57 protein-coding genes and 1 pseudogene (2 of these 58 only partly in view) are annotated in these 53,886 nt (G+C 74.2%); 29 read left to right on the forward strand and 29 right to left on the reverse strand.

What is annotated here, in order from left to right; genetic code table 11:
- Nucleotides 1-838, reverse strand: a pseudogene (locus tag ACFVSN_RS08385) (alkene reductase) (its annotated part extends 170 nt beyond the left edge of the window); the annotation flags it as partial.
- A 271-nt stretch (nucleotides 839-1,109) separates the two neighbouring features.
- Nucleotides 1,110-2,609 carry a M28 family peptidase gene (locus tag ACFVSN_RS08390; protein WP_387954214.1) on the reverse strand — a complete coding sequence of 500 codons (1,500 nt, stop codon included), beginning with the start codon at nucleotides 2,607-2,609 and terminating at the stop codon, nucleotides 1,110-1,112.
- A 256-nt stretch (nucleotides 2,610-2,865) separates the two neighbouring features.
- Between ACFVSN_RS08390 and ACFVSN_RS08395 the strand changes: the two genes are divergently transcribed.
- Complete coding sequence (locus ACFVSN_RS08395) at nucleotides 2,866-3,042, forward strand: antitoxin (RefSeq protein ID WP_380436978.1); 177 nt, start codon at nucleotides 2,866-2,868, stop codon at nucleotides 3,040-3,042.
- 58 nt (nucleotides 3,043-3,100) lie between these two features.
- On the opposite strand, the gene ACFVSN_RS08400 is transcribed toward ACFVSN_RS08395, so the two are convergent.
- The gene (locus ACFVSN_RS08400) at nucleotides 3,101-3,241 is read right to left on the reverse strand and encodes a hypothetical protein (RefSeq protein ID WP_380436980.1); all 141 of its coding nucleotides are present in this window, start codon (nucleotides 3,239-3,241) and stop codon (nucleotides 3,101-3,103) included.
- A 74-nt stretch (nucleotides 3,242-3,315) separates the two neighbouring features.
- Between ACFVSN_RS08400 and ACFVSN_RS08405 the strand changes: the two genes are divergently transcribed.
- The 4 genes from ACFVSN_RS08405 (at nucleotide 3,316) to ACFVSN_RS08420 (ending at nucleotide 7,313) form a co-directional block, all read left to right on the forward strand.
- Nucleotides 3,316-3,906 (forward strand): TetR/AcrR family transcriptional regulator, encoded by a 591-nt coding sequence (locus ACFVSN_RS08405; protein WP_387588541.1) that lies wholly within the window; start codon nucleotides 3,316-3,318, stop codon nucleotides 3,904-3,906.
- Nucleotides 3,903-5,264 (forward strand): MFS transporter, encoded by a 1,362-nt coding sequence (locus tag ACFVSN_RS08410; protein ID WP_387954122.1) that lies wholly within the window; start codon nucleotides 3,903-3,905, stop codon nucleotides 5,262-5,264. The genes ACFVSN_RS08405 and ACFVSN_RS08410 overlap by 4 nt, the downstream gene beginning before the upstream one ends.
- Nucleotides 5,265-5,412: 148 nt before the next feature.
- Nucleotides 5,413-6,228, forward strand: a complete 816-nt coding sequence (locus ACFVSN_RS08415; protein ID WP_380436986.1) for a PP2C family protein-serine/threonine phosphatase — start codon at nucleotides 5,413-5,415, stop codon at nucleotides 6,226-6,228.
- 125 nt (nucleotides 6,229-6,353) lie between these two features.
- Entirely contained in the window at nucleotides 6,354-7,313 is a 960-nt protein-coding gene (locus tag ACFVSN_RS08420; protein WP_387588537.1) for an MASE1 domain-containing protein, read from the forward strand.
- Nucleotides 7,314-7,340: 27 nt separating this feature from the next.
- Here the strand turns inward: ACFVSN_RS08420 and ACFVSN_RS08425 are convergent, their stop codons facing one another.
- On the reverse strand, nucleotides 7,341-8,342 hold the full coding sequence (locus ACFVSN_RS08425; RefSeq protein ID WP_387588535.1) for a helix-turn-helix transcriptional regulator: 1,002 nt from the start codon (nucleotides 8,340-8,342) through the stop codon (nucleotides 7,341-7,343).
- A gap of 513 nt (nucleotides 8,343-8,855) precedes the next feature.
- On the opposite strand from ACFVSN_RS08425, the gene ACFVSN_RS08430 reads away from it, so the two are divergent.
- The 4 genes from ACFVSN_RS08430 to ACFVSN_RS08445 all read left to right on the forward strand — a co-directional run bounded on the left by ACFVSN_RS08430 (nucleotide 8,856) and on the right by ACFVSN_RS08445 (nucleotide 10,622).
- Nucleotides 8,856-9,062 carry a hypothetical protein gene (locus ACFVSN_RS08430; protein WP_380436992.1) on the forward strand — a complete coding sequence of 69 codons (207 nt, stop codon included), beginning with the start codon at nucleotides 8,856-8,858 and terminating at the stop codon, nucleotides 9,060-9,062.
- Nucleotides 9,063-9,097: 35 nt separating this feature from the next.
- Nucleotides 9,098-9,352, forward strand: coding sequence for a hypothetical protein (locus tag ACFVSN_RS08435; protein ID WP_380436994.1), 255 nt, complete (start codon nucleotides 9,098-9,100; stop codon nucleotides 9,350-9,352).
- Nucleotides 9,353-9,511: 159 nt separating this feature from the next.
- A complete protein-coding gene (locus tag ACFVSN_RS08440; protein ID WP_380436996.1) occupies nucleotides 9,512-9,832 on the forward strand; it encodes a transposase in 321 nt (106 codons plus the stop codon).
- 4 nt (nucleotides 9,833-9,836) lie between these two features.
- Nucleotides 9,837-10,622 (forward strand): aminoglycoside phosphotransferase family protein, encoded by a 786-nt coding sequence (locus ACFVSN_RS08445; protein WP_380436998.1) that lies wholly within the window; start codon nucleotides 9,837-9,839, stop codon nucleotides 10,620-10,622.
- On the opposite strand, the gene ACFVSN_RS08450 is transcribed toward ACFVSN_RS08445, so the two are convergent.
- From ACFVSN_RS08450 to ACFVSN_RS08500, 11 genes are all read right to left on the reverse strand, one after another.
- Entirely contained in the window at nucleotides 10,597-11,412 is an 816-nt protein-coding gene (locus ACFVSN_RS08450; RefSeq protein WP_387954124.1) for a dihydrodipicolinate synthase family protein, read from the reverse strand. The genes ACFVSN_RS08445 and ACFVSN_RS08450 overlap by 26 nt on opposite strands.
- A complete protein-coding gene (locus ACFVSN_RS08455; protein WP_387954125.1) occupies nucleotides 11,409-12,599 on the reverse strand; it encodes an aminotransferase class I/II-fold pyridoxal phosphate-dependent enzyme in 1,191 nt (396 codons plus the stop codon). The genes ACFVSN_RS08450 and ACFVSN_RS08455 overlap by 4 nt, the downstream gene beginning before the upstream one ends.
- 88 nt (nucleotides 12,600-12,687) lie before the next feature.
- On the reverse strand, nucleotides 12,688-13,482 hold the full coding sequence (locus ACFVSN_RS08460) for a hypothetical protein (protein WP_387954126.1): 795 nt from the start codon (nucleotides 13,480-13,482) through the stop codon (nucleotides 12,688-12,690).
- Complete coding sequence (locus ACFVSN_RS08465) at nucleotides 13,479-14,693, reverse strand: MFS transporter (RefSeq protein ID WP_387954128.1); 1,215 nt, start codon at nucleotides 14,691-14,693, stop codon at nucleotides 13,479-13,481. The genes ACFVSN_RS08460 and ACFVSN_RS08465 overlap by 4 nt, the downstream gene beginning before the upstream one ends.
- Nucleotides 14,690-15,580, reverse strand: a complete 891-nt coding sequence (locus ACFVSN_RS08470) for a hypothetical protein (protein WP_380437008.1) — start codon at nucleotides 15,578-15,580, stop codon at nucleotides 14,690-14,692. Before ACFVSN_RS08470 ends, ACFVSN_RS08465 begins: the two co-directional genes overlap by 4 nt.
- Nucleotides 15,577-16,551: a hypothetical protein gene (locus tag ACFVSN_RS08475; RefSeq protein WP_387954130.1), complete on the reverse strand. Its 975-nt coding sequence runs from the start codon at nucleotides 16,549-16,551 to the stop codon at nucleotides 15,577-15,579. Before ACFVSN_RS08475 ends, ACFVSN_RS08470 begins: the two co-directional genes overlap by 4 nt.
- 5 nt (nucleotides 16,552-16,556) lie before the next feature.
- Entirely contained in the window at nucleotides 16,557-17,591 is a 1,035-nt protein-coding gene (blsE, locus tag ACFVSN_RS08480; protein ID WP_380437012.1) for a cytosylglucuronate decarboxylase, read from the reverse strand.
- Nucleotides 17,588-18,478 (reverse strand): phosphotransferase family protein, encoded by an 891-nt coding sequence (locus ACFVSN_RS08485; protein WP_380437014.1) that lies wholly within the window; start codon nucleotides 18,476-18,478, stop codon nucleotides 17,588-17,590. Before ACFVSN_RS08485 ends, blsE begins: the two co-directional genes overlap by 4 nt.
- Nucleotides 18,475-19,662, reverse strand: a complete 1,188-nt coding sequence (locus ACFVSN_RS08490) for a DegT/DnrJ/EryC1/StrS family aminotransferase (protein WP_380437016.1) — start codon at nucleotides 19,660-19,662, stop codon at nucleotides 18,475-18,477. Before ACFVSN_RS08490 ends, ACFVSN_RS08485 begins: the two co-directional genes overlap by 4 nt.
- 43 nt (nucleotides 19,663-19,705) lie before the next feature.
- On the reverse strand, nucleotides 19,706-20,884 hold the full coding sequence (locus ACFVSN_RS08495; protein WP_387954131.1) for a hydroxymethylcytosylglucuronate/cytosylglucuronate synthase: 1,179 nt from the start codon (nucleotides 20,882-20,884) through the stop codon (nucleotides 19,706-19,708).
- Nucleotides 20,871-21,428 (reverse strand): nucleoside 2-deoxyribosyltransferase, encoded by a 558-nt coding sequence (locus tag ACFVSN_RS08500; RefSeq protein ID WP_380437020.1) that lies wholly within the window; start codon nucleotides 21,426-21,428, stop codon nucleotides 20,871-20,873. Before ACFVSN_RS08500 ends, ACFVSN_RS08495 begins: the two co-directional genes overlap by 14 nt.
- 358 nt (nucleotides 21,429-21,786) lie before the next feature.
- Here ACFVSN_RS08500 and ACFVSN_RS08505 point away from each other — a divergent pair, with 358 nt between their 5' ends.
- The 6 genes from ACFVSN_RS08505 to ACFVSN_RS08530 are packed head-to-tail and all read left to right on the forward strand — an operon-like array spanning nucleotide 21,787 to nucleotide 27,723.
- A complete protein-coding gene (locus tag ACFVSN_RS08505) occupies nucleotides 21,787-22,623 on the forward strand; it encodes a thioesterase domain-containing protein (protein WP_387954133.1) in 837 nt (278 codons plus the stop codon).
- Nucleotides 22,611-24,242, forward strand: coding sequence for an ABC-F family ATP-binding cassette domain-containing protein (locus tag ACFVSN_RS08510; protein ID WP_387954135.1), 1,632 nt, complete (start codon nucleotides 22,611-22,613; stop codon nucleotides 24,240-24,242). Before ACFVSN_RS08505 ends, ACFVSN_RS08510 begins: the two co-directional genes overlap by 13 nt.
- A gap of 16 nt (nucleotides 24,243-24,258) precedes the next feature.
- The gene (locus tag ACFVSN_RS08515; protein WP_380437026.1) at nucleotides 24,259-24,801 is read left to right on the forward strand and encodes a GNAT family N-acetyltransferase; all 543 of its coding nucleotides are present in this window, start codon (nucleotides 24,259-24,261) and stop codon (nucleotides 24,799-24,801) included.
- Nucleotides 24,798-26,438: an amino acid adenylation domain-containing protein gene (locus ACFVSN_RS08520; RefSeq protein ID WP_387954137.1), complete on the forward strand. Its 1,641-nt coding sequence runs from the start codon at nucleotides 24,798-24,800 to the stop codon at nucleotides 26,436-26,438. Before ACFVSN_RS08515 ends, ACFVSN_RS08520 begins: the two co-directional genes overlap by 4 nt.
- Nucleotides 26,439-26,490: 52 nt before the next feature.
- Nucleotides 26,491-27,411 carry an NAD(P)/FAD-dependent oxidoreductase gene (locus ACFVSN_RS08525; RefSeq protein ID WP_387954139.1) on the forward strand — a complete coding sequence of 307 codons (921 nt, stop codon included), beginning with the start codon at nucleotides 26,491-26,493 and terminating at the stop codon, nucleotides 27,409-27,411.
- A gap of 3 nt (nucleotides 27,412-27,414) precedes the next feature.
- Entirely contained in the window at nucleotides 27,415-27,723 is a 309-nt protein-coding gene (locus ACFVSN_RS08530) for a phosphopantetheine-binding protein (RefSeq protein ID WP_380500646.1), read from the forward strand.
- A gap of 33 nt (nucleotides 27,724-27,756) precedes the next feature.
- Here the strand turns inward: ACFVSN_RS08530 and ACFVSN_RS08535 are convergent, their stop codons facing one another.
- On the reverse strand, nucleotides 27,757-29,112 hold the full coding sequence (locus tag ACFVSN_RS08535; protein ID WP_387954140.1) for an MATE family efflux transporter: 1,356 nt from the start codon (nucleotides 29,110-29,112) through the stop codon (nucleotides 27,757-27,759).
- A 99-nt stretch (nucleotides 29,113-29,211) separates the two neighbouring features.
- On the opposite strand from ACFVSN_RS08535, the gene ACFVSN_RS08540 reads away from it, so the two are divergent.
- The 5 genes from ACFVSN_RS08540 to ACFVSN_RS08560 all read left to right on the forward strand — a co-directional run bounded on the left by ACFVSN_RS08540 (nucleotide 29,212) and on the right by ACFVSN_RS08560 (nucleotide 33,466).
- A complete protein-coding gene (locus ACFVSN_RS08540) occupies nucleotides 29,212-29,868 on the forward strand; it encodes a PadR family transcriptional regulator (protein ID WP_387954142.1) in 657 nt (218 codons plus the stop codon).
- Between the two features lie 224 nt (nucleotides 29,869-30,092).
- Entirely contained in the window at nucleotides 30,093-30,962 is an 870-nt protein-coding gene (locus ACFVSN_RS08545; RefSeq protein ID WP_387954144.1) for a class I SAM-dependent methyltransferase, read from the forward strand.
- Between the two features lie 253 nt (nucleotides 30,963-31,215).
- Nucleotides 31,216-32,100: an oxaloacetate decarboxylase gene (locus ACFVSN_RS08550; protein ID WP_380437040.1), complete on the forward strand. Its 885-nt coding sequence runs from the start codon at nucleotides 31,216-31,218 to the stop codon at nucleotides 32,098-32,100.
- Complete coding sequence (locus ACFVSN_RS08555) at nucleotides 32,097-32,453, forward strand: hypothetical protein (protein WP_387954146.1); 357 nt, start codon at nucleotides 32,097-32,099, stop codon at nucleotides 32,451-32,453. The genes ACFVSN_RS08550 and ACFVSN_RS08555 overlap by 4 nt, the downstream gene beginning before the upstream one ends.
- Nucleotides 32,450-33,466 carry a bile acid:sodium symporter family protein gene (locus ACFVSN_RS08560; RefSeq protein WP_387954148.1) on the forward strand — a complete coding sequence of 339 codons (1,017 nt, stop codon included), beginning with the start codon at nucleotides 32,450-32,452 and terminating at the stop codon, nucleotides 33,464-33,466. Before ACFVSN_RS08555 ends, ACFVSN_RS08560 begins: the two co-directional genes overlap by 4 nt.
- Before the next feature lie 52 nt (nucleotides 33,467-33,518).
- On the opposite strand, the gene ACFVSN_RS08565 is transcribed toward ACFVSN_RS08560, so the two are convergent.
- A complete protein-coding gene (locus ACFVSN_RS08565; RefSeq protein WP_387954215.1) occupies nucleotides 33,519-34,448 on the reverse strand; it encodes a LysR family transcriptional regulator in 930 nt (309 codons plus the stop codon).
- Nucleotides 34,449-34,519: 71 nt separating this feature from the next.
- On the opposite strand from ACFVSN_RS08565, the gene ACFVSN_RS08570 reads away from it, so the two are divergent.
- Nucleotides 34,520-35,428, forward strand: a complete 909-nt coding sequence (locus ACFVSN_RS08570) for an SDR family NAD(P)-dependent oxidoreductase (RefSeq protein WP_380437048.1) — start codon at nucleotides 34,520-34,522, stop codon at nucleotides 35,426-35,428.
- Nucleotides 35,429-35,460: 32 nt separating this feature from the next.
- Complete coding sequence (locus tag ACFVSN_RS08575; RefSeq protein WP_387588505.1) at nucleotides 35,461-36,414, forward strand: SDR family NAD(P)-dependent oxidoreductase; 954 nt, start codon at nucleotides 35,461-35,463, stop codon at nucleotides 36,412-36,414.
- Here ACFVSN_RS08575 and ACFVSN_RS08580 read toward each other — a convergent pair.
- Genes ACFVSN_RS08580 through ACFVSN_RS08595 form a run of 4 tightly spaced genes read right to left on the reverse strand, consistent with a single transcriptional unit; the run spans nucleotide 36,402 to nucleotide 39,627 of the window.
- Entirely contained in the window at nucleotides 36,402-37,244 is an 843-nt protein-coding gene (locus ACFVSN_RS08580) for a hypothetical protein (RefSeq protein ID WP_380437052.1), read from the reverse strand. The genes ACFVSN_RS08575 and ACFVSN_RS08580 overlap by 13 nt on opposite strands.
- A complete protein-coding gene (locus ACFVSN_RS08585; protein ID WP_387588503.1) occupies nucleotides 37,241-39,031 on the reverse strand; it encodes a GMC family oxidoreductase in 1,791 nt (596 codons plus the stop codon). The genes ACFVSN_RS08580 and ACFVSN_RS08585 overlap by 4 nt, the downstream gene beginning before the upstream one ends.
- Nucleotides 39,028-39,414 carry a hypothetical protein gene (locus tag ACFVSN_RS08590; RefSeq protein ID WP_387954150.1) on the reverse strand — a complete coding sequence of 129 codons (387 nt, stop codon included), beginning with the start codon at nucleotides 39,412-39,414 and terminating at the stop codon, nucleotides 39,028-39,030. Before ACFVSN_RS08590 ends, ACFVSN_RS08585 begins: the two co-directional genes overlap by 4 nt.
- Before the next feature lie 18 nt (nucleotides 39,415-39,432).
- Complete coding sequence (locus tag ACFVSN_RS08595) at nucleotides 39,433-39,627, reverse strand: hypothetical protein (RefSeq protein ID WP_387954151.1); 195 nt, start codon at nucleotides 39,625-39,627, stop codon at nucleotides 39,433-39,435.
- A 109-nt stretch (nucleotides 39,628-39,736) separates the two neighbouring features.
- Between ACFVSN_RS08595 and ACFVSN_RS08600 the strand changes: the two genes are divergently transcribed.
- Entirely contained in the window at nucleotides 39,737-40,495 is a 759-nt protein-coding gene (locus tag ACFVSN_RS08600; protein WP_380492307.1) for a G1 family glutamic endopeptidase, read from the forward strand.
- A 56-nt stretch (nucleotides 40,496-40,551) separates the two neighbouring features.
- Here ACFVSN_RS08600 and ACFVSN_RS08605 read toward each other — a convergent pair whose 3' ends face one another.
- The 3 genes from ACFVSN_RS08605 to ACFVSN_RS08615 form a co-directional block, all read right to left on the reverse strand.
- Nucleotides 40,552-41,496 carry a lipase family alpha/beta hydrolase gene (locus ACFVSN_RS08605; RefSeq protein ID WP_380500659.1) on the reverse strand — a complete coding sequence of 315 codons (945 nt, stop codon included), beginning with the start codon at nucleotides 41,494-41,496 and terminating at the stop codon, nucleotides 40,552-40,554.
- 253 nt (nucleotides 41,497-41,749) lie between these two features.
- Nucleotides 41,750-41,881 (reverse strand): hypothetical protein, encoded by a 132-nt coding sequence (locus ACFVSN_RS08610; protein WP_380500660.1) that lies wholly within the window; start codon nucleotides 41,879-41,881, stop codon nucleotides 41,750-41,752.
- A gap of 86 nt (nucleotides 41,882-41,967) precedes the next feature.
- The gene (locus ACFVSN_RS08615) at nucleotides 41,968-43,326 is read right to left on the reverse strand and encodes an erythromycin esterase family protein (protein WP_387954153.1); all 1,359 of its coding nucleotides are present in this window, start codon (nucleotides 43,324-43,326) and stop codon (nucleotides 41,968-41,970) included.
- A gap of 276 nt (nucleotides 43,327-43,602) precedes the next feature.
- Between ACFVSN_RS08615 and ACFVSN_RS08620 the strand changes: the two genes are divergently transcribed.
- The gene (locus ACFVSN_RS08620; protein WP_387954154.1) at nucleotides 43,603-44,247 is read left to right on the forward strand and encodes a DJ-1/PfpI family protein; all 645 of its coding nucleotides are present in this window, start codon (nucleotides 43,603-43,605) and stop codon (nucleotides 44,245-44,247) included.
- A 12-nt stretch (nucleotides 44,248-44,259) separates the two neighbouring features.
- Here ACFVSN_RS08620 and ACFVSN_RS08625 read toward each other — a convergent pair whose 3' ends face one another.
- Complete coding sequence (locus tag ACFVSN_RS08625; RefSeq protein WP_387954217.1) at nucleotides 44,260-45,426, reverse strand: MFS transporter; 1,167 nt, start codon at nucleotides 45,424-45,426, stop codon at nucleotides 44,260-44,262.
- 172 nt (nucleotides 45,427-45,598) lie between these two features.
- Here ACFVSN_RS08625 and ACFVSN_RS08630 point away from each other — a divergent pair, with 172 nt between their 5' ends.
- Nucleotides 45,599-46,474 carry a winged helix-turn-helix transcriptional regulator gene (locus ACFVSN_RS08630; RefSeq protein ID WP_380437070.1) on the forward strand — a complete coding sequence of 292 codons (876 nt, stop codon included), beginning with the start codon at nucleotides 45,599-45,601 and terminating at the stop codon, nucleotides 46,472-46,474.
- A gap of 10 nt (nucleotides 46,475-46,484) precedes the next feature.
- Here the strand turns inward: ACFVSN_RS08630 and ACFVSN_RS08635 are convergent, their stop codons facing one another.
- A complete protein-coding gene (locus ACFVSN_RS08635; protein ID WP_380492442.1) occupies nucleotides 46,485-47,342 on the reverse strand; it encodes a serine hydrolase in 858 nt (285 codons plus the stop codon).
- Between the two features lie 101 nt (nucleotides 47,343-47,443).
- Nucleotides 47,444-48,391, reverse strand: coding sequence for a LysR family transcriptional regulator (locus ACFVSN_RS08640; protein WP_387588485.1), 948 nt, complete (start codon nucleotides 48,389-48,391; stop codon nucleotides 47,444-47,446).
- 122 nt (nucleotides 48,392-48,513) lie between these two features.
- On the opposite strand from ACFVSN_RS08640, the gene bla reads away from it, so the two are divergent.
- The gene (gene bla / locus ACFVSN_RS08645; RefSeq protein WP_387954156.1) at nucleotides 48,514-49,485 is read left to right on the forward strand and encodes a class A beta-lactamase; all 972 of its coding nucleotides are present in this window, start codon (nucleotides 48,514-48,516) and stop codon (nucleotides 49,483-49,485) included.
- A 38-nt stretch (nucleotides 49,486-49,523) separates the two neighbouring features.
- Nucleotides 49,524-50,492 carry an MBL fold metallo-hydrolase gene (locus tag ACFVSN_RS08650; RefSeq protein WP_387954158.1) on the forward strand — a complete coding sequence of 323 codons (969 nt, stop codon included), beginning with the start codon at nucleotides 49,524-49,526 and terminating at the stop codon, nucleotides 50,490-50,492.
- A gap of 216 nt (nucleotides 50,493-50,708) precedes the next feature.
- Here the strand turns inward: ACFVSN_RS08650 and ACFVSN_RS08655 are convergent, their stop codons facing one another.
- Together ACFVSN_RS08655 and ACFVSN_RS08660 are read right to left on the reverse strand one after the other, a co-directional pair.
- Nucleotides 50,709-52,409 (reverse strand): DUF885 domain-containing protein, encoded by a 1,701-nt coding sequence (locus ACFVSN_RS08655; protein WP_387954159.1) that lies wholly within the window; start codon nucleotides 52,407-52,409, stop codon nucleotides 50,709-50,711.
- A gap of 158 nt (nucleotides 52,410-52,567) precedes the next feature.
- A complete protein-coding gene (locus ACFVSN_RS08660) occupies nucleotides 52,568-53,026 on the reverse strand; it encodes a DUF5709 domain-containing protein (RefSeq protein WP_380437083.1) in 459 nt (152 codons plus the stop codon).
- 189 nt (nucleotides 53,027-53,215) lie between these two features.
- On the opposite strand from ACFVSN_RS08660, the gene ACFVSN_RS08665 reads away from it, so the two are divergent.
- Both ACFVSN_RS08665 and ACFVSN_RS08670 read left to right on the forward strand, forming a co-directional pair.
- Entirely contained in the window at nucleotides 53,216-53,512 is a 297-nt protein-coding gene (locus tag ACFVSN_RS08665; RefSeq protein ID WP_380437085.1) for a hypothetical protein, read from the forward strand.
- Nucleotides 53,513-53,591: 79 nt separating this feature from the next.
- On the forward strand, nucleotides 53,592-53,886 hold the 5' portion of the coding sequence (locus ACFVSN_RS08670; RefSeq protein WP_380437087.1) for a TetR/AcrR family transcriptional regulator. The gene runs 260 nt beyond the window's last position; the window shows 295 of its 555 coding nt (coding positions 1-295); it begins with the start codon at nucleotides 53,592-53,594; the stop codon falls past the right edge of the window.

Consider the following 53,886-nt stretch of genomic DNA (forward strand, 5'->3'; position numbering starts at 1 on the left):
CCAGGCCGCCGTCCTCGGGCAGCGGCTGCCCCCAGCCGAGCACGGGGTTGGCGATGAGGGTGCCGGACCAGGCCTTGCGGAGCTCCTGGAAGACGGCGTCCTCGGGGTCGGCGAAGACGACGTGCAGGTAGGCGAGGCCGTCACCGGCGAGTTCGCCGGTCAGGGCGCGGTAGATCGCCGCGGTGTCGCCCTCCGCCATGCCCTGGCCGGTGAAGCCGGGAGACACCCGCAGGCCGACGCGCTCCGGGCCGATCTCGGCGGCGACGGCGCGGACCACCTCGACGACGAAGCGGATCCGGTTCGCCACCGGGCCGCCGTAGCCGTCGGTGCGGCGGTTGGTGTTCCGGGCGAGGAACTGGTGCAGCAGGTAGCCGTTGGCGCCGTGCACCTCGACGCCGGCGAACCCGGCCTCGACGGCCCTGCGGGCGGCGGCGGCGAAGTCGGCGACCGTCCGGCCGATCTCGGCGGCGGTCAGCTCGCGCGGCACGACGGACTCGCGGTGGCCGCTCGGGGTGTGGATCGTCTCGGGCAGCGCGACCGGTGAGGGGGCGACGGGGTGCAGTCCGCTGTTCTCGGGGTGGCCGATCCGGCCGCCGTGCTGGAGCTGGAGGAACATCCGTCCGCCCGCCGCGGCCACGGCGTCGGTCACCGTGCGCCAGCCGGTGACGTGCTCGTCGGCGTGGATCGCCGGGATGTCGGCGTAGGTGCGGCCGACCCGGTTCGGGGTGGCGGCCTCGGCGATGATCAGCCCGGCGGTGGCGCGCTGGGCGTAGTAGGTGGCCATGATCGGCTGCGGGACGCCGCCGGCGCCGGCCCGGGTGCGGGTCATCGGGGCCATCACGAGGCGGTTGGGGAGGTGCAGCGGGCCGAGGTCGGCGGGCTGGAAGAGGCCGGGGGTGCGGGTGTTCGCCGTGTTCGCGTTCGTCGCCGTCGTGTTCGCCGTGTTCGTAGCGTTCTTGTGCGCCGTCTTCGTCGTCTTCGTCGTCTTCGTCGTCATGCCGGAACCGTAGAAGCTCACACCGGTGTCAGCTTCAAGTGCGGGGGCCGGGGGCCGGGCTGACGGCCGGGTGGGCCCGCCGCCCGAGGACGGCAGCGGGCCCACCCGGTCGTCAGGCCGCCACCTCGTGGGCGTGGTCCTCGCCGAGGCCGCCCCCGGCGCCGCCGCCGCCCGCCTGGGGCGACACGGTTGCGGGCCGGTCGAGTTCGCCGAGGTCCCACGCGAACGTGCCGACGGCGTGGGCGATCACGGCGATGTTCGCGCCGAACGCGTCCCGGTCGAGGTTGTCCAGGCCGTCGCAGGCCTTGTGGTAGCAGGGATCGAAGGCGACGCCCGCCGTACCGCCGTAACGGGCCTGCTGCGCGGCCGACTTGACGACCTCGGCGCCGGTGTCGGTGCCGCCCGCCGGGATGCCCGCGTCGATGAACGGGCCGTAGTCGGAACGCCCGTTGAAGGCCACCGGCTCGTACTGCAGGCCGCGGCGGTCGAGGAAGTCGGAGATGTGCCGCTGGATCTGCGCCGAGCCCGCGGGACCGGCGCCGCCGCCGGTGCTGCCGGAGCCGTCGTAGACGAACTGGGCGTGGTTCGGGGAGGCGATCATGTCGAAGTTGAGGTAGAGCCGGATCTTCTTCCGGTCCGCCTCCGCCAGCGACTTGACGTACGCCTCCGACCCCTTGAGCCCGAACTCCTCGGCGGACCACCAGGCGAACTTGACCTTGTTCCGCACCGGCCGGACGCCGAGGTTGCGGGCGACCTCCAGGATTCCCGCCGAGCCGGAGCCGTTGTCGTTGACACCCGGGCCGGCCGGGACGGAGTCGAGGTGGGCGCCGACGAAGACGGTGTTGTTCTCGTCGCCGCCGCGGGTCTCGGCGAGGACGTTCCACGTGGTGCGCGGCTCCGTGAACGTGCGGATGTCGAGGCTCACTTCGACCGGTCCGGCCGCCGCCTTCGCCGCCAGCGCCTCCCCCGCCGCCTTCGAGACGCCGCCGACGGGGATCCGCACCGCGTTCGGCTCGCCGAGCGTCCCGTTCAGGTCGCCGTCCGCGCTGTTGTAGACGATCGCGCCGGCCGCGCCCGCCGCTGCCGCCGCGGCCTGCTTGACGGCGAAGCCGCAGCCGCCGCGCCGGATCAGCGCGATCCGGCCGGTGAACTCCCCCTCCGGGTAGTCGGCGGCCGCGCAGCCGGTGGCCGGGCCGACCGGCACGACCGCCAACTCGCCCTTCACGCCCGCCTCCGGGCCGCTCGGCGAGTACGTCATGGCGATCACCGGCACCTGCTCGGCCTGTGGTGACACGACGTCGAGGCGCTGGGTCCGCGCCTCGAAGAACGTGTAGGAGAACTCCTGCCGCGAGACCTTGAGCCCGGCCCGGCGGGCCTGCTCGTAGACGTAGCGGGCGGACTCCTCGTGGCCCGGCGAGCCGGCCGCCCTGGTGCCGCCGTTGCGGTCGGCGATCCGCTGGAGGGCCCGGAGCGTGTCGAGGGCGTCGTCGGCGCTGCTCCGGTCGACCAGCCGGGCCGCGAGCTGCGCACCCCGGCGGGCCGGGTCCGGGTCGGCGCCCGCGGTGCCGGCCCCGGCGAGCAGCAGCGGCACGGCCAGGGCGGTCGCCGTCACCGCGGCTCCGGCGGGGTGGGCGAGCGGGGTTCTCGTACGGCGGGTTCTCGTACGGCGGGTGCGCGGGCGGCGGGTGCGCAGCGTCAAGGCGGGTCCTTCCGACGGTCCGTGGACTCCGATTTGACATGACCGTCACCAGGCCTGCCAAGACCGCCGCGTCCGTCCGGGGGGAGGGCGCCGCGGCGCGACGGGATGCGGACCGGTCACCGCTCGGTGATGCTGGAGAGGTGGGGGACTCTCTTCCAGGAGTGTGACCATGTCCATGATGGATAAGCTCAAGAGCCTGCTCAAGGGCCACGAGGACCAGGCCGAGAAGGGCGTCGACAAGGCGGGCGACGCCTTCGACGAACGCACCGAGGGCAAGTACGGCAGCCAGGTGGACACCGCCCAGGACAAGCTCAAGGAACAGTTCCGCGACCAGCCGCCGCAGTAGGCCCGCCGCTGTCCCCTGAAGCTGACGCCCCGGTCCGGCCGCCGTGCCGCGCCGGGGCTCAGTCGTGTCCGGCGACCCCCTCGGGCTCCGGCACCGCGCCGCAGTTCTCGCACGGTTCGGCCCCGGCCCGCTCGCGCAGCCGTCCGCACTCCGGGCAGACCCGGTCCAGCCAGCAGGCCGCCTCTCCGCCTTCGTCCATGCCGCCGATTGTGCCGCCCGGCGCTGCGCCACGGCGAGTAGACACTGTCTACTCGGCCCTGGTAGACAGTGTCCATGACCGAAGAGGAGAAGGACCTCCGCACCCGCCTGGTGGCCGCCGGAGTCGAACTGCTGGCCCGGGACGGCGTCCAGGCGCTCGGCCTGCGCGAGATCGCCCGCCGGGCCGGCGTCTCGCACGGCGCGCCGCGCCGCTACTTCCCCACCCACCGCGAACTGCTCGCCGCCATCGCCCGGCACGGCTTCGGCAAGCTCACCGACACCCTCGCCGCGGCCGACACCCTCGCCGCCACCGACGGCCTCCCGCCCCGCGACCGGCTCACCGGGCTCGCCCGCGCCCACCTGCGCTTCGCCGCCGCCAACCCCGGCATGTTCGAGCTGATGTTCCGCCACGACCTGCTGGAGGGCAGCGGGGCCGACCTCCGCTCGACCTCGCTGCCGCTCTTCCGCACCTTCGCCCGCCTGGTCGGCGAGGCCCGCCCCGAGCGCGACAGCGGCACCACGGCCGTCGCCCTGCTCGCGAACCTGCACGGCCTCGCCCAGCTGCGCGCCTGGGGCAGCCTGCGGCTGCTCACCGGCGACGACGACGTGGAGCCGCTCCTGACGGCGATCGTCGACGCCCACCTCGGCGCCCCGGCACAGCGGTGAGCGCCGCCCGGCGCGAGCGGCTCACGCTCGCCGCGAGCATCACCGGCGCCGTCGTCGTGGCCCTGGACGGCACCGTGCTGTCCGTCGTCCAGCCCAGCCTCCAGCGCGACCTCCACACCACCGCCGCGGCCGTCCAGTGGACCAGCACCGGCTACCTCGTCGCCGTCGCCGCCCTGCTGGTCTTCGCGGGCCGCCTGGGCGACCGGTACGGGCACCGGCGCGTGTTCGGCGCCGGAGTGGCGGGCTTCGCCGCCGCCTCGGCCGGGATCGCCCTGGCGCCGGGCATCGGCTGGGTGATCGCCCTCAGGGTCGCGCAGGGCGTCGCGGGGGCCCTGCTGCAACCCGCGACCCTCGGCATGCTGCGCGCGGTGTTCCCCGGCGAGCGGCTCGCCGGGCCGATCGCCCTGCGCACCAGCGCGATCGGGCTCGCGGCCGCCGTCGGACCGCTCCTCGGCGGCGCGCTCACCGCACACCTCGGCTGGCGGGCGGTCTTCTTCCTCACCCTCCTGCCCGCCGCTGCCGCCGGACTGCTCGCCCTCGCCGTCCCGATGCCGGGGCCCGTGCGCGGCGCGGACACCGGCGGGCTCGACCTGCCGGGCGCGGCACTGCTCGCGCTCACCCTCGGCTGCCTCGTCCAGTCCCTGGTCGGCCTGCCCTCCCGGGGCAGCACGCTCGGCCTGGCCGCCGCCACCGTCCTCGGCCTCGCGTTCGCCCGGCACGAGCGGCGCACCGCCCGTCCGCTGCTGCCCCCGGCCGTACTGCGCTCCGCCGGGGTGACGCCCGTGCTGGGCGCCCTGCTCGCGGCGTCGGCGGCGCTCTCCGGGACGCTCTTCCTCGCCACCTACTTCCTGCAGGACGTCCTCGCCCTCGACCCGTTGCAGAGTGCACTGCGGGCGCTGCCGCTCGCCGTGACGATAGTGCTCGCGGCGCCCGCCTCCACCTGGCTGGCGAACCGTCACGGTGCCAGGGAGACCGTCGTGTCGGGCATGCTGCTGGTCGCCCTGGGCGTATTGCTGATCTCCCGGCTCGACCGGTCCTCCGGGCCGGTCGGGACGGGGGCCGGCTTCCTCCTGCTCGGCGCCGGGTTCGGCGCGGTGATGGCCACCGCCACGGCCATCGTCGTGCGCGGCACGGCCGCCTCCCGGGCCGGGGTCGCGGGCGGCCTCCAGCAGACCGCCATGAACGTCGGCCCCGCCCTCGGGGTGGCGCTGGCGGCCACCGTCGCCGGACCCGCCGCCGTCGGCACGGCGCTCGGCCCCGCGGGCCTCGCCCTGGCCGCCGTCGCCACGGGCGGCGCGCTGCTGGCCACCCGCATCCCCGGCGCAGAACGGGGCGCGGTCGTGCCGGAGGGGCGCTGAGCGGCCTCGACGAGCCCCGTCGAACCGCCCGCGCGCCTGCCCGGGCCGCGCCGAGCGCTCGCCCGGGGCACCGCGCTCGACCGGCCCTCACCCGTTCGGCCGACATAGGCTGGCCCTGACCACCACCGCCCCGACGGCCGGAGGGCCGATGAGCCGACGCCGCCCCGCCAGCCATCCGAGCGCCGACGCCCTGCTGACCCAGCTCGAAGGACTCACGGCGCGCGCCCTGGCGCACGCCGAGCTCCAGCGGGCCCAGGTGGAGCTGGCCGAGGCGCTCCAGCGGGAGCTGCTGCCGGCCGCCCTGCCGCAGCGGCCGGAACTGCGGGCCGCGGCCCGGTACGCGCCGGCCCGGCACGGCCTGAGCGTCGGCGGCGACTGGTACGACGGCTTCCCCCTGCCCGACGGCTCCCTGGCCTTCTCGCTCGGCGACGTCCAGGGCCACGACGTGGAGGCGGCGGCGCTCATGGGCCAGGTCCGGGTCGGCCTGCGCGCGGTGGCGGCCACCGCCGCCGACCCCGGCGAGGTCCTCGCCCGGGCCAACGACCTGCTGATATCCCTGGACAGCCGCCGCTTCGCCACCTGCAGCTTCCTGCGCTACGACCCGGTCACCGGGGACCTGTCGCACGCCCGCGCCGGCCACGTCCCGCCCGTGTGGGCCAACCGCGACGGCCGCTGGGGCCACTGCGCCGACGAGGGCGGGCCCCCGCTGGGCGTCCTGCCCGGCGCGACGTACCCCGTGACGCACCACAGGCTCACCGGGAGCGGGGTCATGGCGCTGGTCACCGACGGCGTGGTCGAGGGCCCCGCGTTCCCCATCGAGGCCGGGCTGGACGAGGTCGCGGCCGTCCTGCGGGAGCGGGTCGGGGCCGACCCGGACGAACTGGCGGCCGCCGTGCTCCGGGTGGCTGACCTCACCGGACACGCCGACGACGCCGCCGTCCTGGTCCTGCGCCACGACCGCTAGCGGCTCCCGGCCGGGCCCCGGGGCAGGCCACGCGTGTCACACGCCGCATCGCCGACCGGGCGTAGTGAGATGCTGCCGTGCCGCTGACTACGCCGTTCCGCCCCCGTTCCCCCCGTGACCTGGCGGTGACCGCCATACGACTGCTCGCGGTCACCGCCGTCTACCTCGCCGCCGGCCGGCTCGGCCTGCTGCGCCAGGTGGTGATCGCCGGGGCCAAGGTCACCCCGCTGTGGCCGCCGACCGGGATCGCGCTCACCTGCCTGCTGCTCCTCGGGCTCGGCATCTGGCCGGCCGTCGCGCTGGGCGCCTACCTGGTGGTCGTCACCATCGGGCCGGCGCACTGGAGCTCGCTCGGCATCGTCGCCGGCAACACGCTCGCGCCGGTCGCCGCGTACCTCATGCTGCGCCGGGTCGGCTTCCGGATCGAGCTGGACCGGCTCCGCGACGGGGTGGCCCTCGTCTTCCTCGGCGCGTTCGCCGGCATGCTGGTCAGCTCCACCATCGGCACCACCGTGCTGGTCCTGAACGGCTCGCTGCCGGCGGACGGTTTCTGGTCCACCTGGTCGGCCTGGTGGACCGGCGACGCGATGGGCGTCCTGGTGGTCACCCCGCTGCTGCTGGCGCTGCGCACCGCCCGGCCGCCCGCCGATCCGGGCCCGTTCGACTGGGTGGAGCCGGTCCTGCTGCTGGCCGGAACCGCCGCCGCCACCCTGATCGCCACCTCGACCACGGTGAACCTGCTCTTCCTGGTCTTCCCCTTCCTGATCTGGGCGGCCCTGCGCTTCCGGCTGATCGGCGCGGCGCCCTGCGTGCTCCTGATCTCGGTGCTCGCGATCGTCGCGGCCACCGACCGCAGCGGACCGTTCGCCCGCCACGGACTCGTCGCCGACATGGTGGTGCTCCAGGCCCTCAACGCGTGCGCGGCGCTGACGGGCCTGCTGCTGTCCGCGATCATCGCCGAGCAGCGCAACACCTACCGCCGCATCGAGCAGGCCTGCGTCGAACTCGCCGAGGTGGTGAACCGGCTGGCCCCGGGCGAGGCGGACACCAGCCAGTGGCTGCCCCCCGACGACGGCGGCCGGTAGACACCCGTGTGGTGGGGACACCGGGGCTCATATCCAGCCGCGCTCGCGGGCGAGGAGGGCCGCCTGGAACCGGTTGGCGGCCTCCAGCCGGCGCATCAGCGAGGCCACGTACTTGCGGTAGGTCCGAACCGCGATCCCGAGGTCACGCGCCCCGCTCTCGTCCTTGTCCGCCGTGTACAGCGTCTGGAGGATCCTCCGCTCCAGCTCGCTGACGCCTTCGACGGACGGCCCGGTGCCGGGCCCCTCGGGCGGGAGTTCCTCCGCCGCGCCCCACATGCGTTCGAAGAGCGAGGCGAGCGCGGCGACGAGTCCCGTCTCACGGACGAGGATGGCGCCCTTGGCCGTGTGGGCGGGGTCGATGGGGGTGAGGGCGGCGACCCGGTCGCAGACGATGAGCCGCTCCAGCGGCTGGCGCGAGATGCGGATCTGCGCCCCCTGGGCGGTCAGCTCGCGGGCGTAGGCCATCGTGGGCCGGTCGTCCAGGGCCGCCGCGCCCAGGAGCGTTCGCATGTGGACGCCCCGGCGCAGGATCCGCTCGTCCAGCGGGCGCGCGTGCGCGATGGTGTCCGCGCTCAGCACACCGCCGGGGTGCGTCGTGAGGCTCTCCGTCCAGGTGAAGAAGGTGAGTTCGTCGATGACCTCCCGCACCTCCGCCATGCCCTCCAGACGCCGGATCGAGGCATCGGGGCCGGCCGAGCGCCGCTCCGCCGCCTGCACCCCCCGCTCGGCGATCAACACGTCGACCGTGCGGCTGGTGGTGACCTCCTCCTCCAGCCGGGACCGCAGCAGGCCCACCGCGTACTCCACCAGGTGCTCCACGGCCTTCGCCGGCGACACCGGGTGCAGCACGCCGTCCCCGGTCTCCCGGGCCAGGCCGAGGCCGGTCAGCCGCCCGCCGAGGTCCCCGTCGGCCGTGTCGAAGTGACCCGCGAGCTCCTCGTGGGTGGTCTCGCCACGGCGCAGGAGGAGCCGGTACGCCTCCTCGTCGTCCGGGGCGACCCCCAGGAACGTCAGGTGCCGCTGTCGCATGCCCACCCCCGTGTCGGTGCTTACCGCGCCACGGACCGCAAAGGTCCAGTCCAATAGTCGTCGAGATCGTTCGAACCGGAAAGCTGCCCTGTCCGGCGGCGGAACGGATGCCGGGAACGAAGGTCAGCCGAAGCGCCGACAGGACATGCTCGTGACGCGGAGCAGGTCCACGTGGCGACGCCTGACGAGAAGGAGCACCCCGACAGACTAGATGATCGATTCCAAGGAGTTAGCAGTCGTAGGCGGTCGGCGCGCATGGTCGACTGGTCGGTGTGAAGTCATTCAGAGCGGAACCGGCCCGCAGGAGTTCCGCATACCAGTCGGCGATGGTGCCCCAGGAGTCAGTCATCCAGTACGGGTGCCCGCGGCCGCCCCCTGCAGGATGCGGCACACCGGCTTGCAGTAACTTGCGCATCCCGAGGCTCGATCTGTCTCCACTCGGTCGTCAGAGTTGTTCGTGCGAGGCACCAGGAGTCCTCGCCCTTCTCAAGGGATCAAAGGGAGATGCAGTCCATGATCCGCACCGAATCCAGCCCGGCCACCTCCGTCCGGCTCCGCAAGTCCTTTCCCCTGTACGCCTGTTCGGCGCTCGGCGCGGCACTGATCGCACTCGTGGGCGTGGGCGCCGCGCAGGCCGGGCAGCAGGTGCAGCCCGCCGCTGCGGTGACCGGCGGCGCCCCGGCCGGCGCCGCCACCCCCGACGTCCACGACTGGGGCTGAGCCGGGCCGCCATCCGACTCGACCTGGAGGCCCCCGTGCCCTACGAACAGCACGTACGGATCGTGGCGACCGCCCAGGCCCTGCCGGCAGCAGCGCCGGAGACCGCTGCGGTACGCCTGATCTCCCTCCTGCCGGCCCCCTGGACCGCCACCCTGACCGGGGTGACGCCGACCGCCGCCACGCTGACGCTCTCCGCACCCGAGGCTCCGGCCGCCGGCACCGCCGAGGAGGCGGTCGACCGGGCCCTGTCCCGACCAGAGCTGTGCGGATGGATCCGCACCGAACCCTGATGGACATTCAGCAGGTCGATCCACGATGAATGCTGACGGATGGTCAGCACATCAATCCGCATCGAACCCTGACGGACATGGCGCGACAGCCCGCCCCGAAGCCCCTTCCCGGTCATGGAATTCCCCCACGAGATCCAGTCGAAGAATGGGAGCACGCCAGTGCCACGTCCACCCGCACTGCCGTCCGAGGAGAAGGCCTCGATCGTTCTGTCGATCCTCTCCGGTCAGGTCACCGCCGCCGAAGCGGCCCGGCGGGCCGGGGTCTCCGACCAGGCGATCAGCAGCTGGAAGCGCCGCTTCATCGAGGCCGGCCGCGAGGGCCTCGACGCCGGCCACGGCCAGCAGAACACCCGCGAGCTACAGCTCCTGAAGGAGATCAGCATGCTCAAGAGCGCGCTGGGCGACTCCTACCTGCAACTGCGGGAACTGACGTCGATGCGTCACCACCAGCGCCTGGCGGGCAAGTTCACCGTAGGCTGACCACATGATCGAGGACGGCGCGCAGGCCAGCGGCAGCGTTACCACCGTGCGCCGGGTGGGCGACACCATCCGGCGCCCCTGCGGCAGGTGGACGCCGCTGGTCCACGCACTGCTGGGCCACCTGCACGACGTCGGCTTCACCCGGGCCCCGCGGGTGCTGGGCATCGACGAATCCGGGTGCGAAGTGCTCTCCCTGCTCGACGGAGAGGTCGCGATGCGGCCCTGGCCCGCGGTCCTGCGCGGCGACGAGGGCGTCACGGCGCTGGCCCGGTGGCTGCGCGAATTCCACTCCGCCGTGGCCGAGTTCAGGCCGCCCCGAGACGCCGAATGGTTCGCCCCGGACGTCCGGTGGCGGCCCGGCCAGGTCGTGCGGCACGGAGACCTCGGTCCGTGGAACTCGGTCTGGCGCGGCGCGGAGCTGGTCGGGTTCATCGACTGGGACTTCGCCGAGCCGGGTTCGGCGATCGACGACCTCGCCCAACTCGCTTGGTACTCGGTGCCGTTGCGAGGTACGCAGCAGGAGCACGCGGCCGGCTTCGGCGGCGGCGCCCCGCTGCGCCGCCGGCTGGAGCTCCTGTGCGCCGGCTACGGCGCCGATCCGGCGCAGGTGCTCGCCGGGGTGGCCGCGTTGCAGGAGCGGGAGTCGGGCCGGATCGAGCACTGGGGCGGGCGCGGCGTCGAGCCCTGGCGCACCTTCCTGGACCGCGGGGACGTCGCGTCGATGGCCGCCGAACGGGCCTGGCTGCGCGAGAACCTGAGTTCCCTCACACCGGCCCCGGATGCGCGATGACCCCTCTTCGGAACAGTTCGGCCTTCACCCGGAGGACGTAGTCGTCCCCGAAGAGCCCGTAGCGGTGACAGGCCGCCGTGACCGCTGCCTGGCGGGCCGGGGAGCGGTCGCGCAGCAGTGCCCCGCACAGCCCGGCGTCCAGGTGGGCCAGCGGTGCCACCAGACCCGCGGCCCCCGGGGTGTCCAGCATGAGGTCCTCCCAGCCCTGGAACACGGGCGTGTCCGCGGCCTCCCGCACCAGTGCGAGGGTCGTCTCCGGGGAGCGACTCGACTCCTTCATCCCGACGACGCGGTCGAGCCGGAGGATCCTGATGAGAGTCTCCCGGTCGATCCGGTTGCCGGACACCGCGGACTCGTTGTAGACGAACACCGGCAGCTCGGACGCGGCGGCGACGGTCGCGAAGTGGCCGTAGACCGCCTCCGGCGAGGCGGGCCCGCCCATCGGCGGCGCGACCACCACGGCGTCCGCGCCCAAGTCCGCCGCCACCGCGGCCCGTTCGACGGCCTCGGCCGCAGTGGCGACCTGCGCTCCGACGAGGCACGGAAGTCCGTCCGCGTGGCGCACGGTGAATTCCACCATGGCGCGCCACTGCTCCGCGGACAGCCGCCAGCCCTCCCCGCAGCTGATGGCCGGCATGAGTGCTGCCACGCCGGAGCGCGCGGCGCCGATCAGGGCCCGCACGCACGGCTCGGAGACGGCGCCGTCCGGGCCCACCGGAGTGACGAGCGGCAGGACCAGCCCGCCGCCGACCACCGGTCGGGCCGGCGGGTCGGTCACGGGGCGGGTCATCGGCCGATCCTCTCCAGCGCCGTGGCCAGCCGCTTCACCGAGTCGGCGAACATGCCCGGGTCCCGGGCGAGCGCTATGCGGATGAACCCGTCGCCCGCCCCGGGCGCGTGCCAGTGGAAGTACGTGCCGGGCAGTACGTAGACGTCCTCCTCGCGCAGCAGGTGCTGCAGTTCCGTGGCGGTGAGCCGGTCGGAGGCGATCCTGAACCAGGCGACGCTCACCGGCACCACCGGTTCCTGGAGTTCCAGGACCGTTCCCGCCAGGACGTCGCGCGCCAGCCGGCGGTTGGTCTCCAAGACGGTGGCGACCGACGCGAAGCCGTCGCGGGCCGAATCCTCGGCGTAGGCGGTGAGCAGGTTGAGGATGAAGGGCGACACGTTGAGCAGCACGCTGGTGTGCAGCTTCCTGACGTCCTCGTAGACGTCGTCGCTGGTCACCAGCATGGCGCACTTGGCGTCCTGGACCGGCCAGGTCTTGCCGGTGTCCTCGATGGTGACATAGCTGACGCCGGAGTCCCGCAGGAGCTCGTAGAGGTCGAAGCGGCCGTACGGGGTGTCGCCGCAGAAGGCGAACGCGGCGAAGCACAGGTCGATGACCAGCAGCTTGCCGTGGTCCCGGCAGAACCGCGCCACCTCGGCGAACCCCGAGCGGCCGTGCTTGAGCAGGCTGAAGCCGGTCGGGTTGTTCGGGTCGACGAGGAACAGCGCGTCGCCGCGCACGGACTCCTTGAGGTTGTCGTAGATGTGCTGGACGTCGTGCAGGGTGCGCTCGGCGATCGGACGGGCCGTGACCCCCGAGTTCCTCAGCACGTCGTGGAGGTTGTCGAAGCAGGGCTCGACCAGTGTGACCGTCGCCTGCCGCTCCCGCAGGTACATCGCGACGACGAGGGTGGAGACCGAGGCGGCGTAGGAGAGCAGGGGCGGCTTGCCGTGCAGCGCGGACGCCTGCCCGTGCAGCCGGAAGAACGCCTCGGTGAACCGCCGCTCGAACTCCGCCTGCGTGCCGCGCTCGGCCTCGTACCAGAGGTCGGGCAGCCTACCGACGATCTCGCGCTGGCTCGCCGACTGGTGCTGGTGGGTGTGCGCGTCGGCCAGGTTGTGCCGGGTCGCCAGCGCTTCGATCTCGTGCTGCGTCAGGTCCGCGGGCCCGCTGGCCAGGGCGTCGAGTGGGCGGCTGTAGGTGATCACGACTCTCGTTTCTCGGGTCGGTCGGACGGACAGGCGGAAGGTGGCGGGCCTGGGCGGGCGGGCCGCACGGGCGGGGCGGGGCCGGCGGTCAGAACGGGGCCAGAAGCGCCTGGCGCAGCTGCCGGGCCACCCGGGGACCGCCACCGGGCCAGTGCCGGGCCTGCTCCCCGCCGGGGGCCGCCACCGCGACCACGGGGTCGGCCGCGAGACGGGTGAGGAACCGCCGTTCGGCGGGCGGGAGCCCCGCGGGGTCCGCGTCGGAGGGGCCGGTGCCCGGCGCCAGGACGGCGAACCGGCCCCAGAGCGAGGCCGCATCGCGCAGCTCGGTGCCGTCCGGCCCGCAGACGACCGCGGCTCCGGCGATGGCCCGCAGGACGTCGTCGCGCCAGGGGTGCACGGTCCCGACGGCGACGCCGGTCTCCTGTGCGTGTGCGAGCAGCGTCTCCTGCGCCGGGCCGAGGGCGTCGGCGATCAGGACCACGCCGCTCCCCCTGGCGGCGGTGCGCCGGTACGGCAGGAAGGGGCCGACCGTCTTGACGCCCCGGCCGGATGCGGCACTTGAGGTGATCCGGGGGGCGGCCGGCGTGCAGACCACGACGCGCCCGCCGCACTCGGCCGCGAGCGCGGCGCCCCGGTCGGGGTCGGCGAGGACCGCGACCAGCGGCAGCCCGGATGCCAGCGCGGTAGCGGCGGCGCCCGGACCGCCCACGGCGAGCGCGGCCCGGGGCCGGTCGTCCCCGGCCGGGCGCGCCGCGCCGAGCCAACCCGGCAGCGGGGCCTCGCCCGGCGGGGGCGCGACCGGGACGTCGAGGTGGGCGAGGACCGCGGCCGCGACGAGGAGGTCCCCCAGGTCGCGCGCGGGTTCCAGGAACAACGAGATCACAGCTGGTCCCCCGATGTGACGGGTGTGCGGGCCCCGACCGCGGGTCCGGCGCCGGGCCGGCTCCGCAGGAGGATCCCGAACAACGGCAGGCTGAGCACGAGGAGGCCCGCGAAGACCCAGGTGTAGCCGAAGGAGGCGACGACGCTGCCGGTGACGACGAAGGACACGGTGGTCGCGAGGCCGCCGATGAGGCCGCCGAACGAGAGCACCGTGGAGCGCACCGCGTTGTCGGTGGCGTCGTTCACTACCTGGCTCAGCAGCGGGTAGATCAGATCGATGGTGAGGAAGACGCAGTAGTAGCCGACGATCGCGAACCACGGCCGCGCGGAGTACATCCCCAGCAGCCCGGAGGCGAACAGCACCGCGGCGATGAGCATCGCCCGGGTCATGCCGAGCGCGGTCAGCCGGTGGGCGACGGCGGACACTCCGGCGGCCACCAGGGTGATGAAGCCGATGACGAGGCTCACCACGGTGGGTTTCAGCCCCAGCCCGGCGAAGAAGTCCTGGCTGAAGATGCTCACCGCCGTGACGCCCGCGTTGACGAGGGCGCCGAACAGCAGGGCGTTGAGGAGGTGGCGCCGCCGGCGCAGCACGCGCCATCCGGCGACGATGGTCCCCGCCATGGTCGCCCGCCGGTCCACGGGCTGGGGCGACTCGGGCACCCTCCACACGAACCAGCTCGCCCCGGCCACGGCGAGCGCATGCGCGACGAACGGGAGCCAGTACAGGTGTTCGTACATCGCGCCGCCGACGAAGGTGGTCAGTGCGAGGACGGCGAAGCCGAGCCCCATGGCGCGTCCGGTCTCCCGTGCGAAGAGCTCGCTGCGGCCCAGGTCGTCCAGGAGTTCGTACAGCAGCGCGCTGTCCGCACCCCGCTGGCCCGCCCAGCCGAGCCCTTGCAAGGCGAAGGAGACGACCAGCAGCCACAGCGGTGTCGCGAGCATCAGCGCGGCGCCGGCCGCGCCGGCCAGGAGCCCCGCGGTGATGACGGCGCGGCGGCCCAGCCGGTCGGCGAGGGAGCCGAGCGGCACGTCCGCGATCAGCCGGGAGGCGTGGAAGCACGCTTCCAGCAGTCCCATCTCGAACAGCGAACGGCCGTGCGCCACCAGGTAGACGATGAAGACGCCCCGGGTGAACTGCGCGTTCGAGGTGCCCATGAAGAACCGGTACGCCCAGAGGGCGCGCCGCCCGGCCGGTGAGATCGCCGTCACCGCGCACCCCGGTCGCCGAACAGCCGGCCGGCCACCGCGCCCGCCAGCTCGCGGAACCCGGTCCCCAGCGCGTCCCGGCAGGCCTGCTCCGGCCACCAGTCGACCGGTAGCCGCTCCCAGCCGCGGATCGTGATCCGCTCGTCCGCGGGAGCGTCCTGGGCCAGCCGCGGCCACCCGGAGGGATCGGGCAGCGGTGCCGCCGCTACGTAGCGCCGTGCCGCGCCCGAGCCGAGCAGGACCGAGCGGCTCAGGTGCACCCCTTCGAACACGAGCGCGCCGGGCTCCTTCCGCTGGGCATCGGCGTAGCGCGAGCAGTACATGCGGAACGCGTCCAGCACGTCGTCGGAGTTGGGGAATCCGAGCGGGTACATGCCTTCGTGGAACGGGGTGAAGAGGCCGTAGAGCTCGGAATCGGGCAATGGCAGGACCTCGTCGGGCCGTTCGTGGTGGACGGAGGTGACGCAGCGCACCCCCAGGGCCGCGGCGGTGTCGTCGAGCACGGGCGCCAGCCGGTCGCCCAGCGCGTGGAACTCCTCCGCGCGCGCCGGATGTTGCAGCGCCTCCTCGGCGACGCAGAGGCCGATGCGGGCGGGCACGCCGAACGCCTTCGCCGCGATCCAGCCGAGTGCGGCCTCCCACACGACCGAGACGGGCAGCGCCGCCGGGTCGCCCGCCGACCGGCCGAGGCACGGGTGGCAGACCACCGAACCGACGTTCTGCGGCCAGGAGTCGGCCGCGAGCGCGACCACGAGGCCGGCGACCGGTGCCGGCACCGGGCCGGCGACCGGGCGCAGTCCCGCCGACGCCCATCCGCGCGGCTCGCCCTCACCGGCCCCGGCCGCGCGCACGGCGCCCTGTCCCCAGTGCTCCGCCCCGAGCGCCGTCATCGCCACACCCCCAGGGACAACAGCCGGTCCAGCCCCACGCCCACGCAGAAGGTGGCGCGGCCGGCATCGCCCGTGAACGACGTGCCGTGGTCGTTGAACGAGGCGACGGCCACCGGCCGGTCACCCGTCATCCATTCGAGCTTGCGCCGCATACCGTCGGTGAACCCGTCGGACGCCGCGCACCACTGCCCCGGCACCGTCGCGGCGAGCAGGCCTGCGACCCGGTCGACGACGGCCCGCGCGAGCTCCTCGACGCGGTCGACCCCGGCGCAGCCGACGATCTCGAACACCCGGTACGCCTCCAGCCGGCCGGCCGGCTCCCAGCGCCGCGCCGGTTCGCGGCGGAACGCATAGCCCACACCGGCGTAGAGCCCGTCGGGCCGCTCACCGATGCCGTCGACGAACTGGAGGCACGCGGCGTGCGGGAGGCGGCCGGACGGGAACGCGCTGTCGACGTTCTGCGGGTGGTCCGCGCCGACGGCCGAGTCGGTGAGGATCGGGTACCAGACCGGTACGACGCCGAGGCCGGCCAGCGCCGCATGGAGGCCGTCGGCGAAGCGCTGCACCGCGACGGCCTCGTCGCCGACGGCGAGCGCGGAGCCCAGCGGGCCCGCGAAGTCCGTGGGGGCGACGGGCAGTCCGACGAGGTGCTCGCCGGACACCGAGGTCGTGAGCAGGCCGTCCCGCGGCAGCGCGGGGCGCTGCTCCCCCGGCGCGCCGGAGGCGAACCAGCGGCGCGGCGAGCCCGGCCGCGGGGCGCACAGGTGCGTGGCCAGCGTCGTCACGTCAGCCAGTGCCCCGGGCGCGAAACCGGCCGAGACGTCGACGTCCCACCGGGCTTCGGCGGCGGCCAGCAGGCCGGCGATGCGGAGCGAGTCGACCTCGCCCAGGATCGGGGAGTGCGGACCCGCGTCGATCTCCGCCGCCGCGAGCCATTGCGTGATCCAGCGGACCACTTCGGTCGTGTCCATCGGTCTCAGTAGCTCCAGTTCGCTGCGGTTCCGAGGCGGGCGATGTCGTCGCTGTAGCCCGCGGCCGTGGTCGAGCACCCCGTGCAGGAGAGCGGTCCCGCGGCCCGGAAGTGCGCGCGGTGGGTGCGGAAGCTCGGCTGGTCCAACCAGATCCGCCCGGACGCGTCGGTTGCACGGCCCGAGCCCCGCTCGTCGGGGTCGCGGTGCGGCAGGCAGCTGCAGGCGAACTGCCGGCCCTGCTTGGGGTCGAGGTAGACGACGTCGTCGGTGACGTGGCAGGCCGGTCCCTCGGCCCTGGGCGTGACGCCCCCGTCGAAGTACGCCGAGCGCTCGGCGTCCGTGTCGCCGTAGAAGCGCCGGCCGAGCGGGCGCAGCGCGCCCGGCCTCGACCCGTCGTACAGCGGTTCGCAGCGGGCCGTCACGTCGTCGGGGTCGGGGTAGCGAACGGTGCGGTCCAGCTTGATCGCGGACAGCTCCCACTGCTCGACCCCAATGTCTTCGAGGAGGCGTTGCAGCTGCGGCATCTGGGCGTAGTTGTGGGGGCCGACCACGGTGTTCACCCGTGGCAGGACGCCCAGTTCCCTGCACCGGCGCAGGCCCTCCACCGCGGACTCGAACAGTCCCGGTGTGCCGCGGTAGACGTCGTGCGTCCGCGGTCCCGCACCGTCCAGGCTCACGATGATCTGCGCCAGTCCCGCCTCGGCCAGCGGCCCTGCCAGGCGGGGCAGCCGGTGCCCGTTGGTAATGATCGACATCGCCATCCCGGCGTGGGCGCCGATCCGCACCAGCTCCGTGACGTCCTGGTGCAGCAGCGGCTCGCCGCCGGTGAAGCGGACGACGCGGACGCCCAACGGCCAGGCCTGTGCCACGGTGTCGCGCATGTCGGCGGCGGAGAAGCGGTAGCCGTCGCGCGAGCGCGCGAACTCGCACATGAAGCAGTCCGCGTTGCACGCCTCCAGGACCCGGATGAACAGGTATCGGGGCCGGCCGCCGGGTGCGGCCGGCGCGGCGGGAGCCGGCGTGCGGGGTGCCTCGTTCATGTCGGCGTGCCTTCCCTCGGTACGGGTGCTTGGGTGGGTGGGTGGGGAACCGTCACGGCTCCGGCCCGTGCGCAGTGGGGGCGGAGCTGCTCCCAGAGGTCGGCCGTCGCCCCGCGCCCGAGCACGCCCGCGTGCTCCAGGGCCGCGGCTCGGGCCAGCGCGTGGCCGGCGGCCAGCCGGAGGTCGGGGGCGCGGCCGCCGGCGCTGCGGTAGCCGCGGCCGAAGGCCGCCCACCGCGCCGGCGGGACGGCCGCCCACTCGGCCTCCGGTGACCCCAGGGCGGCGTCGGACCAGTCGAGCACGGCCACCAGCTCTCGGCCGGAGACGAGGAGGTTGTCCTCCCGCAGGTCGCCGTGCAGCGCCACCCGGGCGCCTTCGGAACGCCGCGCGTCCCGTTCCGCGGCCCGGACGAGCTCCGCGGCCGCAGCCGGAACCATGGCGGACCGGACGTGCTCCAGCGCGGTGCCGTAGCGGTCCCGTCTGCGCGGCAACGGGTGATCGCCGGTGTCGAACGGCCCCGGATCCGCACGTGTGTGCAGCCGGGCGGCGACCTCGCCCACTCGCGCCCACTCGGCCTCCGAGCGCGGCGCCCGCCCGTCGACGCGGCGATAGACCTGGTACGGGAGACCGCCCTCCAGCACCCCCGAGGCGCGCGCCTGCGGGGCGGGAGCCCCCACTCTGCGGGCCTCCGTCCACACGCGCTGCTCCGCGCAGATGCGCAGCGCGAAGCTGAGCCCGACCCGGACCACGTGCTCGGCGCCGAGGAGGACGAGGCAGTTGCCGCCGCCGCGGGTGTCGAACGAGCCGCCCGGTTCCAGCGCCGCGAGCACGGCGGCCGCCTGCGCGGCGGGACCGGCCGGCGGCCGGCCCGGACCGGGCGCGCTCATCGGGTGAGGAGGTCCGCCGTCGCCGAGGCGACGCGCTTGGCGTCCTCGGGCGACATCTGCGTGCCGAGGACCAGCACCCGGTTCCACAGCGCGATTTCCACCTCCGCGAGGTGCTGCTCGCGCTCGCCCCACCAACCGCGTCCGCGCATCCACGGCTCCACCCACGGCATCGCGATGAGCGCCGGGTACCCCCAGCCGGGGATGCCCTCGGCGGTGAGGGCGTCCACCAGCCAGTCGCGGTGACCGTCCCACTCCTCGTCCAGGACGACCGCGACGTCGAACCACGAGGGGGTGGCGTCGAGTCCGGCGGCGAGCCGGGCGGTCCGGATGCCGGCCTCGGCGAGGACGCCCGTGAGGACCTCGGCGGTGCGGTTGCGCGCGGCGACCCGCTCGTCCAGCTCGTGCAGCGCGGCCAGGCCGAGGGCCGCCTCGATCTCGCCGCCGCGGAAGTTGTACCCGGGGAAGACCCCCTCGAAGTTGCCGCTCTTCCCGTGGTGCGCGTAGGTGCGCATGCGCCAGTCGATCTGTTCGTCGTCGTAGACGTTCAGTCCGCCCTGCCCCGCGGTCACGAGCTTCTTGTGGCTGCCCGCGAAGGATCCGATGTCGCCGAGCGAGCCGACCGGCCGGCCGCGCAGCGTCGCGCCGTGCGCCTGTCCGCCGTCCTCCACGAGAAACCGGCTTCCCGCGGTGCGGTGGATCGCCTCCACGTCCGCGACGTTGCCGAGGAAGTGCGTGATCAGCGACGTGTGGATGTCATGCCCCTCCACCCATCGGGCGACGTCGTCCACGCACAGCAGGGTGTCCGGGTCCGTCGGCAGGAACACCGGCCTCGCCCCAAGGTGGTGGATCACGTTGAGGCTCGCCACGAAGCCCGAGTCGCTGAGCGCCACGGCGTCGCCCGGCCCCACGCCCAGCGCGAACAACGCGGTCTGCAGGGCCGCGGTGCCCGAGTTGTGGAAGAACGCCTTGCGGCGGCCGGTGTGCGCCGCGAACTCCCGCTCCAGGCGCTTGCTGTGCGGGCCGCCGCCCCAGAAGACCGTGCGCCGGCTGCGCACGATGTCGGCCACGGTTTCCGCGGCGGCCGGCGTGATCCCGGTGTCCTCGTACGGAAGCTGGTCGAAGCAGGGTGTGCCGCCGTTGACGGCGAGACGGCGATCGGCGCGGAGTTCATCGGGCGTGCGCATGGTGACGGTGTTCCTTTCGTGGTCCGGCGGTACTGGTGGGGGGTCACCTCGGCGAACGGCCGGCGATCGCCACGATCGCCTCGGCCACCTGGTCGGCCCCGTCGCGGACGGGGGTGAGCGCGGAGAAGTCCTTGTCCGGCGCGGAGTTCGCGGCGATCGCCTTGATCAACCCCTCGGTGATCTCCTCGTGCGCCCTCGCCCGCTCCGAGGGCGAGGCGGCGACCTCGGCGATGCGCGCGTGGATGCGCTCGACCGCGTGCTCCTCGCCGTGTTCGTGCCACCGGCCGACCGAGTCGCGCGCGAGCACCCACTCCGGCCAGTCGGCCACGAACGCCGGATCGCACCGGGTGGCGACCAGTTCGGAGTTCAGCACCTGGCTGAGGTTCTGCGGCGGCAGGAGCACGGCCGTCCGATCGAGCGACGCGAGCTCCAGGATCGTGGTGAGGCCCGGCGAGGTCAGGACGGTCTGCGCCGACCCGAGCAGCGCGCGGAACCCGTCGTGCGGCAGCGGCCCGACGGCCGGCCTCGGCAGTCCGTCCGGGAGCGACGCCGGCAGGGCCCGGACGTTCCCGGTGACGACGACGTCCGTCAGGCCCGCCGCATCCAGCGCCGCGAGTGCGGCCGGCAGCACGAGATCGAGGTAACTGGTGTCCCCCGGGCGGGAGAAGGGCGAGTGCAGGCCTCCGACGTTGATCACCGCGGCCCCGCGCCGGCCCTCGCCCCGGCCGTGGAGCCGCCCGTCCCGGCGGGCCGCCGAGCCGACGATGGGCTCCACCCACCGGAGGTTGGCCACCGAGGCCATCACCTCCGCGGCCGGCCCCGGCAGCGGCAGCGTCCGCTGCGCGCAGTAGAGGCTCGCCCCGACCGGGACGGCGTCGTGCGGCGTCCACAGGAAAGGGAGACTGTCCACGTAGACGACCGGGCACCCCGCCGCCTCCAGCGCGCTCGCCGCCTGCGGGTGCAGCACGACGAGCGCCGCGTCCGGAGCGACCTCGGCGACCACGCGGCGGACGTCGGCGGCGTCGTCGATGTCGCACTCCGCCCAGGACCCGATCAGGCCGTCGCCCAGCACCGGCCGGCCGAGGCGGGTCCCGATCCCGACGACATCGGCGGGCATGACGGCCGCCAGCGCTCCGAGGATGCTGGAGAGCTTCCCCGCGCTGCCCCACCCGAAGTCCACGCCGACGACGAGGAGCCGCGGCCGCCGGTCAGCGGCGGACACCGCTGCCGCTTCCCGAGGGCCGCTCGTAGCCGTACGGGCCCGACGTCTTCGGGTAGCCGCTCACCTCGCCGGTCCACGCCACGGCCGGAGCACTCGCCAGCAGCCGGTCCGACTCCTTGAGCAGGGCCCCCAGTTCATCGCCGCTCCAGCGCTCGGGCAGGGGCCGGATGCTCGTGGGCGTCACCGACCCCAGCCCGGCGATCAGGGCGGGTAGGCGCTCCTGGTTCGACAGCAGCAGGACCGGCACCCGCAGGGCCGACGCCCAGCCGAGTTCGACCAGGACCCCCGGCGACGGCGGGTCGCCGAGGATCGCGCACACCAGGTCGGCGTGCCGCATCGCGACGAGGTCGGCCGGCGTGCAGACCTCCGGAAGCAGCCAGCCCGCACCCCACGACTCGTTGTGATGGGCGTTGAAGACCGCGTGCCCGTGCTCCATGAAGTGGGTGCGCAATCGCTCCAGCAGTTCGGCCTTGTCGGGTTGGAGCCGCCCCGTGGACCAGTCCATCCACTGCGTGTAGGGGCCGGCCAGGAAGATGTTGGGCACCGAGGATCTCCGTCGTTCGGAATGGACAGCGCGGAATCGATGACGCCATCCGCGGCCGCGCCCGGACAACCGGGGACCTCCCGTTGGTGGACCCGGACCCCGCCCCACCTCGCCCCTCCGCCCTCCGACCGAACCATGGCGGATCGTTGACCCGCGCCGGCCCCGCCCCCGGGCCCGGTCGCGGCGGGTCAACGGTCGCCGATGGTTCGGCTTGCGGGGCGCGGAGCCAGGTGGGAGCGGGCCTGCGTCAACCAAGGCCGCGCCCGCGCTCGGCCCGGGGGCAACGGCCGTGCTGGAGTCTCCCGTGACGACGGGCCGGTGTCCGACGCGGCCGGTTCCAGTGGATGGGAATGAACAGATGGCGAGTCAGAATCCCGCAGCACACCCGTCCGGCGACCGGGGGGCGCCGCTCGTCCCGCTCATCGGAGAAGGCGGCCGCGAGCCGGTGTTCTGCGTGCACCCCATCAACGGCGAGGTCGGCTTCATGCTCGACCTCTTCGACATGGCCGACCTCGACCGGCCGGTGTACGGGCTGCGCGCACCCGGCATGGACGGCGAGTGCGCGCCGCTGCGCACCTTCTCCGGACTGGCCGCCCACTACCTGCGCGCGGCGCGGTCGGTGCAGCCCGAAGGGCCGTACTACCTGGCCGGGTACTGCCTCGGCGGCGACATCGCCTACGAGATGGCCGCCCAACTGCGGGCGCGGGGCGAGGACGTCGCGTTCGTGGGCATCCTCGATCCGGCCGTGCGCGACCACTCGGCGCGCGACCACGACGACGACGCGCTGCGGCGGTACCGCCTGGACGACCTGCTGGACGTCTGCCGGGAGTCCGGGCGCGACCCGGGCGGGCTCGACGTTTCCACCGACGCCGGGAAGGAGGAGCTCGTCCGCATCCTGCGCGAGCTCGGACGGATGCGCCCCGGTGACGGCGTGCCCGAGCTCGACTGGCGGGTGGAGGTCTGGGTGGCCAACATGCGCGCCATGCTCGCCTACACCAAGCCGGGGCTCGACGTCACCATCGACGTCTTCGTGAGCGACGCGGACCTGCTGCACGTGGCCCTCGAGTCCGAGGACAGGTTCGCCGCGCCGGCCCGGGTCCACAACTTCTCGGGCGACCACGACTTCCTCTTCGAGTCCCGGCACCTGGCGTCCCTGCTGCACGAGGCGATGGACGGCCGGTCATGGGCCATCTAGCCGCGCACGGGCTCTCCTACACCCTGCCGGACGGCAGGACGCTGTTCTCCGACGTGTCGTTCCGGGTCTCCGGCGGCGACGTCGTCGCGCTGATCGGTGCCAACGGAGCCGGGAAAACGACGGTGCTGCGCATCCTGGCCGGGGATCTCGCCGCCACCAAGGGCGGCATCCAGGTGCAGGGCGGACTCGGCGTGATGCCCCAGTTCATCGGGTCGGTGCGGGACGACAGCACGGTACGGGACCTCCTTCTGGCCGCCGCGCCGGCCGCGCTGCGGCGGGCCGCGGCGCGGCTGGACCGGGCCGAGCCGGCGGACAGCGGGGACGAACGGGCGCAGCTCGCCTACGCCGAGGCGCTGACGGCGTGGGGCGACGCCGGCGGCTACGACCTCGAAGTCCGGTGGGACAAGGCCACGACGACGGCGCTCGGCCTCCCCATCGACCGGGCCGCGGCCCGCGCCGTCACCACACTGTCCGGCGGCGAGCAGAAGCGGCTCGTCCTGGAGGCCCTGCTCCGGGGCCCCGAGCAGGTCCTCGTGCTGGACGAACCCGACAACTACCTCGACGTTCCGGGCAAGCTCTGGCTCGAAGAGCAGCTGGCGCAGACCGACAAGGCCGTGCTGCTGGTGAGCCACGACCGGGAACTGCTCACCGAGGCCGCCACGCACATCGTGACGATGGAGGCCGGGACGGCCTGGACGCACGGCGGCACGTTCGCCACGTGGCACACCGCGCGCGAGGCCCGGTGGGAGCGGATCGCCGAGCTGCACCGGCGGTGGGGCGAGGAGCACCAGAAGCTGAAGGACCTCGTCCGCAGGCTTCAGCAGCAGTCGGCGGTCAGCGACGCCATGACCTCGCGCTACCACGCGGCGCAGACCAGGCTGGAGAAGTTCGAGAAGGCCGGCCCGCCCGCCGAACTGCCCCGGCGGCAGAAGCTGGCGCTGCGGCTGCGGGGCGCCCGCACCGGGGTGCGGGCGATCCACTGCGAACGGCTCGAACTCACCGGCCTGATGAAGCCGTTCGACCTGGAGGTGTCCTTCGGCGAGCGGGTCTGCGTGCTCGGCTCGAACGGCTCGGGGAAGAGCCACTTCCTGCGGCTGCTCGCCGAGTCCGTCCAGGACGCGCCCACATCGGTGGAGCACTCCGGCGACTGCCGGCTCGGCGCGCGGGTGGTACCCGGGCTCTTCGCACAGACCCACCGGCACCCGGCGTGGTCCGGGCGCACCCTCGTGGACGTCCTGGCACGCGGCGAGGACGGGCGCGCCGGCGTCGATCTCCGCACGGCGATGGCGGCGCTGGGCCGCTACGGCCTCGCGGCGGCGGGCGAGCGGAGCTTCGAAACGCTGTCCGGCGGCCAGCAGGCGCGGTTCCAGGTGCTCCTGCTCGAACTCTCGGGCGCGACGCTGCTGCTGCTCGACGAGCCGACGGACAACCTCGACCTCGCGTCGGCCGAGGCGCTCCAGGAGGCGCTGGCCGGGTTCGAGGGAACGGTCGTCGCGGTCACCCACGACCGGTGGTTCGCGAAGTCCTTCGACCGGTTCCTGGTCTTCCGTGCCGACGGCCGCGTGGCCGAGACGGACACACCCGTGTGGGACGAGCGCCGCGTCGTGCGGCAGCGCTGACCTGAGGGAGTATCACATGGACCTGATCACCGTACGCCGCGTGGTGCCGGACGACTGGGAAGTCTGGCGCGCCGTGCGGACCGCCGCGCTGACCTCCGACACGGACGTCTTCGGCCCCTCCCCGGAGGGACTGCAGGAGCTGGGAGAGGAGGAGTGGCGAGACCTGCTGGACGCCGGTCTCGGCATGAAGGCCGTCGCCTTCGCCGGCTCGGAACCGGTGGGACTCGCCGGCGTCCAACTGCTCGACGGGGAACCGGCGGCCGCCGAGGGCCACAGTCTGTGGGTGCGGCCCACGGCGCGCGCACACGGTGTCGCGCGCCTGCTCATCGCGGAGACGGTGGCATGGGCTGCGGAGCAGGGGTGCGAGTCGGTCGGCGCCTGGACGGTCGCGACGAACGACCGGGCCCTGGCGGTGCTGGAGCGCTTCGGGTTCCGGGCCACCGGCCTCCAGCGCCGGCATCCCCGTGACCCGCGGGTCCGGCTCCGGGGCTCCTGCTACCTCATACCGGAGACCCGGCGCTCGCCCGCGCCCGCAGCCGGGAGGGGCGAGGCCGGATGAGCACCACGGCCCGGCCCCACCACCATCCGCTGATCCGCCGCTGGAACGCCACGGACCGGGAGTTCGCGGCCGACGCGGTCCTGCCCGACCTGCTGGACGCGGCCGCCGCCGCGCACCCCGACGCGCCCGCCGTCCGCACGACCGCCGGTGTCGCCCTCACCCACCGCCGGCTCGCGGAGGCGAGCCGGCGCATGGCCCTGGCACTCGCCGGGGCGGGCGTCCGGCCGCGGACCCCCGTCGCGCTGCTCGCCGACCACGTGCCGGAGGCCGTCGTCGCCATGCACGCGACCGTCCGGGCCGGCGCGTTCTACGTCCCGCTCGACCCCAGGTGGCCGGTGCGCCGCACGGCGGACGTCATCGAGTCGATCGGTGCGCGGCACCTCGTCGCGACCGCCGGGCACCTGGCGGACGCCGAACGGCTGCGCCGCGCCGTCGGGCGCGACCTGACGATCACCGTGACGCAGGAGCAGCCGGGACCGGTGCCGACGGACCGCCCGGCCCCGGCGGCTCCGGCCGGGGCGGAGCCCGCAGACCTCGCGTACACGATCTTCACCTCCGGGTCGACGGGGCTGCCGAAGGCGGTCGCGGTCCGCCACTCCAGCGTCGTCAACCTGATCGAGTGGTTCAACCGCCGCAATGGGGTGGGGCCCGACGACATCCTGCTCCAGGTCGCCTCGTTCGGCTTCGACCTGTCCGTCTACGACGTCTTCGGCGCACCGGCGGCCGGGGCCAGCATCCTGCTGCTGACCGCGGAGGAACTGGCCGATCCCGAGCGGATCGCCGCGGCCCTGGTGGCGCACGGCGTGACGCTGTGGAACTCGGCACCCGCACTGTTCACCACGGTGTCGTACTTCCTCGACGAGTCCTCGTACGGCCGGCGCCGGGCGCTGCGCCGCGTCTTCCTCAGCGGCGACTGGATCCCGCTCACCGCGCCCGCGGTCGTCCGGGCCGAGTTCCCGGGCGCGACCCTGGTGGCCCTCGGCGGAGCCACCGAAGCCTGTGTGTGGTCCAACGACTTCGTCGTCCACGAGGTGGATCAGAGCTGGGACAGCATCCCCTACGGCAGGCCGATGCAGAACTCCCGCTACTACGTCCTGCGTGAGGACCTGAACCCGTGCGACATCGGCGAGCCGGGCGAGTTGTTCATCTCCGGCGCCTGCGTCGCGCAGGGCTACATCAACGACCCCGAGCTCAGCGCGCGGCGGTTCCTCCCCGACCCGTGGGACGAGGACGACCGGGGGTGGCGGATGTATCGGACCGGCGACCGCGCGCGCTGGACGTCCCAGGGCTGGATCGAGTTCCTCGGTCGGCTCGATTCCCAGGTGAAGGTCCGGGGTTACCGCATCGAGCTCGGCGAGGTCGAGCAGGCGGCCCGTCACGTTCCCGGTGTCGAGGAGGCGCTGGCCGTCGCCGCGGGAGACCCGCGCGACCCGTTCATCGCGCTCGCGCTGCGGAGCGCCGAAACGCTGGACGCGGCGACCGTCCGCGCCCACCTCGCGCAGCGGCTGCCCCCGTACATGTGCCCCGCCCGGGTCCTGGTCACCGGTTCGCTGCCGCTCGGCAGCACCGGGAAGGTCGACCGTGCCGCGCTGCGGCAGGCCTTCACGGACGGTGCCGGCGCTGCTTTCGAGGGCTGAGCCACGGCCCTCCGCCCCGGAGGGCGAACGAAACGTCAAGCTTGGAGAACCGATGGACGACAGGTTGTACGACGTGGTGATCGTGGGCGCCGGCCCGGCCGGTCTCTCGGCCGCGATCATGCTGGGCCGCGCGAAGCGCAGCGTCCTGGTGCTGTCCCTGCCCGACCGGCGCAACTCCTCCGCGACGACCGTGCACAACGTGCCGTTCGCCGACGGGGCGACACCTGCCGAGGTCTACGCGCGGATGGAGGGCGACGCGCAGGAGTACGGCGTCGGGATCCGGTGGGAAGAGGTCCTCACGGCAAGCACCCGGGACGACCACGTCATCGTCGAGGGCGCCCTCAGCGGGCCGGTCAGGGGAAGGCGGCTGCTGCTGGCCACCGGCCGCGCGGACGAGTTGCCGTCCTGGCTGCCCGACGGGGTCTGGGGCCGGTCGGTCTTCGACTGCCCCTACTGCCACACCCACGAACGGGACGACGGCGCCTACGTCTGTGTGGGGCACAACGCGGAGGCACTCAAACTGGCCGCGCTCACCGTCCAGTACGCGCGCGAGCTGACCGTGGTGGTCTCGGACCCCGCCCTGGCCCGGACCGCCCTCGCCGGCCTGCTCGCCGAACGCGGCGTGACCGTCCTCGTCGACACGGTCGCCCACGCGCGGGTGCTGCCGTCCGACGCGCTCGAACTCAAGACGGCGTCCGGCACCGCGCTGACCGCCGACACGCTGCTGCTCGCCGACGTGGCGCGGGCGCGGCGCCGTCTGCCCGAGGCACTCGGGCTCGACCTGACCGACCAAGGGTTCCCCGAGACCACGCTGTACGGCCTCACCTCCGACCCACTGGTGTACAGCGCGGGCAACGTCGAGGGCTCGCCGTACTTCATGTGGACGGGTGCCGCCGGCAGCGGGATCAACGCCGCACGGATGATCTGCGAGGACCTTGCGTTCACCACCGACCTGACGAAGCGTGGAGGCTGACCGATGACCGATGTCCTGGCGGTCGAGGAGATCCTGGCCGGGCTGTGGGAGCAGGTGCTGGGGAGACGGCCGGACCCCACCAGCAACTTCTTCGACCTGGGCGGGGACTCGATGCGGGCCGCGAAGCTCACGGGCCAGGTGAAGCGCGCCCTCACCAAGAAGGTACGGATGATGCTGATCTTCGAGCAGCGGCGGCTGTCCGACTACGCGCGCGCCGTACACGGCCTCCTGGCCGAGGACGACGGCGCGGTCCGGGACGCGCTGCTCGACGAGGTGCGGGAGGCCTCGGCGCACGACATGCGGCGGAGCTGAGCCCGCGGCACGGTGGGCGCCCGGCGGGTCCGGTCAACGGCCGGTGGCGACGCGAGCATCGTCCGGCTGCTCGATGGGCGACCCGACGGGCGGCCCGGTCGGCTTGGGCCGGGTGAGCGCCACCAGGAGCGCGAGCTGCACGACCGCTCCCACCGTCAGCCCGGCCCACACGCCGTTCACGCCGAGCGGGCCCGACAGCACGGTGGCGGAACCGAGTTGGGCGCCGAGGCCGGCCGTGACGGAGACGACCAGCGCCCGCCCCGCGCCCACGGCCTGGTGCACGCCGCCGACCGCGACGACGAAGGCGTACGGCAGCAGGTAGGGCGCCGCCAGGTGCAGGAAGCCGGCGGACTGCGCGGCCACCGCCGGGTCGTCGGTGAACAGCCCGGTCACCGGTCCGCCGAGCGCCGCGCACAGCACGGCCGCGACCGTTCCCAGGAGGGCGGCGAACCAGCCGGTGGCACGGGCGAATCGACGGAGCTCGGCCTCCTCCCCGGCCCCGGCGAGACGGGCGGCCCCGATCGCGGCGGCCTGGCGCAGCGCGTAGAACGCCATGGTGACGACGAGCAGCACGCGGTAGCCGACGCCGTACCCGGCCACGGCGGCGACGCCGAAGCCCGCGACGAGCGCGAGTTGGGCCGTCCCGACGGCCATCCGGGCGGTGAAGTCGAGGCTGAACGGTGCCCCGGCGCGGACGATCCGCCGCAGCTCCGGGCCGAACTCCGGGCCGGCTCCTCCGGCGGGCCCGCCCGTCCGGCGCTTGGCCAGCAGCCGCAGCGTGAGGGAGAACGCGACCGCCCGGGAGGCGGTGAGCGCGAGCGCGGCGCCCGTCACGCCGAGGCCCGGGACGGGTCCGGCGCCGAGGACGAGCAGCGGGTCGAGCGCGAGGAGCAGCGCGTTGGAGAGCAGCGCGATCCGCATCGGGGTACGGGTGTCGCCGGCGCCCTTGAACAGTTCGTCGGCGACGCGCTGGCCGGAGAACAGCCCGAACGCCGGGAACACGACGGCGAAGTAGCCCGCGGCGAGCCCGGCCGCGGGGCCGTCGAGGAACCCTGCCGCGAGGTGCTCGCGCAGCAGGAAGCCGGGTACGGCGAGCGCGACGGTCACCAGCGCGCAGAGCCGCCACGCCGCGCGCGTGGTGCGGGCGGCCCCGGCGGCGTCCCCGGCCCCGAGGGCGCGCGAGAGCCGCAGGCTCGTACCGGAGGCGACCACGAGAACGAGACCGAGCAGCAGGTTCTCGACGGTGCCCGCGAGGGTGACGGCGGCGACGGCCGCACCGCCGAGCCCGGCCACCCAGTAGGCGCCGATGACGGAGGCCACGACGCCGGACAGGAGTTCGGCGTAGACCGGTCCGGCCAGTGCGGCCAGTCGTGCCAGGTGTGTGCGCATGTTCCCTCTCCCGGCAGCGCCACGGCCGCTCCCTTGAGCCGCCCCCCGTCTGCCTCGAATAGAGATACATCGGATCGAGGCACATCGACAAGAGGTAAAGTGGCGCGCGCACCGGGCGCACTCCGACGAAAGGGCTTCATCGTGCTGACGCTCGCGATCCTGGGGTTCCTCTACGACCAGCCACTGCACGGCTACGAGCTCAAGTCCCGGATCACCGGCCTCACCGGACACGTCCGGCCGGTCAGCGACGGCGCGCTCTACCCCGCCATCACCCGGCTGGAGAAGGCCGGCCTGCTGCACCGCAGGACCGAACCGGGCAGCGGCGCCGTCCCCCGCCAGACGCTGGAGCTGACCGCCGCCGGCCGGGCCGAACTCCGGCGCCGGCTCGGCGACCCGGAGCAGGCGGAGATCACCGACCAGATCCGTTTCTTCGCCCTGGCCGCCTTCCTCCACCACCTGGCCGACCCGGCCAGCCAGGCCGCCGTGCTGCGCCGCAGGCTCGACTTCCTGGAGGCGCCGAGCAGCTTCTTCTACGACGGGCAGGGCCGGCCGGTCACCGCCGAGCGCGAGCCGAACCCGTTCCGCCGGGGCATGCTGCTGGTCGCCCGGGCCTCCGGGGCGGCGGAGCGGGCGTGGCTCGCGGAGACGATCGCGCAGCTGACGGGGGCGGGAGCCGCCGGAGCCGGGGACGCGGGGGGCTCGGGGACTTCGGGAGGCACAGGAGCTTCGGGGGACCCCGGAGCTTCGGGGGCGTAGGCCGCGCTGTCCCGCCCCCCTGCCGAACAGCACAGAAACAGCACCGAAACCGGACCGAACGGGACCGAACGGCAGGGTGGGGAAGCGGAATTACCCCGATCGACACCTGGTCCCACCGGGCCCACCCGTCGCTATGATGATCCGCCTCACGTCCGACGGGCCCGCGGGGCACCGGTGCGGCGTGAACCCGCCACCGGGCCCCGCCCGCTCCCCTGGAGGCCGCCGTGACCACGTGCGAGACCGCTGCCGTCCAATCCGCCCCGCTGCGGCGGGACGACATCCCCGGCTGGTTCTTCAGTCTCGACCGGGCGGCCTTCGGGCACCTGCTCGCCACCCAGAGCGCGGCCGGGGTCACCGGCGACATCCTCGAACTCGGCAGCTACCTCGGCCGCAGCGCGGTCCTGCTCGGCGACCACCTCCGGCCCGGCGAACGACTCACCGTCTGCGACCTGTTCGACTCCGACGCGGGCGACGCCGACAACGCCGCCGAGATGGCGATGTCCTACCGCAGGACCCTCACCCGCAGCGCGTTCGAGGCCAACTACCTCGCCTTCCACGACGCCCTGCCGGAGATCGTCCAGGCCCCCACGTCCGCGCTGGCCGACGGCCGGATCCGGGCGGACAGCTGCCGGTTCGTCCACGTCGACGCCTCGCACCTGTACGAGCACGTCGCCGGGGACATCGCCGTCGCCCGCGCGGCGCTCGCCGCCGACGGCCTCGTCGCCCTCGACGACTACCGCTCCGAGCACACCCCCGGCGTCTCCGCGGCGGTCTGGGAGGCGGTGTTCACGGGCGGGCTCCGGCCGGTGCTGCTGACCCCGATGAAGTTCTACGGGACGTGGGGCGACGCGGCGGCCGTGCGCGAGGTCCTGCTCGGCCGCGACTGGCAGGCCGAGGGCTACACGGTGGACGAGGACACCATCGCCGGGTCGCGCGTCCTGCGGCTCAACTACCAGGTCAAGGCGCCGGTCCAGCGCTCCACGCCGCGCCGGCTCGCCCTGGACCTCCTGCCCCCGGTCGCCACCCGCGCGACCCGGCGCGTGCTCCGGACGCTGCGCGAGCGCCGCGCCGTCCAGCCGGTGCGCGCCGTCTGACGGCCGGACGGGGAAGCGCCCCCACGGGGCCGGACGCAGCGGCGTCCGGCCCCGTTCGCGTGCGCCACCTTACGTGGTCATATTTTCGTATTGGCTGATTCTGCATCACCCACACGAGTGAATCACCTTAAAAGGTTTGCCTAAGGAACGTTAAAGAACACATAGTGAGGGCGCCTCGATTTGGTCTAGGGATAGCCAAGTCCCGGCAAAGTCTCGGGTGAATCGTGAGTGAATCGTGAGTGAGGAGAAGGCCTTGTTCCACGGAATCACGGCGGCTGGATACGGTCAGCGCCTGCGCGAGGACATCGCGCGGACGGGCACCACGCCGCTCATCGGGGTGTACGACATGTACTCGGCGTCGATCGCGGCCGAACACTACGACGGAATGTTCGTCTCCGGATTCGGGTTCGCCGCCTCCTACTACGGCCTGCCCGACATCGGCTTCATCGCCTGGCCGGACATGCTCTCCTTCGTCGAACGGCTGCGCGGTGCCTTCCCGCAGCACCACCTCCTGGTCGACATCGACGACGGCTACGTCGATCCCGAGGTCGCCTGCCACGTCGTGCGCCGGCTCGAACGCACCGGCGCCTCCGGCGTGATCCTGGAGGACCAGAAGCGCCCGCGCCGCTGCGGCCACGCGGACGGCAAGCTCGTCCTGCCGCTCGACGAGTACCTGGAGAAGCTGAACCTCGTCCTGGAGAACCGCACCGACCTCGTGGTCGTCGCCCGCACCGACGCCACGGAGGAGCAGGACATCCTGCGCCGCGCCCGCGCCCTGGCCGAGACGGACGCCGACGTCGTCCTCGTCGACGGGGTGCGCAGCGAGGACTGGATCCGGCGGATCCGCCGCGTGGTCGGCGACAAGCCGCTGCTGTTCAACCAGATCGCGGGCGGCAAGTCGCCCCGGCTGTCGCTGTCGGAGCTCGGCGACCTCGGGGTGGACGTCGCGATCTACAGCACGCCGTGCCTCTTCGCCGCGCACCGGGCGATGGACGAGGCGCTCGCGGGGCTGAAGGTCAACGACGGCCGGCTCCCGGCCGCCCCGGCGAACAGCCGGCCGGTGGGCGTGCAGGAGTCCACCGAGCTGCTGGAGCGGAACATCGCCCGCGCCCGGGGGCTCGTGGAGGTCACGGCGTGACCTCGGGGTCACCCGGTCCGGTCCGCCATCGGGCATCCGCCCGGTGGCGGGCCGGCGCCGCCGGACTCGCCGGGGCGTGCGCGCTGCTCGCGGGCGGTGCGCCGCCCGCGGCGGCGGGCGGGCTGATCACGGTCATCGACAACTCGCACGCCGACTCCTGGGTGGAGGTCGACCGCACGGCCAACGTTCAGCAGGGCGGCGGCTCGGCCGGCAGCGACCACGACGGCGCCGGGGCGGTGGTCGGCGGGGCACTGAAAGGCGGGTCGGTGGTCGGCGGGGCACTGGGAGGCGGGGCGGTGGTCGATGGAGTGGGCGCGCTGGTGGGGCCCGGAACGAAGGAAGGTGATGGATGAGCCTGCAGTGGCTGCGGCGGCGCGGCGTGGATCCCTACATGGCGGCGCTGGCCGGCACCGTCGGGCTCGCCGCCCTGTTCCCGGCGACGGGCACCGCGGCCCGCTCGGCCGCGGTGGCCTGTGACGTCGCGGTGGCGCTGCTCTTCTTCCTGTACGGCGCGCGGCTGTCCACCCGCGAGACCCTGGCCGGGCTGCGCCACGTGCGGCTGCACGGGCTGGTGCTCGCCTGCACCTTCGTCCTGTTCCCGCTGCTCGGGCTGGCCACGGCCGTGCTGACGCCCGTCCCGCTCACCGACCAACTGCGCACCGGCGTGCTGTTCCTGTGCCTGGTGCCGTCGACGGTCCAGTCCTCAGTCGCGCTGACCGGCGCGGCGCGGGGCGACGTCCCGGCGGCGATCTGCGCGGGCACGTACTCCAGCCTGGCCGGGCTGGTGCTGACACCGCTGCTCGCCGCCTGGCTGCTGGGCTCGCACGCCGAGCTCTCGGCCGACGGACTGCTGCGCATCGCGGCCCAGTTGCTCGCGCCCTTCGTGCTCGGGCAGGTGCTGCGGCCGTGGATCGGCGGGTTCCTCGGGCGGCACAAACGGGTGCTGGCGCCCGTCGACCGCGGCTCGATCCTGCTCGTCGTCTACACGGCCTTCAGCGCGGCGACGGCCCAGGGCATCTGGCACCTCGCCACGCCCGGCGCCCTGCTCGGCCTGACCGCGGTGCTGCTCGCCCTGCTCGCCGCCTCGCTGGCCGCCGCCCGGCTCGGCGCCCGCGTCCTGGGGCTCGGCCGCCCGGCCGTCGTCGCGGCCGTGCTGTGCGGCTCGCAGAAGAGCCTGGCCAACGGCCTCCCGATGGCCACGGTGCTGTTCGGCTCCGAGGCCGGGCTGATGGTGCTGCCGCTGATGCTCTACCACCAGCTCCAGTTGGTGGTCGGCACGATCCTGGCGGGCCGGTGGTCCCGCGCCCCGGAGCGGGCACCGACACCCCGTGCCCCGGAGCCGACCACGTCGGCGGCGCGGGGCTGAGCGCCGGGGCGGCACCGCGTGGTACCGCTCCGGTGGCCGGGCCTGCCCGCGCTCACGGCTCCGGGACGGCGCCGGTGCCCAGTGCGGCCGACCGCAGGGCGGCGGCCAGGCGGACGAGGGGCTCGCTCGGGCAGCCGGGGAGGCGGGCCAGCAGGAGGCGCCGCAGTTCCTGCGGCCCGCCGCGAACGGGCAGGACGCGTACCCCCGGCGGCGCGGCGGCGGCCATCGCGGGGGACACGGTGGTCAGGCCGCAGCCCGCGGCCACGAGGTGCAGCTTCGCCAGCCAGTCGCGGGCGGTGTGCACGATCTCCGGTCGTTCGTCCAGGCCCGGCCGCACCCCCATGAGCCGGTCCGCACCGGAGGCCGATCCGGCGATCCACCGCTGCCCGCGCAGGTCGGCAGCGTCGACGTACGCACCGCGCGCCAGCGGGTGGTTCGCCGGCACGGCCAGGCAGAGCGGGCGTTCCGTGAGCGTCTGCACCACCAGCGCCGGCGACTCCGCGTCCGGCGCGCGGAACGGCGGCGCCGACGACAGCAGCGCGAGGTCGATGCTGCCCGCCCGCAGCGCCCGGACCAGTGCCGGGGTGCCGCCCTCACGGCTGACGACGTGCACCCCCGGGTCGCCGCGCCGCAGGGCGGCCAGCGCCTGCGGCACCAGCGTCGTCCCGGCGGTGGCGACCCACCCGAGCCGCACGGTGCCGCCCTCCTCCGGCAGGCCCGACAGCTCCCGGGCGGCCGCGTCGATCTCGTCGAGCACCACCGTCGCCCGGCGCAGGACGAGCCGCCCGGCCGCCGTCAGCCGGACGCCGTCCCGCCGCCGCTCCAGCAGTTCGGCGCCCGCCGCCCGTTCGATCGAGGCCATCTGCCGGGACACCGCCGACTGGGTGTAGCCCAGCAACGCCGCGGCCGCCGTGAAGGTGCCCTGCTCGGCCACCGTGCGGAACACCCGCAGCGCGGTCAGCGACACGTCCGTGAAGTCCATGACGTTCACGCATATCACGTGTGCGATTCTTTCGCTGGCATCATGGTCACGGCCTTCCTACCGTGGCAGGCATGACCGCCGTACGCGTGAACACCACCGCTCCCCGCGTCGCCCTCGTCACCGGCGCCAACCAGGGCCTCGGCCGCGCCCTCGTCGAGGGCCTCGCGGCCCGCCTCACCACCGACGACCTGGTGCTGCTCACCGGGCGCGACGAGGGCCGCGTCACCGAGGCCGCCCGCGAGGTGGCCCGGCGCCCGGACAGCCGCGCCCGGGTGCACGGCCGCGTCCTGGATGTGACCGACACCGAGGCGATCGGCCGGCTCGCCGACGACCTGCACGGCCGCCACGGCGGCGTCGACATCGTGATCTCCAACGCCGTCGCCCGCCTGCTGCCCGGCGAGTCCCAGGCCGAGCGCGCCGACGAGTTCATCGACGTCTCCAACTCCGCCACCCACGCCGTCCTGCGCTCCTTCGGCCCGGTCCTGCGCCCGGGCGGCCGGCTGCTCGTGGTGGCCAGCAGCCTGGGCACCCTCGGTCACCTCGACCCGCGCCTGCGGCACCTGTTCGACGGCGCGAACCTCGACCAGGTCGAGTACGCCGTCGAGTCGTGGCGCGCCGCGGTCCACCACGGCACCGCCGAGGAGAAGGGCTGGCCCCGCTGGCTGAACGTGCCGTCGAAGGTGGCCCAGGTCGCCGCGGTCCGGGCGGTCGCCGCCGAACGACGCACACACGATCTCGCCGCCGGGATCCTGATCGCGGCCGTCTGCCCCGGCATGGTCGACACCGCCACGTCCCGGCCGTGGTTCAGCGACTACGGCCAGGCGCAGTCCCCCGCCGAGGCGGCCCGGGCCGTGCTCGACCTCGTCCTCGCCGAGCCCGTCGACCCGCCCCTGTACGGCGAGCTGATCCGCTTCGGCCGGGCCCTGGACTGGCACGGCGGCACGCCGCCGACCGAGCAGGACCGCCTTCTGACCTCGTGACAATCCACCACCTCGACAGAGGAGTTCAGCGCATGAGCACCCCCATCACCACCCCGTACGGCTTCGCGAGCACCACCAGCGAGATCGCCCGGGGCGTCGACCTCACCGGCCGCCGGGCCGTCGTCACCGGCGCCTCCTCCGGCCTCGGCGCGGAGACGGCCCGCGCGCTGGCCGGGACGGGAGCCGCCGTCACCCTCGCCGTCCGCGACGTCGCGGCGGGCGAGCGCGTCGCCAAGGACATCACCGACGCGACCGGCAACCGCGAAGTGCACGCCGCCCGCCTGGACCTCGCCGACCTCGCTTCCGTCCGCGACTTCACCGCCGCCTGGCAGGGCCCGCTGCACGTCCTCGTCAACAACGCGGGCGTCATGGCCTGCCCCGAGCGGTACACCGAGCAGGGCTGGGAGTGGCAGTTCGCCACCAACCACCTCGGCCACTTCGCCCTCACCACCGGCCTGCACCGCGCACTCGCCGCCGACGGCGCCGCGCGGGTCGTCACCGTCAGCTCCAGCGGGCACCAGCTGTCCCCGGTGGTGTGGGACGACGTCCACTTCGCCTTCCGTCCGTACGATCCCTGGCTCGCCTACGGCCAGTCGAAGACCGCGAACGTCCTCTTCTCCGTGGAGGCCGACCGCCGCTGGGCAGGCGACAACATCACGGCCAACGCCGTCATGCCCGGCGCGATCTTCACCAACCTCCAGCGCCACACCGAGGGCCGCGGCAGCGGCTCCGTCCCGCCCGAGCTCGTGAAGACGGTCGAGCAGGGCGCCGCCACCTCCGTCCTGCTCGCCGTCTCACCCCTCCTGGAGGGCGTCGGCGGCCGCTACTTCGCCGACTGCAACGAGGCCGAGGTCCTGGACCGCCGCGGCGCCCCGCTGCAGGGCGTCGCCCGCTACGCCCTCGACGCGGACAACGCCCGGCGGCTGTGGGACCTTTCGGAGCAGCTGCTCGCCGACGACCTCGCAGGGGCGGGTCAGCGGATGTAGTACGGCCGGTTGTGGGCGGCGACCGGTGCGGACTGGTAGGTCCACACGCCCGCCGCCGGCGCGTCGGCGACGAGGTGGGCGAGGTCGCGGGCGGGCTCCTCGGCTGGGTTGCCGACGTCGAGGCGGACGCGGTCGGCCGAACGGTCGTCCAGGGCGAAGAAGCGGTACGGCTGGTAGACGTTGAGCGGCCCGGCGAGCAGCCGCCCCTCGTCGTCGGTGCCGTAGCCGGTGATCGGCGTGTTGTTGACCGGCTCGGACGCGAGGCCGGCCAAGTCCGCCTCCAGCGACAGCAGTTCCTCCTCGTGGCGCTGGAGCCCGCCGTCGTCGACGGTGGCCCGGCGGCAGGAGACGGACCAACGCTCGTTCACGGAGGGCGCGTTGAGGGAGGGCATCAACGTCTCGAACCAGCCCGCCCGCTTGGGCTCGGCGTAGAGGAGACGCCCGGCGTCGATGGCCAGCGGGTTGTCGCACAGCACGTGCAGCCGGGCGATGCCGAGCAGCTTGGTCTGGTCGTAACCCCGGGCGTACTGCCCGTAGTTCAGCTCGGGCAGGCGTTCCTCGGCGAACTCCGGGTGGGCGACGAGGTTGATCTCCACCTCCTGGGTGATCCCGCCGCCGCCCGGGTACTGCGCGAAGTACAGCTGGTAGTTGAGCGACACGCAGGCCCGCCCGTCGAACAGCGCGGGCACGAGCCCGGGGTGGCGCTTGCGCAGCAGCTCGCGCGCCCGCTCGGGCCCGACCAGGTAGTCGACGCCGATGTTGTGCAGGGCGCCGTAGTGGAAGGGGAGGTAGTACGGCTCCGGCACGGGCGGGAGCGGAAGGCCGGTCATGGCGTCTCCGGGTTCGATGCGGGGAGGAGGGGGGAGGACGGTCCGGTGCGTTCGGCGCCCACCGCGAGCGGGCGGCGCACGTCCAGCAGGTCGAGGTGCATCCGCTCGGCGCTGCGCAGCGCGAGCGCGGCCATGCTGAGCGTCGGGTTGGAGGTGCCGAGGGAGGGCATCGAGCCGCAGCCGACGGCGTACAGGTTGGGGTGGTCCCAGCTGCGCTGCCACTGGTCGACGACGGACGTGCCGGGTGCGTCGCCCATGACGTGGGTGCCGCCGGCGTGGCCCGCGCCCCGGTACCCGTACGCGACTCCCCCGTGCTCGACCCGGCCCGGCCAGCCCGGTCCGGCCGGGTAGGCGGTGTGGTCCTCGGCGCCGAGCAGCGCGAACAGCTGGTCGGACACGGCCCGGGCGGAGGCCATGCCGTCGCGGACGTACGCGGTGAGGTCGTAGCGGATCGCCGGGCGCGGCAGGCCGAGCGGGTCGCGCCGGTCGGGGTCGAGGGTGACGCGGTTGGCCGGGTCGGCGGGCTGCTCCAGCTCGAACTGGAGCGAGAACTGCCGGCCCAGCCGGTCGCCGAGGCGTTCGCGCAGCTCCTTGCCGCGCAGTCCCGCGGCCAGCGCGGCCCGGGCCTCGGACTGCGGGTCTCCCCCGGCCCAGGACCAGCCCCAGTTCCCGATCTCGATGCGGAACGGAGCCCGCCGCTCCCGTCCGGCGCCGAAGCGGAAGGCCTCGAACCCGCTGGTGGAGCCCGGCCCCCGGTAGGGCCCGACCGGGCCCGGCATCAGGCCCCAGGTGAGCAGGGCGGGGTGGTCCATGAGGTTGCGCCCGACCTGGTCGCTGCGGTTGGCGAGACCGGACAGGAGCAGCAGCCGGGCGTTCTCGATCGCGTGCGCGGCGAGGACGACGAGGCCGGCGTCCACGCGGTGCGCCTCGCCGCCGTGCGTCAGGTACTCCACGCCGGTGGCGCGGCCGGTCGCCGGGTCGGCGAGGACGCGGCTGACGACGGCCCCGGTGCGCAGCTCGACGCTCGCGGACCAGCGGGCCTGGGTGCGCCGCGGCGTGTACTTGGCACCGGTCGGGCAGGCCGGGACGCAACTGGCGCTGCCGGCGCAGAGCGGTCCGGTGGCGTCGCCGGGCCGGGTCGGCCGGCCGTTGCGGGCGTGCGGGGTCGCGGTGACGGCGAGGCGGGCGGGCACGGGCACGGCCGGGTCGCGGACGGTGCGACCGTCGAGGTCGCGGGCGAGCCGGCGGTCGAGGTAGGAGGGCGGGATGGCGCGCATCGGGAACTCGTAGCCGTCGGGGAGGGGCAGTCCGACGGCGGTGCGCTGGTCGTCCGCGTCGGCCGCGACGCCGAGTTCGCGTTCGGCGTCGCGGTAGTGGGGCTCCAGGTCGTCGTAGCCGATCGGCCAGTTGCGGCCGTGCCCGAGGTCGGCGGTGCGGAAGTCCTCGGGGTGCATGCGCGGGGTGAGGCCCGTCCAGAGCAGCCCGGTGCCGCCGTTGGCGCGCAGGTAGCCGCTGGCGTAGGGCAGGGGGCCGTGCTGGACGAGGTGGCCGCCGGGCCCGGCGAGGTCGCCGACGTCGGGTGAGGGCGCGTCGGGGTTGTGCGGGTACGCCGAGGTGGGCGGGCCGCCGCCGGCGGCGCGGTGGGCGGCGGCGGTCTCGGCCGCGCCGGGGACGGTGCGGCCGGCTTCGAGCACCAGCACGCGCCAGCCCTGCGCCCCCAGCCGCTGGGCGACCAGCGAGCCGGCGATGCCCGCCCCCACGACGACCGCGTCCCAGCGCGTGCTCACAGTTCCTCGCCTCCCCGGGGCGTGTCGCCCCAACTCCCGTGGCCCGGTGCGGCGGCGCCGGGCGGGTCGGCGTGGAACGTCCGCCACACCAGCGCCCCGTCGTAGGCCCGCGCGGACCCGGGCGACTCCCCCGGCCAGGCCCCGACGTACCAGAGGTGGACGAGCGCGTGCTCGTCCCGCACCCGGTGCGCCAGCACGGTCCGGTGGTGCTCGTGCGCCATCCCGGTGGCCCGCAGCTCCGGCTCGTCGAAGCCGGTCAGCCCGGCGCAGACGCGGAGGAACTCGTCGAAGTCGGCGAGCTCGTCCAGTTCCTCGAAGTCGTCGAGGTCGTCGAGGCGGCCCTCGGTCCCGTCAAGGTCGTCGAAGTCGTTGTCCACGCTCAAGCGGGCACCCCCACGCAGTCACCGGCAGGTGGCCAGGCCATGACACCCGAACCCGCCCGCGATCATCCCGCCTGCGCCCGCCACCGAATCGTCGATATCCGAAACAGTCTGAAACTGGCCGAACTTGATCGCCGGTGGCCTGATCGAGCGTGGCTCGTGGCCACGATGCGACCGGATAGGCCATGCGGCCGCCACGAGGAAGTCCAGGGACATCCAAGGAATCCCCAGGATTTCTTTACCGCCCGGTGACTCATCACCGCCAACCGCCGGCCTTACCGTTGTCGACGCTTGGTCAACTCCACCCCCTCACACAGGAGTAGCCATGTCCATAGCCCGTCGACGCACGTCTCGACGCGCCCTTGTCGCCTCCTCCGCCGCCCTGCTGACCGTCCTCGGCGGCGCGGCACCGGCCCTCGCCGCCACCGCCCCCGCCATCGTCCAGGCACCGCTCGGCCACCACGGCGGCGGCGTGCTGCGCAGCACCAGCAGCAACTGGGCCGGGTACGCCGCGACCGGCGGCAAGTTCACCAGCGTCAGCGCCAGTTGGGTGCAGCCGTCGGTGTCCTGCTCGGGCTCCGACACCTGGTCCAGCTTCTGGGTCGGGATCGACGGGGACGGCAGCAACTCGGTCGAGCAGCTCGGCACCGAGGCGGACTGCTCGGGCGGTTCGCCGGTGTACTCGTCCTGGTACGAGATGTACCCGGCGTACCCGGTGAACTTCTCCAACTCCGTGCGGCCCGGCGACCACTTCACCGCGAGCGTCACCACCAACGGCTCCGGGTCGTTCACGCTCACGCTCTCCGACACCACCCAGGGCTGGAAGCGCAGCGTCAACAAGACCCTGCGCAGCGCGGCCCTGGCCTCCGCCGAGGTCATCGCGGAGGCGCCGTCGAGCTCCACCGGCGTCCTGCCGCTCTCGAACTTCGGCACCGTCGGCTTCAGCGGGGCGACCGCCAACGGCCAGAGCCTGAGCGCCGCGGGCGCGTCGAGCATCACGATGGCCTCGGGCAGCACCACCAAGGCCACCACCTCCGGGCTCAGCGGGGGCAGTGCCTTCTCGGTGACGTGGAAGCACAGCTGACGTAGGGCGTGTCGTCCGGCGCGCCGCCGCTACGGGCGGCGTGCCGGGCGACACCGTCAGAGCAGCGGGCCGAGGACGGGCAGCACCGGCTTGCACGGCACCGGGACGGGGTGCGCCGGGTCGAGCGCGTTGCGGACGTCGGCCAGCGCGACCGGGTCGTACGGGCCCTCCAGGTGGTCGGCGGCGTCGGCCACGCACTGGTCCTGCAGGGTCAGGTTCGTGACGTGCGGCCCGGCCGGCAGGTAGGAGTTGGTGTACGGGGTGACGACCTCGTCGAACCTCGACGCGATGACGGTGTACTCGACGCCCGGGAGGGTCGCGCCGCCCGCGTCGAGCGCGGCGATGAACGGGGAGCCCGCCTCCTGCTCGACGCAGGCCGGACAGGCGGTGTCGAGCACCGCGTTCGCCGGCTCCAGGATGTGCAACTCGGTCGCGAGCACACTGAGGCCGTCCAACGTGGTGCCCTCGTTGAGGGGGGTGATGCCGACGAGCTTGGCCACCTTCGCGGCGCCGCCGTCGTTCTTCAGGTAGTAGCGCGGCAGCACGCCGCCGCCCTGGGAGTGTCCGACGAGATCGGCCTTGGCCGCCCCGGTGGCGGCGAGGACCTGGTCGACGAACGCGGACAGTTGCCGGGCGGAGTCCTCGATCGGCCCGAGGCCCTGCATCGGCGCACCGGGGGCGCCGCCGTAGTCGAACGCGTAGACGCAGTACCCGGCGTTGGCGAGCAGCGGGGCCGCGCCGCGCCAGTTGTCGTTCATGTTCTCGGCCGTGCCGTGCACGAGGACGACCGGCTCCGGGTGCGCTGCGCCGGGCCGGCAGGACCAGTCGTTCGCGCCGGGCGGGGCGGTGTCGGGGGTGAGGAAGCCCGCCGGGAAGCCGATCGCGAAGTGGTACTCGACCGGGTACACCGGGGCGGCTGCGGCCGGGTGGACGGTGGTGGCCAGCAGGCCGCCCGCAGTGACCGCCGCGACCGCGAGCGCCCGACCTCGATTCGCTCTCATGAGGTATTTCCTGCCGTCAGGAATTCTTTCTGCACTTACCGAAAACTATCACCTGCACAAGCATTACGCAGGCCAGAAGCCACCGGTAAGGCAGGCCGCACTCCCGCTGCAAGCAGAGAGTAATCAGTAGCCTCATCGGATATTCATATGGCATGACGGCATTGCGGTCCAGGAATTCCAGGATTCCATTCCGGAATTCTCGCACCCAATTCCGTGACACCCGGTACGGGAGTCCGGGCCCTGCGCCCGGACGTCACGAGACCACCCGCAGCCGCCCCGGAGTCGGCCGCGTCAGCCGGTCGACGTGCGCGGCGCTCTCCGCCTCGGCCGGGAGCAGCACGAGGAGCTGCTGTGCGTCGGCGGCGAGGTCCAGGGTCTCGCGCACGAGCGGCGCTCGGCGTGCGGCTGACGGGGGACGAGACGGCCGCCCCGGAGCGGCCGTACGCGCCCCGGCTGCCGACCGGGTTCCGATCAGCCCAGCTTGTCCGCCTCCCGGACCCGGTGGAGGTGGACGAGCACGTCGAAGGACTCGGCGATCCGCACGGTGCTGAGCGGCACGGGGTACCCGGTGCCGATGCTGCGCAGCGGTCGGGGGGTGTCCAGCCAGGCGCGGGCCGCGGGCGGGGCGCTGCGGACGTCGAGGTAGAAGTCGCCGCCGCGGACCCGGTCGAGGGTCTCCTCGGTGGTGCCGGGCGCGGGCGGGCCCACCGTGAACTTCGTCCACTCGCGGTCCGGGAGCCCGGACGACGCTTGCGAATCCTGGGAGAGGAAGGAGCCCCGGCCGAAGGTCAACCCGACCGGGAGGTACCCGCCGCCGAGCGCCTCGCGCAGGAACCCGCCCTGCGCCTTCGGGTGCTGGTCGGGGTCGTCGGGGACGTACGCGACGTGGCCGTTGTGCGCCGACACGAGCATGCGGTGGCCGGTCTGCCGGTGCCACCAGACGACGTTGTCGGCCATCACCCGGTCGCGGTGGAGCATCGCGGCGCGCAGCGCCCCTTCGTCCTGGAGGTCGACCCCGAGGAACACCGCGGTCTGCGCGATGGAGCGGGCGTGCTGCACGGCCCACGCGAACTCCGCGCCGCTCTGGCTATATTGACTCTCCATCAACTTGAAAGCCACTTCGGCGTTGCCCGCGAGGCGCTGCCGCTCGGCGAGCGGGCGGCGCAGGTAGGCGAAGCTGTCGTCGAGGGGGCGCAGGCCGGCGTACAGCTCGGTGAAGCGCGGCAGCAGCTCCGGGTGCCGGCGCCGGACGTATCCCGTCACCCGTTCGAAGAAGGCGTCCCCGACGCGCGGGGCGCCGATGTCGTCGCCCATGAAGTGGACGCGGCGGCGGGGGTTGCGCCGGTTGTGGTCCCGCATCCACTCGACGAGGTGCAGGAACTCCTCACGCTCCCACGGCGATCCGCCCAACGCGGCCCGCACGACCTGGCGCGCGTCGCCGGGTCCGCCCTGGACGAACTCGTCGACGAGCAGCCCGGCCGGCCAGCTCATCTCCAGGGCGAAGGCGCCGAAGCCCTTCTCCTCCACGAGGTACCGGAAGACGCGCTCCTTCATCGCGAAGAACTCGTGCGACCCGTGCGTCGCCTCCCCCAGGCCGACGACCCGGGCGTCCCCCACCATCGCCCCGAACGCCCGGAGGTCGGACGGGTCCGCCCCCGGCACCGTGGAGCGCAGCGGCCGGGAGGCGCGTAACAGCGCGGCCCGGACCGGCTCCTGCTCCTCCCCCGCACGCGCGGCCGTGGCCGTGGCCGGCACCGCCAGCGCCCCCGCCCCGGCCGCTGCTGCTGCCGCCGCCCGCAGCAGCGAACGCCGCCCGATCAGCCCACCCATGCGCGATCACCCATCCCCGACTCGGCTTCCTGCTCCTGCCGTTGATGATCGCCCACGATCCGTCCGCGACACCCTGGGGCTGGCCTCCGACCTCGCCTGGGGATAGCCCCCCTCCCACGCGATGACGGACCTCGTCATATCCGTGTCCTTGCCGCTGCACCCGGGCCCGGTCACGCTGGAACGGTGAGCAGTTCCCCCGAGCTCTTCCCCCGAGCGCTTCGCCCGGGGTGGGCGCCGGACCGGGGACGACACCACCCCTCCCCGGAAGGCACCCCCATGCGCATCGCCATCCCGATCTTCGACGGCTTCACCGCACTCGACGCCGTCGGCCCGTACGAGGTCCTCCGCATGCTCCCGGAAGCCGACGTCGTCTTCACCGCCGCCACCGCGGGCCCCTGCACGGACGGCGCGGGCCTGCTCCACGTCGTCGCGACGGCCCCCTTCGAGGACGTCACGGAAGCCGACGTCCTGGTGGTCCCCGGCGGCCCGGGCGCCCGCAGCCGCCTCACCGACGAGCCGCTGCTCGACTGGATCCGCCGCGTCCACACCACGACCACCTGGACGACGTCGGTCTGCACCGGCTCCCTGCTCCTCGCCGCCGCCGGCCTCCTCGACGGCCTGGAAGCGACCACCCACTGGAGCGCCGTCCACATCCTGGAGTCCTACGGCGCCACCTACACGCCCCACCGCGTCGTCGAACAACCCGGCGACATCATCACCGCCGCCGGCGTCTCGTCGGGCATCGACATGGCCCTGCGCCTCGCCGAACTGACCGCCGGCCGCACCGCCGCCGAGGCCTTCCAACTCGCCATCGAGTACGACCCCCAGCCCCCGTTCGACGCCGGCTCCTACGCCAAGGCCCCCCAGGCGGCCAGGGACTACCTGGCCGCCCGCTCGTCGTCCCCGACGAACAGGCGGTGACAGCGGGCCCCTTCAGCCCCCGACCGCCTCCGGTACGGGTGAGCCCTTCGCCGTGCGCGGGGCGGTCAGCGGGCCGGCGGCGAAGACGGCCAGGCCGGCGAGGACCGCCAGGCAGGCGCAGGCGGGCCAGAGCAGACCCGGGGTGGACTGGTAGAGGGCGCCGCCGAGCGGGGGTGCGAGGACGGTGCCGCTGGTGGAGGCCCCGGCGTAGAGGCTCTGGAAGCGGCCCTGGTACTCGGGCGGTGCGCTGTCCGCGACGAAGGCCGTCGCCGGGGTCTTGTAGAGGATCTCGCCCGCGGTGACCACGACCATCATCACCACCGTGGTGACGACCGACGCGCCCGCGACCAGCGCCGCGAAGCCCGCGCCGACCAGCAGCAGGCCGGTGCCGATGATCCGCAGCGGCGCCCGGTCGCGCAGCGCCATGGTGACGACCACCTCCAGCGCGAGGATCAGGCCGCCGTTGATCGCCAGCACCGCGCCGTACACGCCGGTGCCGATGCCGTGGTCGGCGAGGAACACCGGCAGGACCGAGTACTGCTGCCGGTAGACGGTGTCCACGACGACGATCGCGGGCAGCAGCACCAGCACCGCGGGCCGCTCCCGGAGCGTCGCCCACAGGCCGCCGCGGGTGACGGTCCGGCCGCTGCGCGGCCCGTCGGCGGTCAGCACCTTGGCGGCGTACGCGGCGAACAGCAGCGACCCGAGCCCGTCGATGCGGAACAGCCACTCGTACGACCAGTGGGTCGCGATGAGCGCGCCGAGCAACGGGCCGATGGTGAAGCCCGCGTTGCCCGCGAAGCGCATCACCGCGAAACCCTGCCGCCGGTCGCCGGGCGGCACGGCCACCGCGACGAGCGCCGAGTTGGAGGCGCGCACGGTGCCGGCGGCGTACTGGAAGACGGGCAGCACCAGGAGCAGCACGGACGTCGGCAGCACCGGCAGGGCGAGCAGTCCGGCGCCGGAGACGGCGGACCCGGTGAGCAGCGTCCGGCGGTGGCCGAAGCGGTCCCCGAACCAGCCGCCGGTGAAGTTGCCCGCCACCAGGCCGAGGCCGCCGGCGCCGGCGATGGTGCCGGCGGCGGCCGTGCTCAGCCCGCGCGGGCCGGTCAGATAGACGAAGAGGTACACGAAGGTGAAAGACACCACCATGTTGGCGAAGCCGCCGGCCGCCAGCATCCAGACGGTCCTCGGCAGCGCCCGCAGCGCGCCCCTGTTCCCCGTGCCGTCCCCGGTCCCGTTCCGCTCGGCCACCCGGCCACCCCCGTAGTCAGTTCCTTTTCGGAACGGACTATGTCAGGCTGACGGGGCTAAGGTCAACGCTGGTGATCACCCCCGGAAGGAGGCCACGATGGTCCGGCGCGGCGGCCCGGCGGACGACAACTGCGCGATCGCCCAGGCCCTCGACGTGGTCGGGGACACCTGGACCCTGCTGATCGTCCGCGACACGGCCCGCGGGCTGCACCGCTTCGAGCAGCTCCAGCAGGAGCTCGGCCTCTCCCGCAAGGTGCTCGCCGAACGCCTGCGCCTGCTCGTCGACTCCGGCGTGCTCGCCCGCGAGCAGTACCAGGACCGCCCGCCGCGCCACGAGTACCGCCTCACCCCGCGCGGGCGCGCCCTGCTGCCCGTCCTGGTCGCCCTCCAGGACTGGGGCGACAGCTGGGTGCTGGGCGACGGCACCCCCACGGCCACCGCCACCGAGCACTCCCGGGAGGCGGAACGCGTCCACGCGCTGCGCGGCACCCGGGTCCCCGACCTGCTGCTCCCGGGCGCGGACGGCCGGGAGCACGATCCCGTCGCCCCGGACGCCACCACCGTCCTGTACTGCTTCCCCGGCGCCTTCGTCCGCGCCGAGTCCTACCCGCCCGGCTGGTCGACGGTGCCCGGCGCGTCCGGCTGCACCCTGGAGTCACGCACCTACCGCGACCACCTCGCCGACTTCACCGCCGCCGGCGCGGCGGTGCGCGGCATCTCCACCCAACGCCCGGACGAGCAGCGCGCGTTCGCCGAAGCCGAGGGCCTGGCCTTCCCCCTCCTCTCCGACCTCGCCCTCGACCTCACCGGCGCCCTCCGCCTCCCCACCCTCCGCGCCGCCGGCACCACCCGCCTGAAGCGCCTCACCCTGGTCGTCGACCGGACCCGCACCGTCCGCGAGGTCCTCTACCCGGTCACCGACGTCGCGGGGAGCGTGACGGCGGCCCTGACCGCGGCCCGCGCGATCCGGTAGGCGGGCCGGGTTACTCTCCCGGGCGTGCCGTCGCCCGCAGGGCGTCGACGGCCAGGCGGGCCGTGGTGCCGATGGCGGCGTCGGCGGCGGGGAGGGTGATGGCGGTGGCGGCGGCGCGGGTGAAGACCGCGAGGGCGTAGCGGCCGCCGTCGGGGTACTCGACGACGCCGACCTCGTGGCGCAGGGTCGGGAGGGTGCCGGTCTTGCCGTGGACGCGGACGTCGTCGAAGGGGAAGCCGGCGGCGAGGCGGTGCGGCCAGACCTGGAGGCCGAGGAGGCGGCGCAGGGCGGCGCCGTGGTCGCCGGGGCAGGCGTCGCCGTGCCAGAGGGCGGCGAGGAGGGCGGTCATGTCGCGCGGGGTGCTGTGGTTGGTGAAGGCGGGGTCGAGGACCCGGAGCCGGGCGACCACCGCCGGGTCGACCGGGGAGTCGGGGCCGGTGTCCTCCACGAGGGCGGCGGTCATGCCGCCGAGCGTGTGGACGGCCACCGTCCGGGTGAGGCCCAGGTCGGCCATGGTGCGGTTGACGGTGTCCAGGCCGACCTCGGCCCACAGCACGTCGGCGGCGGCGTTGTCGCTGACGGCGGCGGTCAGGTAGGCGAGGTCGCGCAGGGAGAGGCGGGCGGCGTCGAGCATGGCCGCGAGGCCCGTCCGTCCCGGGGTGCGGCCGGCGGCGGGGACGTCCACCTGGCGGGTGAGGTCGATCCGGCCTTCCGCGGCCTCGCGGAACAGCGTGACCAGGAGGCAGAGCTTGTGGACGCTCGCGGTGCTGACCGCGGTGTCGGCGCCCACGGCGATCTCGGCGCCGGTGTCGAGGTCGCGCGCGTGCAGCAGGCCGCTGACGCCGGCGTCGGCGAAGGCGGCGGCGATGCGGGCGCGCGCGGCACGGGCGCCGGCGGGGCGGTCGCCGGCCCTGCGGTCACCGGCGGGGCGGTCGGCTCTCGTACGGTCGCTGGGTACGCGGTCGCTGGTCACAGCGGGAACTCCATTGCGGGCCGGGGGTGGAGCGGACGGTTGGGCGGCTGGGGCAGGAGGCCGCCGGGTCCGGTCAGCGCCGCGTGGGCGGCCTCGGCGAACAGCCGGACGGCGGGCCCGCCGCGCCCGGCCGGCCAGGCCGTGGAGGTGCGCCAGGCCAGTGGGGTGCCGGTCAGCGGACGCCAGACTGTACCCGCCGGCGGCGCGGTGCGCGGCGCCAGGGCGACGGCGCTGCCGGTGAGCACGAGCGCGCCGGCGACGTCCGGTCCCGGCGGGTCGACGACGGCCTCCGGGGTGCAGCCGTGCCGGGACAGGGTGGTGAGCACCTCGTCGTACAGCGCCGGGGCCGTGGCGCGGGGGAAGAGCACCAGACGCCGGCCGGTCAGTTCGGCCACCGCCAGCTCGGGGCGGTCGGCGTACGGGCTCCCGGCGGCGAGCAGGACGCCGAGCGGCTGGTGCAGGACCGGCCCGAAGGCCAGTCCGTCGGCCGGGCAGGGGTGACGGACGACGGCGACGTCCACCGTGTGCTGGGCGAGTTCGCGCACGACGGCCGCGACGGGCAGTTCCCGCAGTTCGAGCCGGGTGCCCGGGGACGCGCTCTCGAAACCGGTGAGCAGCGCGGCCAGGGCGGCCGGTCCGAGCTCGGGCGGCACGGCCGCGCGCAGGGTGCCGGCCCGGCCGCTGCGCAGGTCGGCGGCGACGGCAAGCAGACGGGCGGAGCCCTCCAGCACCTCCTCCGCCTCCGCGAGCAGCAGCCGGCCCGCCGGGGTGAGGTCGACCCCGCGCGGACCGCGGTCGAACAGGGTCACGCCGAGTTCGCGTTCGAGGCGCTGGATCCGCTGGGAGAGCGAGGGCTGGGCGATCCGCAGGAGCTCGGCGGCGCGGCCGAAGTGCCGCTCCTCGGCGACGGCGCGGAAGTGGCGGAGGTGCCCCAGCAGGTCCATGGGCAGCAATCATAGGCAATTTCGTATCGATCCCTTCACCATCATGGTCTTGGACTGGAGACCTGACGGGCTGATTGGCTGAGGGCGACGGCCCGCCACCCCACCCGCACTGGAGACCACCCATGCCACCGACGATCCGACGCCTCCCCCGCACCGCACTGCCCGCCGCGGCCCTGCTCGCGGTCACCCTGCTGAGCGGGTGCGGCCACAGCGGCACGAGCGCAGCGAGCGGCACGAGCGGCACGAGCGGCACGAGCGGCAGCACGAACGCCGCAGCCCCGACCGCCACCGCCACAGCCACCGTCGCGGCCACAACCGACGATTCCTTCAAGGGACTTGAGCAGCAGTTCGGCGCCCGCCTCGGCGTCTACGCGCTGGACACCGGCAGCGGCCGGGAGGTCTCCTACCGCGCCGACGAGCGGTTCGCGTTCGCGTCCACGATCAAGTCGCTCGCCACCGGGGCCCTGCTGCGCAAGGCCTCCGACGAGCAGTTGGACAAGGTGGTCGCGTACCGCCAGGAGGACGTGCTGGCGTGGGCGCCGATCACGTCGCAGCACGTCGCCACCGGCATGAAGGTGCGCGACCTGGCCGCCGCCGCCATCCAGTACAGCGACAACACCGCGGCGAACCTCGTCACCGCCGAACTCGGCGGCCCGGCGGCCGTCCAGCAGTCCCTGCGCGAGCTCGGCGACACGACCACCAGCGTCGACCGCACCGAGCCCACCCTCAACGAGGCCACCCCCGGCGACACCCGCGACACCAGCACGCCCCGCGCCTTCGCCGCCGACCTGCGCCGCTACGCACTCGGCGACACCCTCACCGAGGACCGGCGCCGGCTCCTGACCGACTGGCTGGCCGGCAACACGACCGGCGACCCGTACATCCGCGCGGGCGTGCCCTCCGACTGGAAGATCGGCGACAAGACCGGCAACGGTGGCTACGGCACCCGCAACGACGTCGCCCTCGCATGGCCGGCCGGCGGTCGCAGCCCGATCGTCATCGTCGTCCTCTCCGACCGCGGCAAGGCCGGCGCCACCTCCGACGACGCCCTGATCGCCCGGGCGACGAAGGCGGTCGTCGGCACGCTCGGCTGACCCGCCCCCGATTCACCGACCAGAGGAGACCGTTGACGATGCCCCTGTCCCGCCGCCGCCTGCTGGCCGCCTCGGCGACGAGCGCCGCCGTGCTCGGCACCGCCACGCCCCCCGCTGAAGCCCGGCCGTCCGACCGCCGACGCCGCCGCCCCGGACCACCCGGTTCCTCGGGGGTCACCCTGCGCTGGCTGGGCAACAACGGCTGGGAGATCACCTTCGGCGACCCGGCCACCCCCACGACGATCCTGATCGACCCGTGGATCACCCGCTTCCGCACCGGCACCTACACCCCGCAGGGCGCCGACCCCGCCACCCCGCTCAGCGTCGACACCGCCGCCATCGACCGCCTCGGACTGCGCGCCGACCAGATCCTGGTGACCCACGGCCACTACGACCACCTGCCCGACGTCCCGCACCTCGCCGCCCGCACGGGCGCCACCGTGCTCGGCACCGAGAGCCACGCCAACCTGCTGACCGCGCTCGGCGCGCCGCAGGACCAGCTGTCGGTGGTGCGCGGCGGCGAGTACCTGCAGTTCGACGGCTACACGATCCGGGTCGTCGACTCCCTGCACTCGATGACCGGCCCGCGCTCGAAGGTGCCCTTCCCCGGCACCAGGCCCGGCGCGCCGCCGCCCCGCCCGCGCGTGATCTCCGACCTGATCGAGGGCGGCACGCTGGCCTACCTGATCACCGTCGGCAACGACCGGCTGCGCATCCTCGACAGCGGCGGAGCCAACTACGACGCCCGCCACCTCACCGGCCTCGCCCCGGACGTCCTGCTGATGCAGCCCGGCGGGGGCTCCGTCCCGGACTACGTGCCGCGCCTGCTCGACGCCCTCGACCACCCGCCGTACGTCATACCGACACACTGGGACGACTTCGACCACCCCCTGACCGAACCCGCCGTGGACTGGGGCGGCCTCGACGCCCTCGAAGCCGCCGTCCACCGGGCCAGCCCGGAGGCCCGGTTCGTCCGCCTCGACCACCTGGAGTCGTTCACCCCCTGAGTGCCCGCGGTCGTCGATGAGCACTCGTCGACGACTGCGCCAACGCCATCACCGCGCCATCACCGCCGATCGACCGTCATCGAGTACACCGAGTGCTGCCTGCCGACCCGCTTCACCATCGGGTACGACTACGCGCCGTGAAGCCGTGAGGAGTGGGAAGTCGGACCGGCTGACTTCCCACTCCTCGCTCGCCTACGAGGTCGCCTGCGAAGTCGCCTACAGGGCGGCCAGGTTGGCGGTCAGGTCGTCCAGGCCCAGGGAGCCCTGGGAGAGGGCGTGCATGTGCCAGGTGCGGAGGTCGAAGGCGGGGCCCCGGCGGTGGCGGGCGGCCTCGCGGCCTTCCAGCCAGGCGCGTTCGCCGAGTTTGTAGCCGATGGCCTGGCCGGGCCAGCCGAGGTAGCGGTCGATCTCGCTGGTGCGGCGCGGGGCCTCGCTGCCGTGGTGGGCGGCCATGAACGCGTCGGCCAGCTCCGGGGTCCAGCGTTCCCCCGGGCTGAAGCCCGAGTCGGTGGGGATCGCCAGTCGGAGGTGCATGCCGATGTCGACGATCACCCGGATGATGCGGAGCATCTGCTTGTCGAGGTAGCCGAGGCGGCGCGCGGGGTCGGTGAGGAAGCCGAGTTCGTCCATCAGCCGCTCCGCGTAGAGCGCCCAGCCCTCCTTGTTGGCGCTGACGGCGCCGAGGGTGATCTGGTAGGTGCTCAGGCGGTCGGCGGAGGCGGTCCAGCGGGCCGTCTGGAGGTGGTGGCCGGGGACGCCCTCGTGGTACCAGGTGCTGACGATCTCCCAGGTGGGGAAGGTCCGTTGGCCGAGGGTGGGCAGGTAGGTGCGGCCGGGGCGGGTGAAGTCGAGGCTCGGGCCCGTGTAGTAGGGCGCGCCGGAGCTGCCCGGGGGCGCGATCCTGGCCTCGACGCGCCGCATCGGTCCCGAGATGTCGAAGTGGGTGCCGTCGAGCGCGTCGATCGCCTCGTCGATGATCTGCTGGAGCCAGGCGCGGATGTTCTCCTCGCCCTCGATCGCGTGGCCGTGTTCGTTGAGGTGGTCCATGGTGGCGCGGACGCCGGCGCCGGGGAGGACGCGCTCGGATTCGGCCCGCATCTCGGCGGCCGTCCGGTGGAACTCCTCCCACGCCCACGCGTACGCCTCGGCGGGGTCGAGGTCGGCGCCGTTGGCCCAGCGGGCGGAGCGCTGGTAGCGCTCGGGGCCGACGGCGTCCGGGGTGCCGTCGGCGGCGGGCAGGTAGGTGGTGCGGAGCCAGTCGCGGAAGACGTCGACGGCGGCGGTCGCCCGCTCGGCGGCGGTGTCGAGTTCGGCCCGCAGCCCGGCGGGGCCGTCCGCGACGAAGCCGGCGAACCAGCCCGCCCCGCCGTCGAACCGGCCGGTCCAGGCGTCGAGCTGGCCGATGACGGCGCGCGCCTGGCGGGGCGCGCACAGCAGGCCGCGGGTGATGCCCTCGGTGAGGGTGGCGCGGTAACCGTCCAGCGTGCCGGGCAGGTTGCGCAGGCGGCCGGCGACGGCGGCCCAGTGCTCGTCGGTGTCGGTGGGCATCAGGGTGAAGACGCCCCGCACGCGGTGGAGGGGGGAGTTGACGTTGCGCAGTTGGAGGAAGCCGTCGCCGGCGTCGTGCACGGCGAGTTCGGCGGTCAGGCGCTCGCGCAGGAGGCGGGCGCAGTCCCGGTCGGCGGGCTCCTGCGCGCCCGTCTCCTTCTCTGCGGCCTCCTTCTCGGCGGCGTCGAGCACGGCGAGCGTCCGCCGCGAGAGTTCGGCGAGCGCTTCGTGGCCCTCCGGGGAGAGGTCCGGCAGGCGGTCGTCCTCGGGGTGGAGGCCCAATCGGGTGGCGGTGGACGGGTCGAGGGCCGCGACCTGCGCGACGTGGTCGTCGGCGATCCGGCGAGGGGAGTGCGACGTCTCGGGCATCGCCCCATGCTCGCGCACGGGCCCCGCGCTGTCATCGGCGCACTCGGTCGAAGACGGCGGAACACGGCGGAGGACGGCGGAGGGCAGCGGAGGAGGGCGAAACGCGGCGGAAGACGGCGAAACGCGGCGGGAGACGGCGGACGCCGCCCCCGGCCGTCTCAGTCGATGAGCGCCTCGGGGTCGTCGGTGGTGTGCATGGCCGCCTCCTCGGCGCTCGCGGCGCCGCCGGAGATGCCCACGTCCTCGGCGATCATGTCGCTGCGCGAGCCGGAGGAGGCGATCAGCCGGCCGGAGCGGACCTCGCCCGCCTCGGTGTCGATCGGCTCGCCGTCCATGCCGTAGGCGTCGCCGATGCCGTCCCAGTCGGGCGCGGCGACGTCCGGCAGCTCCTCCGCCAGGCGTTGCGCCAGGCTCTCGCGGGTGTGCTGCTCCGCCGCCGTGACGCCGTGGCGTTCCACGGCGAGCGGACGCTCGGGGGGCGCGTAGCCTTCGTCGAGCGCCGATTCGAGGCCGCGGTCGATCAGGGTGTCCTCCGGCTCCAGGGGGCCGACGTCGTCCTGCACCTCCGAGCCGTCGGGCTGGTACACCTGGTCGCCCATCAACGCTTCGTCCGACATCAGGTCCTCCTTCACGGACCACCGACCACCGCGCCGAGCCGTCACCGCCCGTCCGTCGTCACTCCCCCCAGAGTCCCACGCGGCGGCCGGACCCGCAGGGAATGGCGGCCGAGGCGGTGGCAGGCTGGAACCAGGACACCCCAGGACACCCAAGGAACACGTCCCCGAGCCGCACCCGGAGCCGCCCGCATGACCGGCCGCCGCGACGACCTGCACGCCCGGCTCCTGCTCGCTTCCGCCCGTTGGGCCGACCGGGCCGAACGCTGCGCCGCCTGGACGCGCCGGGGTGTGGAGCGGTGCCGCGCGTGGGCCAGGGAGGGCGCGCAGCGGCCGGGTGAGATGGCGCCGCCGTCGTGGTTCGCCATCGCGCTCCCCTTCGGGACCGGGTGGTACCGCGTCGTCGGGGGCCTGGCCCGGACGTGGTGCCGGGTCGCACGCCGCTGCTGCTGGATCCTGGACCGGGCGCTCGGCAGGCGGTCCGACTGACGCGCTTTTCAGGGGGTGGGTCCCGAGCGGCCGCGCCCGGGTAAGGTGGTGGGTCGTGGCCAGTCGTAAAACGTCGATCATGGAAGCAGCCGCGCGGGTGATCGCGCGGCGCGGGGTGCGCGGACTGCGCGTGGAGGAGCTCGCCGCGGAGGCGGGGGTGTCCACGGCGCTGATCTACTACCACTTCAAGGACCGCACCGGGATCCTGCGCCAGACCCTGGAGTTCATCAACGACCGGGCCGAGCGCTACACGACCGAACGGGCCGCGGACGCGCCGCCGCTGACGCCGCGCGAGGAGCTGGAGCAGACGCTGCTGCTGGAGCTCCAGGACTCCGTCGAGGTGCGCGAGAACAGCACCGCGTGGGGCGAGCTGC

Source organism: Kitasatospora sp. NPDC057904, from assembly GCF_042887925.1.
Classification (GTDB): Bacteria; Actinomycetota; Actinomycetes; order Streptomycetales; family Streptomycetaceae; genus Kitasatospora.

Bases quoted from the DNA above. Each gene is read 5' to 3' on its own strand.
- blsE (WP_380437012.1), bottom strand. From the start codon at position 17,591: ATGAACGAGGCACCCCGCACGCCGGCTCCCGCCGCGCCGGCCGCACCC.
- ACFVSN_RS08400 (WP_380436980.1), bottom strand. From the start codon at position 3,241: ATGGACGAAGGCGGAGAGGCGGCCTGCTGGCTGGACCGGGTCTGCCCG.
- ACFVSN_RS08605 (WP_380500659.1), bottom strand. From the start codon at position 41,496: ATGAGAGCGAATCGAGGTCGGGCGCTCGCGGTCGCGGCGGTCACTGCG.
- ACFVSN_RS08515 (WP_380437026.1), top strand. From the start codon at position 24,259: ATGGACCTGATCACCGTACGCCGCGTGGTGCCGGACGACTGGGAAGTC.
- ACFVSN_RS08425 (WP_387588535.1), bottom strand. From the start codon at position 8,342: ATGCGACAGCGGCACCTGACGTTCCTGGGGGTCGCCCCGGACGACGAG.
- ACFVSN_RS08505 (WP_387954133.1), top strand. From the start codon at position 21,787: ATGGCGAGTCAGAATCCCGCAGCACACCCGTCCGGCGACCGGGGGGCG.
- ACFVSN_RS08445 (WP_380436998.1), top strand. From the start codon at position 9,837: ATGATCGAGGACGGCGCGCAGGCCAGCGGCAGCGTTACCACCGTGCGC.
- ACFVSN_RS08650 (WP_387954158.1), top strand. From the start codon at position 49,524: ATGCCCCTGTCCCGCCGCCGCCTGCTGGCCGCCTCGGCGACGAGCGCC.
- ACFVSN_RS08450 (WP_387954124.1), bottom strand. From the start codon at position 11,412: ATGACCCGCCCCGTGACCGACCCGCCGGCCCGACCGGTGGTCGGCGGC.
- ACFVSN_RS08640 (WP_387588485.1), bottom strand. From the start codon at position 48,391: ATGGACCTGCTGGGGCACCTCCGCCACTTCCGCGCCGTCGCCGAGGAG.
- ACFVSN_RS08655 (WP_387954159.1), bottom strand. From the start codon at position 52,409: ATGCCCGAGACGTCGCACTCCCCTCGCCGGATCGCCGACGACCACGTC.
- ACFVSN_RS08600 (WP_380492307.1), top strand. From the start codon at position 39,737: ATGTCCATAGCCCGTCGACGCACGTCTCGACGCGCCCTTGTCGCCTCC.
- ACFVSN_RS08395 (WP_380436978.1), top strand. From the start codon at position 2,866: ATGTCCATGATGGATAAGCTCAAGAGCCTGCTCAAGGGCCACGAGGAC.
- ACFVSN_RS08595 (WP_387954151.1), bottom strand. From the start codon at position 39,627: ATGTCCCTGGACTTCCTCGTGGCGGCCGCATGGCCTATCCGGTCGCAT.
- ACFVSN_RS08630 (WP_380437070.1), top strand. From the start codon at position 45,599: ATGGTCCGGCGCGGCGGCCCGGCGGACGACAACTGCGCGATCGCCCAG.
- ACFVSN_RS08620 (WP_387954154.1), top strand. From the start codon at position 43,603: ATGCGCATCGCCATCCCGATCTTCGACGGCTTCACCGCACTCGACGCC.
- ACFVSN_RS08560 (WP_387954148.1), top strand. From the start codon at position 32,450: ATGAGCCTGCAGTGGCTGCGGCGGCGCGGCGTGGATCCCTACATGGCG.
- ACFVSN_RS08525 (WP_387954139.1), top strand. From the start codon at position 26,491: ATGGACGACAGGTTGTACGACGTGGTGATCGTGGGCGCCGGCCCGGCC.
- ACFVSN_RS08520 (WP_387954137.1), top strand. From the start codon at position 24,798: ATGAGCACCACGGCCCGGCCCCACCACCATCCGCTGATCCGCCGCTGG.
- ACFVSN_RS08510 (WP_387954135.1), top strand. From the start codon at position 22,611: ATGGGCCATCTAGCCGCGCACGGGCTCTCCTACACCCTGCCGGACGGC.
- ACFVSN_RS08475 (WP_387954130.1), bottom strand. From the start codon at position 16,551: ATGGACACGACCGAAGTGGTCCGCTGGATCACGCAATGGCTCGCGGCG.
- ACFVSN_RS08665 (WP_380437085.1), top strand. From the start codon at position 53,216: ATGACCGGCCGCCGCGACGACCTGCACGCCCGGCTCCTGCTCGCTTCC.
- ACFVSN_RS08570 (WP_380437048.1), top strand. From the start codon at position 34,520: ATGACCGCCGTACGCGTGAACACCACCGCTCCCCGCGTCGCCCTCGTC.
- ACFVSN_RS08580 (WP_380437052.1), bottom strand. From the start codon at position 37,244: ATGACCGGCCTTCCGCTCCCGCCCGTGCCGGAGCCGTACTACCTCCCC.
- ACFVSN_RS08415 (WP_380436986.1), top strand. From the start codon at position 5,413: ATGAGCCGACGCCGCCCCGCCAGCCATCCGAGCGCCGACGCCCTGCTG.
- ACFVSN_RS08615 (WP_387954153.1), bottom strand. From the start codon at position 43,326: ATGGGTGGGCTGATCGGGCGGCGTTCGCTGCTGCGGGCGGCGGCAGCA.
- ACFVSN_RS08575 (WP_387588505.1), top strand. From the start codon at position 35,461: ATGAGCACCCCCATCACCACCCCGTACGGCTTCGCGAGCACCACCAGC.
- ACFVSN_RS08405 (WP_387588541.1), top strand. From the start codon at position 3,316: ATGACCGAAGAGGAGAAGGACCTCCGCACCCGCCTGGTGGCCGCCGGA.
- ACFVSN_RS08565 (WP_387954215.1), bottom strand. From the start codon at position 34,448: ATGGACTTCACGGACGTGTCGCTGACCGCGCTGCGGGTGTTCCGCACG.
- ACFVSN_RS08470 (WP_380437008.1), bottom strand. From the start codon at position 15,580: ATGACGGCGCTCGGGGCGGAGCACTGGGGACAGGGCGCCGTGCGCGCG.
- ACFVSN_RS08625 (WP_387954217.1), bottom strand. From the start codon at position 45,426: ATGCTGGCGGCCGGCGGCTTCGCCAACATGGTGGTGTCTTTCACCTTC.
- bla (WP_387954156.1), top strand. From the start codon at position 48,514: ATGCCACCGACGATCCGACGCCTCCCCCGCACCGCACTGCCCGCCGCG.
- ACFVSN_RS08535 (WP_387954140.1), bottom strand. From the start codon at position 29,112: ATGCGCACACACCTGGCACGACTGGCCGCACTGGCCGGACCGGTCTAC.
- ACFVSN_RS08660 (WP_380437083.1), bottom strand. From the start codon at position 53,026: ATGTCGGACGAAGCGTTGATGGGCGACCAGGTGTACCAGCCCGACGGC.
- ACFVSN_RS08485 (WP_380437014.1), bottom strand. From the start codon at position 18,478: ATGAGCGCGCCCGGTCCGGGCCGGCCGCCGGCCGGTCCCGCCGCGCAG.
- ACFVSN_RS08530 (WP_380500646.1), top strand. From the start codon at position 27,415: ATGACCGATGTCCTGGCGGTCGAGGAGATCCTGGCCGGGCTGTGGGAG.
- ACFVSN_RS08490 (WP_380437016.1), bottom strand. From the start codon at position 19,662: ATGCGCACGCCCGATGAACTCCGCGCCGATCGCCGTCTCGCCGTCAAC.
- ACFVSN_RS08430 (WP_380436992.1), top strand. From the start codon at position 8,856: ATGATCCGCACCGAATCCAGCCCGGCCACCTCCGTCCGGCTCCGCAAG.